Origin of the sequence: Scytonema sp. PCC 10023, assembly GCF_963920835.1 — a bacterium.
In the GTDB taxonomy this organism is placed as follows: domain Bacteria; phylum Cyanobacteriota; class Cyanobacteriia; order Cyanobacteriales; family Nostocaceae; genus Kalymmatonema.
Map to the genome: position 1 here is coordinate 1 of NZ_CAWUDP010000040.1, position 57,671 is coordinate 57,671.

At 42.4% G+C, this 57,671-nt stretch carries 51 protein-coding genes, 1 tRNA gene and 1 pseudogene (1 of these 53 running past the window's edge); 30 read left to right on the plus strand and 23 right to left on the minus strand.

Going from position 1 to position 57,671, the window contains the following annotated elements; all coding sequences use genetic code 11:
* The 3 genes from ACM0OZ_RS23285 to ACM0OZ_RS23295 form a co-directional block, all read right to left on the minus strand.
* The coding region (locus ACM0OZ_RS23285) for a pentapeptide repeat-containing protein (RefSeq protein WP_414585193.1) at positions 1-625 on the minus strand (625 nt) is incomplete at its 3' end.
* On the minus strand, positions 603-1,379 hold the full coding sequence (locus ACM0OZ_RS23290; RefSeq protein WP_414585194.1) for a hypothetical protein: 777 nt from the start codon (positions 1,377-1,379) through the stop codon (positions 603-605). The genes ACM0OZ_RS23290 and ACM0OZ_RS23285, both read right to left, overlap by 23 nt.
* Positions 1,376-1,870 carry a hypothetical protein gene (locus tag ACM0OZ_RS23295; RefSeq protein ID WP_414585195.1) on the minus strand — a complete coding sequence of 165 codons (495 nt, stop codon included), beginning with the start codon at positions 1,868-1,870 and terminating at the stop codon, positions 1,376-1,378. Before ACM0OZ_RS23295 ends, ACM0OZ_RS23290 begins: the two co-directional genes overlap by 4 nt.
* A gap of 465 nt (positions 1,871-2,335) precedes the next feature.
* Between ACM0OZ_RS23295 and ACM0OZ_RS23300 the strand changes: the two genes are divergently transcribed.
* Positions 2,336-2,620, plus strand: coding sequence for a DUF427 domain-containing protein (locus ACM0OZ_RS23300; protein ID WP_073629708.1), 285 nt, complete (start codon positions 2,336-2,338; stop codon positions 2,618-2,620).
* Between the two features lie 321 nt (positions 2,621-2,941).
* Here the strand turns inward: ACM0OZ_RS23300 and ACM0OZ_RS23305 are convergent, their stop codons facing one another.
* The 9 genes from ACM0OZ_RS23305 to alr form a co-directional block, all read right to left on the minus strand.
* Positions 2,942-3,379: a TOBE domain-containing protein gene (locus tag ACM0OZ_RS23305; protein WP_414585196.1), complete on the minus strand. Its 438-nt coding sequence runs from the start codon at positions 3,377-3,379 to the stop codon at positions 2,942-2,944.
* A gap of 472 nt (positions 3,380-3,851) precedes the next feature.
* Entirely contained in the window at positions 3,852-4,226 is a 375-nt protein-coding gene (locus tag ACM0OZ_RS23310; protein WP_414585197.1) for a hypothetical protein, read from the minus strand.
* A 610-nt stretch (positions 4,227-4,836) separates the two neighbouring features.
* Positions 4,837-7,884: a response regulator gene (locus ACM0OZ_RS23315; protein WP_414585198.1), complete on the minus strand. Its 3,048-nt coding sequence runs from the start codon at positions 7,882-7,884 to the stop codon at positions 4,837-4,839.
* Positions 7,885-7,979: 95 nt separating this feature from the next.
* A complete protein-coding gene (locus tag ACM0OZ_RS23320; RefSeq protein ID WP_414585199.1) occupies positions 7,980-10,775 on the minus strand; it encodes a methyl-accepting chemotaxis protein in 2,796 nt (931 codons plus the stop codon).
* A 63-nt stretch (positions 10,776-10,838) separates the two neighbouring features.
* The gene (locus ACM0OZ_RS23325; RefSeq protein WP_414585200.1) at positions 10,839-11,333 is read right to left on the minus strand and encodes a chemotaxis protein CheW; all 495 of its coding nucleotides are present in this window, start codon (positions 11,331-11,333) and stop codon (positions 10,839-10,841) included.
* A gap of 5 nt (positions 11,334-11,338) precedes the next feature.
* On the minus strand, positions 11,339-11,716 hold the full coding sequence (locus ACM0OZ_RS23330) for a response regulator transcription factor (protein WP_073629720.1): 378 nt from the start codon (positions 11,714-11,716) through the stop codon (positions 11,339-11,341).
* Positions 11,717-11,783: 67 nt separating this feature from the next.
* A complete protein-coding gene (locus ACM0OZ_RS23335; protein ID WP_414585201.1) occupies positions 11,784-12,857 on the minus strand; it encodes a response regulator in 1,074 nt (357 codons plus the stop codon).
* Positions 12,858-13,968: 1,111 nt separating this feature from the next.
* Positions 13,969-14,050, minus strand: a tRNA-Leu gene (locus tag ACM0OZ_RS23340).
* A gap of 466 nt (positions 14,051-14,516) precedes the next feature.
* The gene (alr, locus tag ACM0OZ_RS23345; protein WP_414585202.1) at positions 14,517-15,704 is read right to left on the minus strand and encodes an alanine racemase; all 1,188 of its coding nucleotides are present in this window, start codon (positions 15,702-15,704) and stop codon (positions 14,517-14,519) included.
* 296 nt (positions 15,705-16,000) lie between these two features.
* Here alr and ACM0OZ_RS23350 point away from each other — a divergent pair, with 296 nt between their 5' ends.
* The 9 genes from ACM0OZ_RS23350 (at position 16,001) to ACM0OZ_RS23390 (ending at position 24,412) form a co-directional block, all read left to right on the plus strand.
* Entirely contained in the window at positions 16,001-16,498 is a 498-nt protein-coding gene (locus ACM0OZ_RS23350; RefSeq protein ID WP_414585203.1) for an HNH endonuclease, read from the plus strand.
* A gap of 404 nt (positions 16,499-16,902) precedes the next feature.
* Positions 16,903-18,186, plus strand: coding sequence for a DHH family phosphoesterase (locus ACM0OZ_RS23355; protein WP_414585204.1), 1,284 nt, complete (start codon positions 16,903-16,905; stop codon positions 18,184-18,186).
* Between the two features lie 116 nt (positions 18,187-18,302).
* A complete protein-coding gene (sixA, locus tag ACM0OZ_RS23360) occupies positions 18,303-18,797 on the plus strand; it encodes a phosphohistidine phosphatase SixA (RefSeq protein ID WP_414585205.1) in 495 nt (164 codons plus the stop codon).
* Between the two features lie 115 nt (positions 18,798-18,912).
* Entirely contained in the window at positions 18,913-20,049 is a 1,137-nt protein-coding gene (locus tag ACM0OZ_RS23365; RefSeq protein ID WP_073629730.1) for a citrate synthase, read from the plus strand.
* Between the two features lie 406 nt (positions 20,050-20,455).
* Positions 20,456-21,574, plus strand: coding sequence for an NADH-quinone oxidoreductase subunit NuoH (gene nuoH, locus ACM0OZ_RS23370; RefSeq protein ID WP_414585206.1), 1,119 nt, complete (start codon positions 20,456-20,458; stop codon positions 21,572-21,574).
* A gap of 162 nt (positions 21,575-21,736) precedes the next feature.
* A complete protein-coding gene (ndhI, locus tag ACM0OZ_RS23375; RefSeq protein ID WP_414585207.1) occupies positions 21,737-22,318 on the plus strand; it encodes an NAD(P)H-quinone oxidoreductase subunit I in 582 nt (193 codons plus the stop codon).
* A 157-nt stretch (positions 22,319-22,475) separates the two neighbouring features.
* Positions 22,476-23,087, plus strand: coding sequence for an NADH-quinone oxidoreductase subunit J (locus tag ACM0OZ_RS23380; RefSeq protein ID WP_096566080.1), 612 nt, complete (start codon positions 22,476-22,478; stop codon positions 23,085-23,087).
* Between the two features lie 90 nt (positions 23,088-23,177).
* On the plus strand, positions 23,178-23,483 hold the full coding sequence (nuoK, locus tag ACM0OZ_RS23385) for an NADH-quinone oxidoreductase subunit NuoK (RefSeq protein WP_096566082.1): 306 nt from the start codon (positions 23,178-23,180) through the stop codon (positions 23,481-23,483).
* A gap of 5 nt (positions 23,484-23,488) precedes the next feature.
* Positions 23,489-24,412 carry an NAD(+) kinase gene (locus ACM0OZ_RS23390; protein ID WP_041040911.1) on the plus strand — a complete coding sequence of 308 codons (924 nt, stop codon included), beginning with the start codon at positions 23,489-23,491 and terminating at the stop codon, positions 24,410-24,412.
* Between the two features lie 180 nt (positions 24,413-24,592).
* Here ACM0OZ_RS23390 and ACM0OZ_RS23395 read toward each other — a convergent pair whose 3' ends face one another.
* Positions 24,593-24,985, minus strand: a complete 393-nt coding sequence (locus ACM0OZ_RS23395; RefSeq protein ID WP_414585208.1) for a RidA family protein — start codon at positions 24,983-24,985, stop codon at positions 24,593-24,595.
* A 4-nt stretch (positions 24,986-24,989) separates the two neighbouring features.
* The gene (locus ACM0OZ_RS23400) at positions 24,990-25,160 is read right to left on the minus strand and encodes a hypothetical protein (protein WP_414585209.1); all 171 of its coding nucleotides are present in this window, start codon (positions 25,158-25,160) and stop codon (positions 24,990-24,992) included.
* 93 nt (positions 25,161-25,253) lie between these two features.
* Between ACM0OZ_RS23400 and ACM0OZ_RS23405 the strand changes: the two genes are divergently transcribed.
* From ACM0OZ_RS23405 to ACM0OZ_RS23420, 4 genes are all read left to right on the plus strand, one after another.
* Complete coding sequence (locus tag ACM0OZ_RS23405) at positions 25,254-26,267, plus strand: serine/threonine-protein kinase (protein ID WP_414585210.1); 1,014 nt, start codon at positions 25,254-25,256, stop codon at positions 26,265-26,267.
* Between the two features lie 59 nt (positions 26,268-26,326).
* Positions 26,327-27,991 (plus strand): serine/threonine protein kinase, encoded by a 1,665-nt coding sequence (locus ACM0OZ_RS23410; protein WP_414585211.1) that lies wholly within the window; start codon positions 26,327-26,329, stop codon positions 27,989-27,991.
* Positions 27,992-28,234: 243 nt separating this feature from the next.
* Complete coding sequence (locus ACM0OZ_RS23415; RefSeq protein ID WP_414585213.1) at positions 28,235-29,845, plus strand: glycosyltransferase family 39 protein; 1,611 nt, start codon at positions 28,235-28,237, stop codon at positions 29,843-29,845.
* A gap of 552 nt (positions 29,846-30,397) precedes the next feature.
* Positions 30,398-31,978 carry a glycosyltransferase family 39 protein gene (locus ACM0OZ_RS23420; RefSeq protein WP_414585214.1) on the plus strand — a complete coding sequence of 527 codons (1,581 nt, stop codon included), beginning with the start codon at positions 30,398-30,400 and terminating at the stop codon, positions 31,976-31,978.
* Positions 31,979-32,070: 92 nt separating this feature from the next.
* On the opposite strand, the gene ACM0OZ_RS23425 is transcribed toward ACM0OZ_RS23420, so the two are convergent.
* A complete protein-coding gene (locus tag ACM0OZ_RS23425) occupies positions 32,071-34,371 on the minus strand; it encodes a glycosyltransferase family 2 protein (protein ID WP_414585215.1) in 2,301 nt (766 codons plus the stop codon).
* Positions 34,372-34,985: 614 nt separating this feature from the next.
* Between ACM0OZ_RS23425 and ACM0OZ_RS23430 the strand changes: the two genes are divergently transcribed.
* Positions 34,986-35,702 carry a DUF4079 domain-containing protein gene (locus tag ACM0OZ_RS23430; protein ID WP_414585216.1) on the plus strand — a complete coding sequence of 239 codons (717 nt, stop codon included), beginning with the start codon at positions 34,986-34,988 and terminating at the stop codon, positions 35,700-35,702.
* Between the two features lie 285 nt (positions 35,703-35,987).
* Here the strand turns inward: ACM0OZ_RS23430 and ACM0OZ_RS23435 are convergent, their stop codons facing one another.
* Complete coding sequence (locus ACM0OZ_RS23435) at positions 35,988-37,187, minus strand: ATP-binding protein (RefSeq protein ID WP_414585217.1); 1,200 nt, start codon at positions 37,185-37,187, stop codon at positions 35,988-35,990.
* 845 nt (positions 37,188-38,032) lie between these two features.
* On the opposite strand from ACM0OZ_RS23435, the gene ACM0OZ_RS23440 reads away from it, so the two are divergent.
* Positions 38,033-38,320: a Mo-dependent nitrogenase C-terminal domain-containing protein gene (locus ACM0OZ_RS23440; protein WP_073629750.1), complete on the plus strand. Its 288-nt coding sequence runs from the start codon at positions 38,033-38,035 to the stop codon at positions 38,318-38,320.
* On the opposite strand, the gene ACM0OZ_RS23445 is transcribed toward ACM0OZ_RS23440, so the two are convergent.
* Complete coding sequence (locus ACM0OZ_RS23445; protein WP_414585257.1) at positions 38,304-38,525, minus strand: ATP-binding protein; 222 nt, start codon at positions 38,523-38,525, stop codon at positions 38,304-38,306. The two genes, ACM0OZ_RS23440 and ACM0OZ_RS23445, sit on opposite strands and share 17 nt — an antisense overlap.
* A gap of 115 nt (positions 38,526-38,640) precedes the next feature.
* Between ACM0OZ_RS23445 and ACM0OZ_RS23450 the strand changes: the two are divergent.
* The 4 genes and pseudogenes from ACM0OZ_RS23450 to arsS form a co-directional block, all read left to right on the plus strand.
* Positions 38,641-38,814, plus strand: a pseudogene (locus tag ACM0OZ_RS23450) (DNA-binding response regulator); the annotation flags it as partial.
* 344 nt (positions 38,815-39,158) lie between these two features.
* Complete coding sequence (locus tag ACM0OZ_RS23455) at positions 39,159-39,542, plus strand: hypothetical protein (RefSeq protein WP_414585218.1); 384 nt, start codon at positions 39,159-39,161, stop codon at positions 39,540-39,542.
* Positions 39,543-39,584: 42 nt separating this feature from the next.
* Positions 39,585-40,553 (plus strand): arsenosugar biosynthesis arsenite methyltransferase ArsM, encoded by a 969-nt coding sequence (gene arsM, locus ACM0OZ_RS23460; RefSeq protein ID WP_414585219.1) that lies wholly within the window; start codon positions 39,585-39,587, stop codon positions 40,551-40,553.
* Positions 40,554-40,845: 292 nt separating this feature from the next.
* Complete coding sequence (gene arsS, locus ACM0OZ_RS23465) at positions 40,846-41,832, plus strand: arsenosugar biosynthesis radical SAM (seleno)protein ArsS (protein ID WP_414585221.1); 987 nt, start codon at positions 40,846-40,848, stop codon at positions 41,830-41,832.
* 476 nt (positions 41,833-42,308) lie between these two features.
* On the opposite strand, the gene ACM0OZ_RS23470 is transcribed toward arsS, so the two are convergent.
* Positions 42,309-42,539 carry a ribbon-helix-helix domain-containing protein gene (locus tag ACM0OZ_RS23470; RefSeq protein ID WP_414585223.1) on the minus strand — a complete coding sequence of 77 codons (231 nt, stop codon included), beginning with the start codon at positions 42,537-42,539 and terminating at the stop codon, positions 42,309-42,311.
* Between the two features lie 120 nt (positions 42,540-42,659).
* Between ACM0OZ_RS23470 and ACM0OZ_RS23475 the strand changes: the two genes are divergently transcribed.
* The 4 genes from ACM0OZ_RS23475 (at position 42,660) to ACM0OZ_RS23490 (ending at position 44,946) form a co-directional block, all read left to right on the plus strand.
* Positions 42,660-43,268 (plus strand): hypothetical protein, encoded by a 609-nt coding sequence (locus ACM0OZ_RS23475; protein ID WP_414585224.1) that lies wholly within the window; start codon positions 42,660-42,662, stop codon positions 43,266-43,268.
* A complete protein-coding gene (locus ACM0OZ_RS23480) occupies positions 43,265-43,567 on the plus strand; it encodes a helix-turn-helix domain-containing protein (protein WP_414585225.1) in 303 nt (100 codons plus the stop codon). Before ACM0OZ_RS23475 ends, ACM0OZ_RS23480 begins: the two co-directional genes overlap by 4 nt.
* Positions 43,568-43,670: 103 nt before the next feature.
* On the plus strand, positions 43,671-43,892 hold the full coding sequence (locus ACM0OZ_RS23485; protein ID WP_414585226.1) for a hypothetical protein: 222 nt from the start codon (positions 43,671-43,673) through the stop codon (positions 43,890-43,892).
* Positions 43,893-44,484: 592 nt separating this feature from the next.
* Entirely contained in the window at positions 44,485-44,946 is a 462-nt protein-coding gene (locus ACM0OZ_RS23490; protein WP_414585258.1) for a DUF29 domain-containing protein, read from the plus strand.
* Positions 44,947-45,170: 224 nt separating this feature from the next.
* Here ACM0OZ_RS23490 and ACM0OZ_RS23495 read toward each other — a convergent pair whose 3' ends face one another.
* The 5 genes from ACM0OZ_RS23495 to ACM0OZ_RS23515 all read right to left on the minus strand — a co-directional run bounded on the left by ACM0OZ_RS23495 (position 45,171) and on the right by ACM0OZ_RS23515 (position 46,979).
* Entirely contained in the window at positions 45,171-45,443 is a 273-nt protein-coding gene (locus tag ACM0OZ_RS23495) for a XisI protein (protein ID WP_414585259.1), read from the minus strand.
* Positions 45,444-45,499: 56 nt separating this feature from the next.
* Positions 45,500-45,766 (minus strand): element excision factor XisH family protein, encoded by a 267-nt coding sequence (locus ACM0OZ_RS23500; protein ID WP_414585260.1) that lies wholly within the window; start codon positions 45,764-45,766, stop codon positions 45,500-45,502.
* Between the two features lie 44 nt (positions 45,767-45,810).
* Positions 45,811-46,065: an element excision factor XisH family protein gene (locus tag ACM0OZ_RS23505; protein ID WP_414585227.1), complete on the minus strand. Its 255-nt coding sequence runs from the start codon at positions 46,063-46,065 to the stop codon at positions 45,811-45,813.
* A 174-nt stretch (positions 46,066-46,239) separates the two neighbouring features.
* Positions 46,240-46,575: a XisI protein gene (locus ACM0OZ_RS23510; RefSeq protein ID WP_414585228.1), complete on the minus strand. Its 336-nt coding sequence runs from the start codon at positions 46,573-46,575 to the stop codon at positions 46,240-46,242.
* Complete coding sequence (locus tag ACM0OZ_RS23515) at positions 46,563-46,979, minus strand: element excision factor XisH family protein (RefSeq protein ID WP_414585229.1); 417 nt, start codon at positions 46,977-46,979, stop codon at positions 46,563-46,565. Before ACM0OZ_RS23515 ends, ACM0OZ_RS23510 begins: the two co-directional genes overlap by 13 nt.
* Positions 46,980-47,397: 418 nt before the next feature.
* On the opposite strand from ACM0OZ_RS23515, the gene ACM0OZ_RS23520 reads away from it, so the two are divergent.
* From ACM0OZ_RS23520 to ACM0OZ_RS23545, 6 genes are all read left to right on the plus strand, one after another.
* Positions 47,398-51,201 (plus strand): CHAT domain-containing protein, encoded by a 3,804-nt coding sequence (locus ACM0OZ_RS23520; RefSeq protein WP_414585230.1) that lies wholly within the window; start codon positions 47,398-47,400, stop codon positions 51,199-51,201.
* Positions 51,202-51,211: 10 nt separating this feature from the next.
* A complete protein-coding gene (locus ACM0OZ_RS23525; protein WP_414585231.1) occupies positions 51,212-51,553 on the plus strand; it encodes a hypothetical protein in 342 nt (113 codons plus the stop codon).
* A 79-nt stretch (positions 51,554-51,632) separates the two neighbouring features.
* Entirely contained in the window at positions 51,633-53,039 is a 1,407-nt protein-coding gene (locus ACM0OZ_RS23530) for a hypothetical protein (protein WP_414585232.1), read from the plus strand.
* A gap of 469 nt (positions 53,040-53,508) precedes the next feature.
* Positions 53,509-54,516 (plus strand): zinc-dependent alcohol dehydrogenase family protein, encoded by a 1,008-nt coding sequence (locus ACM0OZ_RS23535; protein ID WP_414585233.1) that lies wholly within the window; start codon positions 53,509-53,511, stop codon positions 54,514-54,516.
* A 379-nt stretch (positions 54,517-54,895) separates the two neighbouring features.
* Positions 54,896-57,049, plus strand: a complete 2,154-nt coding sequence (locus ACM0OZ_RS23540; RefSeq protein ID WP_414585234.1) for a pentapeptide repeat-containing protein — start codon at positions 54,896-54,898, stop codon at positions 57,047-57,049.
* Positions 57,050-57,288: 239 nt separating this feature from the next.
* Positions 57,289-57,671, plus strand: partial view of a peptidylprolyl isomerase gene (locus ACM0OZ_RS23545; protein WP_414585235.1) — the 5' portion only. Its footprint extends 382 nt past the window's final position; only the first 383 of its 765 coding nucleotides appear in the window; its start codon is at positions 57,289-57,291; its stop codon lies beyond the right edge, outside the window.

The following is a 57,671-nucleotide window of genomic DNA, read 5'->3' on the forward strand; positions in this document are numbered from 1 at the left end:
GTTTCTCCGCTAAGGCTCTGAGGGCATCAGCGCGAATTGACTCATCCTGAATTTCTCTGGCGGCGGCGAGTGCTTCGCCTAATAACTCAGGAGGCAATTTCTCCGCTAAGGCTATGAGGACATCGGCGCGATACTCCTGAGACTGAATTTCTCTAGCGGCGGCGAGTGCTTCGCTTAATAACTCAGGAGGCAATTTCTCCGCTAAGGCTATGAGGACATCGGCGCGATACTCCTGAGACTGAATTTCCCTGGCGGCGGCAAGTACTTCCAGTAAATTAATCAAGTTGGTATTGCTTAAGATGGCACTTCTTAAATCAGCATCACTTAAATCAGCATCACTTAAATCAGCACCGCTTAAGTCTGCATTCTCTAGGGAGGCGCTGTTTAAATTTGCACCGCACAGGTTAGCTTCACTCAAATTACTGTTACTAAGGTTTGCATTGCTTAGATTTGCACCAGCCAGATTATCTCTACTAAGATCTTCACCACTTAGATCTGCACCAATATAATCTTCAGCTAAACTCAGCCCAGCAATTTTTGCTAACTCTGAGAGTTTTCCTGTCGGCTCATTATCAATCGCTTGAAAAATATCGCCTAGTTCTTCAGGAGACAGTGGCTGAGTCATACTGCAATACTAACTTGCTTACATAGTTTTTTAGTTTCGGCTCTACAACACTTTTAAAAAAAGTACGAATTTTCGTTTCTCTTACCTTTTTATCAGTTTTATCATTCCATAAGCCATCCTGGGAAGTTATTCCTAAATCATTGGCGTTAATCTTCACTTGAAAAGTCGCTTCTACTTGACAAGATGTATTTTGCAATTCCATGATTCCAAGCTCTTGATTGCTCAGCGATCCAAATAATACCAATGCTTTGTCTGAAACTTCTGCTTTATGTTTGACCTTAAACTGCCATTCAGGATTTTCGTCAGTTCCCATAAATGTGACATCTCCGTTAAAATCTTGAGCTTTAGGAACTTTACGTTTATCCAATGGCATACATCCATTTGTCAATTTTAAACACAACCTGCCAAACTTAATACCAAATCTAATACTTCCTTCTTTCTTGACAAAACCTAATTCTTTATAAATGAAATTTTCTTCCACCTCGCCAAAGGAAATATGTAAGATAATACTAATTTGTTGTGTTTGTGCTTGATAAGTAAAACTTAATAAATGTATTTGAAGCACGACTAAATTAGCATATTTATGCTCTAGTTCCAATTTTTCAAAAGCAACGGCTTCACCACCGCTAGTACTCAGATTCTGTGATGGGATTGACTCAGAATTCTGTTCCGAAGGTCCAAAATTTAAAATATTATGACTGATGGTAATATTTGAGTCCTTAGAATTTATTCCTTGCCAATTTTCTCTAGTCATTTGCCACTAAAGTTGAAAGTATTATTGCTGATGGTGGGATTTGCATTCTTAAAATTTATCCCTTGCCAGTTCTCATTAATAATGTTTGGGCGTTGAGCTATTACCGCTTCTGTCAATGCTTTAATTGTTACTGCCAGTTGTGGATCTTGCTCTGCTGCTGTCTGTGCTTCATTTGCCAAAGCTTCCACTGCTGCTTTCATCTCCGGATCTGCCTTTGCCACTGACTCTATTTTTTCAACCAAAACAGCTTCACCAATATACTCTCGCTGTTCTGGAGGTAATGCTGCATTTTTCGCTGCCGCTTCTAAGGCTTCTGCTGTATCGCTGGACTTGTGCTTGAGTAGTTCAATAACCTTACCAACTTGCTCAAAGGCTTTAGCAACAATGATTTCGCCTGTTTTTTCAAACGTTTTGTTTAACAGTAGACTTACAAGCGCGATACGCGAAGCGTCAAGCCTCCGGCTTATCGCACCAACAGTCAATGGCTCCATGTACTACCTCGTAAGCGCGGCATCTTATTCTACTTATTACCACAGGGTTCCTGTTCTAAATTCCGCAATTCATGTAAAAATTTATAGTTAGTTTATTGTTACGCCTCTTGAATCATGCATTATTCTACGTTTGGGCATTTTTCTAGAATGCCACTTGTATCTAATTTTACTAATTAGATACAGTTGTATACAGTCAAATTTACCAGTCCCACACAACACGAGTAAACAACACTGGCTTCCAAAATACTTTCCGTAACCAGTTTCTCAACCTTAACAGACAATTATTTCTGCCTAGCACTACCTAGAGCAATTGACAAGTGATCTTAAAATCTTCCAATGTCAATCCAAAATGCCTTGAATTTTTATTAATAAAGAATTTCCTACGTACAGCCATTTGATGCATGGGCAAGATGTCTGCCCTAGGAATCATAATGTTATATGTAACGTTATTAGCACTTGTCACATATGCCGAAAGCAATTTGGAATGGTACTGTGTTAGCCGAAAGCGATAACACCGTAGTTGTGGAAAACAATCATTACTTTCCCCCTGACTCAGTTAACAAGCAGTACTTTAAGGAAAGCGACACTCACACAACTTGTCCTTGGAAAGGTCTCGCCAGTTACTACAGTATTGAAGTAGATGGACAAGTTAACAAGGACGCTGCTTGGTATTATCCTGATCCAAAGGAGAAGGCAAAGCAGATTGAGGGCTATGTCGCCTTTTGGAGAGGTGTAAAAGTCGAAGCTTAGTCAGGACTTACGCAAAGTCGAGAATTTCATACTGTAGACGCTTCTGCGGCTTCCCGCAGGGTGCGAAACGCAGTGTAGCTAAGTATCAAGGGAGTTCTTCGTTTCGCTAGCGCTACACTCAGAATGACAGTTTTTCGTTAGAATGCGTAAGTCCTGTTAGTAAAAGTTTGATCATTGCAAAATACCTCACCCCTAACTCCTGTGCCAAGTTGGGAAAGGAAGTTAAGGGTGAGGCTTTTGTCCAATTAATGATCAATACTAACTATATTGATGAATTGATTAACTTTTCTTAACGCTTCATAACTCTGAATTAACTTTTTTCTACTCCTTAGCAATAACAATATCGTTGGACTTGATCACTGCGTAAGCTTCTGTACCCTCAGACAAACCCAGTTCGTCTGCTGACACTCGGGTAATGATTGAGGTTAGTTCAACTTTATGAACAATCTCCAGCGTGATTTCAGTATTAACGGCTCCTGTAACAACTCGTTTAACGATTCCCTTAAGAATATTACGAGAGCTCACTTTGAGCCGTTTCTTCGGACTAAAAACTTCTATCTCAGGAGTTCTACTCTCCTGTGTTTCATACTGTTGAGTTGGTAGTGATGGCGGTTGAGGAGACTGGTTGTTCAGGCTACGCACGAGTTCACGCAAAATTTCTGTTTTAGTGCGCTGAGACTGCTTTGAGATGTGTTCCAGAATTTTTCGCTCCTCTTCAGAGGTTTGAAAAGTGATCCATCCTTGTTCTTTTCTTGGCATAATTATACCAATTTAGTTGGTAATTTAGAGCTTTTCCTGGTACGATCCTACCAAGCGTCAATCCTTAAAAAATAAAACTCTGTTGAGCCGTTTTCCTATGAAAAGAAGATGATTTGTTACTTTCCTTGGTACAGCATTGGTCAGTTCGCCTTTAGTAGTTAGCTTGGCATTGTTTGATCTGTTCCCAGTTGTAGCACAAGTTACATCTTCTCACACGATAATCTTTGATGATCATATAAAAATAAAAATATCAAGACAATAGCCAGTTGCTGTTAGAGGTAGTACTCGCCCAGCCTCCCCAGTTCCTTAAGCAATGGTGTGCTAGCCTGAGTCAGCTTCGCCAAACACGTCTTATTACCCAACTCACTTTGTGTAGTTATCCTAGTTGTTGGAAGTAGGGAAGGCGTTTTAGAAACAAACGCCTTGACAATATACCGATGAGCGTCCATGTGAAAATAGGCGCAACCATGTGTTAAAACACGTCTTTTTCATCCGGCGTTTCATCTATCCCCATTTCCCACGGTATACCCTTCTCAGATGGAGGACAAAAACGGATTTTGGCAGTATTGGAAAATAGCTTTAAGCTATCAACCATTTGGGGAATAGCTTTTGCTATATGCCAGTAACTGTCTATGTCATAGCTGATAATAACGAGTATTAAAGTACCAGCGTTTATCTGGAAATACCAGTGACAACTAGACAACAAAGTCCGAGTTCTGGAATCGCAAGCCTTGAAAAAGTGTTTGCCGGTAGCCTCTTCTAGTTGTCTTAGTAGTAACCCATCAAGTAGTGTTGCCTTTGGAGGCAAATCATCTGGAGAAAGAGGAGGAAGAAAATGTTTACTCATGGCACAAAACCTTTCTATCGACCGGATAGCTTATACATAAATTTGCACGAGTTGATGAGAACACGTCAAATTCTCTAGATTTTTTTCCAAATTAAAATAAAAAATGTAATAAACTAATGTCGGCATAAATTGCATAAACGTTGGAGTAGACATCCTAGAACACCGATTCACTAATCCCAAAAACCCGGTTTCTGTTCCTGAAAAGATTAATTTTTCGTTGGCTGTAGAGACGCGCCATGGCGCGTCTCTACAAAAAAACGGGTTTTTTAGCTCCAAGTCTGAATACTGAATTGGTGTTCTAGACTGTTGACTGTTGACTGTTGACTGTTAACACTTAAAAATCAACAGATCAGCCCTTGTTGATGTGCAAGTTTATATCATGTCTGACTAAATAACCAAACTCAAGTTTGTAGCGAGGAATGCGCGTCCTCTTCCAGGAAAACAAGGACTAAAGTCCTTACTACATATAAGTTTTATTATGGGTAATTTGCCGGACTTGATATTATTTGTATAACAGCTTAATACCAATTCATAATAAAATTTGTACAGAACTCATGAGTTACGAGTATAAAACTCATAACTCATAACTCATAACTCATCACTTTCAACATTATCCTTTGGAGGCTTCTGCTAAAGGAAAAATGATTTCATCCAAAGTTCTCAGTAATTCTTGCTCATTGTAAGGTTTGGAAAAGTAAGCTCTCGCACCCAATTGTATTGCCAGCTGACGATGTTTATCGCTACTACGAGAGGTGAGCATAGCAATCGGTATATCTTTAAAATCATTATTTGATTTGATACGACCTAAAAAGCCGTATCCATCAACACGAGGCATTTCAATATCACAAATGACAGCCTGAACTCTCAAACCATTTTGAAGTTTATCTAGCGCATCTTGACCATCTTTAGCTTGTTCGACTTGATACCCTCCTTTTTCTAAAGTTAAAGCTAAGAAGCGCCGGACATTAATTGAGTCATCTACAATCAAAATTGTGCCTTTCTCATTCATTGACACGACTGTGTCGTCAGCTGGCGTCAGGAAAACGTTCTTTAACTTTGCTGATGGTAGTTGATTGGTTCTAGGCGTGCGCTCATTGGTAGTAATCCAATAAAGTAACTCGTTGGCGTTCACCAGTGGTACTACCCGACCATCACCTAAAATCGTACAGTTGCTAAAACCACTAGGCAAAGGTATGTTTCCTTCAACTCGACGGATAGCAACTTCTTGTTCACCCCAACAACGGTCTACCTGCACCGCCATGACTTGATTGCCTTGGTTGATTATGATTACGCTTGCAGCATTGATTGCAGGGGGACTTTCTTGGTTCGGGTTATCGTAGCGGGGGCAATTAAACTCTAAATGCCGACCAAGGCGAACCAACGGTAGCATGGTTCCTTGCCAATTCAGGACTTCGCTGGTAGCCATTGAAAACACTTGTTCGTTATTAAGCAAGAATATTTCCGAAACCACATCTGTGGGAAATGCTAGAAGCATTCGATTGCTTTCTATCAGAAGGACTCTTGCAACTGAGAGTGTAAATGGTACTGACAGTGTATAAGTCGTACCCTTTCCGGCTACGGTATCGACTTTGACATCTCCCCGCACTTGTTTCAAGTTGCTGCGAACCACATCCATACCGACACCGCGACCGGATAATGCTGTCACTTGGTCAGAGGTGGTAAATCCTGGTTCAAAAATCAGCGATAGCAGTTCTTCATTGGTAGCTTGGGCTATGAGAGTTGGTTCTAACCCCATAGCTATAGCACGGGCGCGGATTTTGTCTAACGCAATTCCGCGTCCATCATCTTTGAGGGTAATAATCGTGCGATTACCTTGATGCGTGGCTTTAATTTCAATCAATCCTTGTTCTGGCTTACCGCAAGCTAGGCGTGTTGCTGGGTCTTCGATCCCGTGGTCGAAGGCATTTCGCAACATATGCATCAAAGGCTCATTTAAAGCCTCCAAAATGCTACGTTCAACTAAGATACCAGCACCCTCAATTTTCAGTTGCACATTTTTGCCGTACTCTACAGACAGGTCGCGTAAAGCCCTTGGAAAGCGGTCAACAATATCGGACAGTGGACGCATCCGTACTTGAGTCAGCTTTCTTTGCAAATGCTTGGATGTTTTGGTGAGTTTGCGGGCAAATTGGTCTGTATCGTCAATACTGAGTTGAATGTCAGTGGTGACTTCTTGCACCTGAACGATAGTTTCCATGACTTCCTGAGAGAGCAAGTTTAATTCGTTATAGCTATCCATTTCTAACGAATCAAACCCGCTTTGTGTCTGGTTGCCATCGTCAAATACTATAATATGTTCCACTTTGTCACTTGGTGGCAACGCTAGCAATGGAACACCTGCTGGCTGTACGCCATTAGTTGCTATTCTGTCGTAAGCTGTCCGTAATTGCTGATTTTCTCGCTCCAGACTTTGCACTCGCTGGTTCAAATTGCGAATAAGTTTGCGTAACCTCTCAAGTTGCAAATTCAATCCGTTTCGCTGAATAATCAGTTCCCCAAACAAATCATTAATTTGCTCGAGTTGCTTACTAGGAACTCGGACTGTATTTTCCTGAGATTCACTCTTATTGCTACCAACAGTTTGTTCGACTTTACGTTCAACAAATTTGTAATTTGTTGTCGGAATTTCTTGAGCAACGACTGTTTCTGGTGGCATTTCAACTTCAGCGTTACTCTCCTCAGCAAAAGCTGCCTCTAAAGCTTCAAAGTCAGCGGCAATAATTTCACGATCCAGCCAAGTTTCTTCAGTTTCTTCTGGTAGCAGAATTTCTGGTGCAACTTCTGTTTCTGGGTCTAGCGTGGGTGCTGCTTGTGGTTCGGGCAGTTCTATTGGAGTATATGCTGCGGCTTGGTGTGCCAAATCCTCAAGTTCGATCGCTGTCGGTAACCTATCGACTTGATTTGTAATCACCAAAGCTTGCGATCGCCGCCATGCTTCCAATGCAGCACGGGCAATTGTTTCTATCTGCGAGGGATCACCAGCTTCCAAGTGGTTTGCTACTGATTCGCAAAGTTGGGTAAAAGCTGGCAACTGCAACATTTCACCCAAACCACCCAACTCAGCTGCCATAATCGCAACTTCTTCTTTCAAACAGGGCTGCGCACTATCTGCCAACACAGATTCTAGGCGTTGCAAACACCCTTCTACCTCTGTTTCAAACAGCAAAGGGATGATATCTTGCCCATCTTCTGGAGACAGCATACTAGCTGCATCTTCAGGGGATGGGTCGCCCAAACGCGCATGGAGTTCTTCAAAAACTGGATAACAGAAAGTCGATAACCACTCTTCGTCTACACTATTGCCTTCTGATAGCAATTCCACTATCTGACGTAGCCAATCGACTCCAGATAGCAATAAACTTTGCAATTCTGTATCAATTTCTAAAGAATTTTTTCTAGTTTTTAATACTTTAAACGAATCTTCTAAACGGTGAGCTAAATCACTCAGGGCGCGAAACCCCATCATGCCTGCGCCACCTTTAATTGAGTGGGCAGCTCGCAGTGCGGCGTTGATTTTTTCTAGAGAAATACGATTGTTAGTGTTAAGTTCCAGCAATACCCCTTCCAGGGTATTGAGGTAATCAGTCGCTTCCTCCAGAAACTGCATCTGGATTTCTAATTCTTTGTCGTGTGACATAATCTTTGCTATCAGTCAGTCATTAGTCATTAGTCATTAGTCATTAGTCATTGGTCATCGGTCACCGAGAATGACAAAGAACAAACGACCAAGAACTAATTCACCTTGAATGTACCGACAGTCGCTTGCAATTGCTGCGAAATCTCCACAGTTTGTTGCAAAGAGTCGGAAACCTTCTTAGAAGAATCGCTGGTGCGCTGCGAGGAAGCAGCAATGTCTTTCATTAAAGAACTGACTGTTTGCGATGTTTGAGCCTGCGATGCTGTGGCGATTGAAATCGACTGCACCAACAAGTCAATCTGGCGCGAAATCTCTAAAATCTGGCCAAGATTTTGCTTGGCATCTTCCACAATCCGCGTTCCTTCCACAACCTGAGTGGTTCCTAGTTCCATCGCTTGCACAACTTCTGTTGTTTCGCGTTGGATGTTTTCCACAATTTGTTCAATTTCTTTGGTCGCCGCCGCACTTCGGGCTGCCAGTTCCCCGACTTCCTCAGCGACGACAGCAAAACCTTGACCTTCCTCACCTGCACGCGCGGCTTCAATACCAGCGTTGATGGCGAGTAAGTTGGTTTGCATAGAAATTTGATTAATCAATGCCACGACACGCGAAATTTGTTGTGTCGATTCTCCTAAACGCTTGACTTTCTTCGCGGTTTCGCCTACTGTTTCTCGCAAATGCAAAATATTTTGCACTGTCATATCCATTGCCATGCCACTTTTTTTAGCAGTTTGGGCGGCGGTATTGGCAACTGAGGCTGCTTGCTGGGCGCTGACGGCGACTTGTTGGATTGATTTCGCCATGTCGTCAACAGCATCAAGAGTACTGTTGATTTCTGCAGCTTGAGCCAGTGCTGATTCTGTGAGTTCACGGATTGCGCCTTCGTTGGAACCTATAGCCTCATTCACAGAAGTTGCAGTTTCCTTAACTTGAGTGACAATATCGCGCAAACTTTCAATAATCGAGTTGAAAAAGTCAGCTACTGTGCCAATTTCTCCCGCAGTCACTTCTGCACGCACTGTTAAGTCACCAGCCGCTGCGCCTTCTACCTCAGAAAGGAGTTCCAAAAGTTGCATTTGTAGGGCTTCTTTCTGTTGGCGTTCGTCTTGTGAGACTTTTTCGGCGATCGCTCTTGCTTTTTCCACTTCTTCAAGAAGCTGTGCTTGCTCTAGAGCATAGCCGACTTGAATCGCCAGTTGTTTAAACAAATCTATTTCAGCTTGTTGCCAATTCCGAGGGCTGTCACAATGATGAGCAATCATCAAGCCTACCAGATCCCCACCGATAATAATTGGTGCTACCAAATTTGCTTTGACGGCAAATTTCTCCAACATTTTGATGTAACAAGCTGCATTGCTGAGATTAGGATCTTGATAGATGTTGGATATTGCCCGTACTCGACCATCTTTATAAGTTTCTACATGGCGTTCTCGAAAACAGGGATCATCGATTTGCACTCCTAACATCCTTGGTAGCCCAGCCGTAACTGATTCCGCGACGACATTTCCATCGAAGGTTTCGGGATTGAATTTATAAATGACAACCCTGTCTGTTTTCATCGCCTGACGAACTTCTCTGACGGCTGTTTTATAGATGTCTTCGACTTTCAGGCTTCTACGAGTTTGCAGGGTAATATCTGCGAGTAACTTTGCCCTTTGCGTGTCCAGTTCTTGTTGTTGAACTAGGGTTTGGAGTTGCGACGCCATTTGGTTGATGTTAGCACTCAAAACACCAAACTCGTCTTCTGAGTACACCTCCAAACGAGTATCGAGTTCTCCCTTGCCTAGTTTTGCTACTGCTGCTGTCGCTTTCGCAATTGGTTGTGTGGTACGTTTGGCTAACCATACTGCAATCAAAGCCACAATTAATGCTGTTAAGAGTGCACCTACTGCGACTGTTAGCAACACTTGTCTTGTGGGTTCAAATGCGATCGCTGTATCTGTAGCCAGAATGGATTGCCAGTTCAAAGAAGGCAATCCTTCTGAGGCTATAGATGTGTAGCTGACAAGTTGCTCTTGTTTTTCAGTTTGATTAACAGTAATAAATGTTTGTGCTTGTTGAGCTAAACCAGGAAAATCTCGTTTCGCATTTCTACCTATATGTTTTCTGTTTGTCGCCAAGAAAATTTTTCCCGACCCATCAATCAAATAGTATTTATGCCCTGACTCTGTATAATTCTTAAGTACCTGGTCTAGAGTTTTTGCGGGCATCCTAGCTCTAACTATAGCAAGCGTCTTTCCTGCGGTATTTTTCACAGGCGCTGCAAGATGAATGCTATGAGTCCCTGTATTACTTATTACCTCTGGTTGACTGATGTAAGGGCGATCGCCCTGCTTGACTTTTTGAAAATAATTACTACTGCTTTGATTAGAAATTGCATCTCCTTCGGATTGGGCGAGGACATCGCCGTTTAAGTTGAGTACTGCAATGCTGTCATATACTTTATAAGTATCAACAAACTTATTGAGCAATGCCTGCTTTTCCTTTTGAGAAAAAGCGTCAGTTTGCGAATTTGCGATAATTGGTAGACTAGATATAAGTTGAATATCGTTGTACCGTTCTATCATGAAACGGTTGACTTTGTCTGCCAAACCTTTGGCTTCGGCTTGTTGAAGTTGGGAAACTTTATTGGTTAAGGAATTACTAGCAACTAAGTATGCAAGTATTCCAATTGCCAAGACTGGTACTGTCCCCAGAGCGATCGCGAGTAATGTAGCTTTGGTACTTAACTTTAGTCGCTTCAAAGTTCTAGATGCACGATTCGCCTGATTATTAGGAACAGTGTGAGTACTCGCCTCGTCAGGCAGTTTTACGACATTATTTGTGAATTCAGATAGAGATGATCCATCTTGCTCATCAATACTTTTAGCAGGATCAGTTTTATTAAACATAAAGGCATTCTCCTGAGGTGGTCAATGAAAACACGAAAAATAAGTTTTTCTTTGGAGTACACCCTAATCACTGCGGAGAATAGAAGACTGCACAATCGCTTGTGCATCTAATACAAGCAATATTTCTTTTCGTTGAACAACGCAACCGCGTAGATAGGGGATTAAACTGGATGCGACTTGTCCCACAGGAGAGCGAATATCCTCAGGCATAAACTTAGTCGTACCTTGTATCTCTTGTACAACTAAGCCTAGAAGTATTGAATCCACCCGAATAATGATAACGTTATACTGGCGTTGCCTACTATCTAGATATTCAAGATTCAACATCTTGGGTAAATCGACTGCCCAAACGATACGGCTCCGCCAGTTCATCAATCCTAGGATACAACTGGGCATATTGGGCATGGATGATATAGTCTCAACCGGCACAACAACAGCTTCTTGCGTGTGCCTCATTGGTAAAGTGGCAGATGTGTGTCTATTGAGTTGAAACTTGAGATAACCATCCCCCAAGCTATTTTGATTTTGGTTTAAAGACGCCAGTTTTGAACTATTCATTCGATTCAAATCACGACTGATTTAATAGCTCGTAGGAGCTGATCGCGGGTGTAAGGCTTGGTAACATAAGCATCAGCGCCTTGTCTCATTGCCCACAAGCGATCAATCTCCTGGTTTTTAGAACTGCAAATCACAATCGGCACTTTTTGAGTCGCCGGATTTCTCTTGAGAGAACGACATAACTCAAAACCGCTCATTCCTGGCATAACCACATCAGTTACAATCACATCTGGGTTTTGTGATTGTGCTTTTTCTAAAGCTTCCTTTGCCCCAGTCGCTTGAATAACGTTATAACCACTTTCTTCGAGATAATGGCTCATCAGTTGCAATTCACTGGGAGAATCTTCAACAATCAGAATTGTGCCAACCAAAGTAATACTCACCCCTGCATCTCCTATATAACCAAATGTACTTTATTCAACTGCGTTCTTTGTTGTTTTCTTCTTTCCCTCAATTTCCAATATGTTTAAACACCATTTTCAACAAGTCCGATTGGGAAAAAGGCTTGGTCAAATAGCCTGAGGCTCTAACCATTTTTGCCTTTGCCCTATCTATAAATCCTGTTCTGCCAGTTACCATAATAATCGGGATATTCTTAAAAGCTGAATGCCTCCGCAGCAAAGAACATAGCTCATAGCCATCTAAATTGGGCATTTCTACGTCTAGTAAGATAACATCTGGCTTGCTGCGGAGAATTTGCATCAACGCTTTTACCGGATCGTTGATCATCACAACTGAAAATGTACTTTCATCCAAAAAGTGTTTGATAGAATTCAACACTGTTGGACTGTCATCTATGCAGGCAACTGTATATGTGTTTTTACTAACGCTTTGCGGGAAACTTTTGTTACTGTTAAGATGAGAAGTATCAAAATTATTCGGTCTTGGCAATTCTTCCCCTAGTTTGACTTGAGAATTCTGCTGCGTTGACGAAACGTTGGTGGTTGGCATAAATTGGGGCGTAACTTGCGGATCAACCGTTGATTCGGTCTGTTGCCGATTCCGTAACTGCTTTTGACAATGTTCTACAAGTACTCGCAAGTCCAAACGACAGAATTTTGGTAGTTCATCTAAGGGAGTTTCACTCTTAAATTCATAACTTCCTTGTTTGATTGCAAGAAATGACTCCAGCACTTCTTTAGCTAATTCGTCTATCACGACTGCTGCTTGCGCGGGCGTGATGTATTGTTCATTGACTAACCAGCAAATAGCTTGATAATCTAGTTGTGGTATTGACTGATTCTCTCGGTTTTGCTCAAATATCAGTCTTACCTGCATAAGAAGTGTACTGTTGAGTGTCTGTGTTTCCTGACTTAAGCGTCCTAAGACATTCTCAAGGCGTTCAAACATTTTATCCGAAGAGGCATAAACTAGTTTACCGTCTTCTAGATAGATTGACCAAGAAACTGACTCTGTAAATACTTGTAAGCAGCCTGTAGCACGCCGGCTGGTTAATTGTGCTAGTAGAGATAGCGGGTGTAGTTTCTGGAAAAACTTGTAGCTACCTATAGGAGTTGTGCTCATTTTGCTTTTACTTAGGCTAAATTCTTGCTAGTGTGAGCTAAATTTCTGTAGAGCTTTTCCACAAGTCCTATGAAACTCATCAGAGCTTTTGTTGCAAAAAATACAAAACTCTAACTTTAAGGTTTGAGGTAAAAGCTAGCGGTAGCACCCTTCTCTTTAGACGAAAAATCTCAGTCAATTCGTTAATTAAAGTTCAATTTACTAAATCATACTGAGATTAGCAGACATCTTTACATGACAAGTCAAAAAAATGTAAAGACTAGATGAAGCCACTTACCTTAGAGTAAACCTTGTATGATGGCAACCGAGGCAATACTGCTTTGACAGGCAAGTTCAACCCTGCTATTTTCAGTACTCGTACTTCAGTATAATACGCTTTCTCGGGCTGAGGGAAATCTAAGGTAAAGTTTGCTAGAACATCAGTATTCTTACTTGTCTATTATGTAAAGTTAACATAAAAACTTCCTGATGACAGAATAGTGCCACTGTCTGTTATATACCTTACAAGCTAAATCTACCAGTTATGTTATTAATGCAATGTTTAAAATTTATAAAGTTAATGTTTATACCAAAGTTTTTCACACTATCAATGGCAATAGAATTTCGACTACGGTTGCATTTATATACATACTGTATCAATTGTCTTCTTAGGAACTTGTCTTTCTTGAGATCATCGTATAGGAAAAATCGATATTGCTGAAAGTAGTGCCTTTTAAGACAGACTTCTACAAGGAACACATCGCACCACTCAGGATTACTCCAGTTAATTTGCTACTTAACAATTAAGTCCATTATGATTCTATGCCCATACTCTCTCTACGAGGAAGACGTTATATTTGTCAGTGTCAGTTGTAGATTCAATTGATAATTATTTTATTTAAAAAAAGATTAATTTTTCTTAGCTTGCGGCTTATACGCTTCTCGCTTTTTATACAAATTCGCTTTATCTTTGGAAAAGACTAACAGGCGTTCTGGAAAACCTACTCAAACGTACCTAAAACAGTGCTCACTGAATCTAGGCGGGTTTAACGTTTACCTGTTTGCAATACAAGACTCCACAGGCAAACTCTGATGTCTTTTCAGATCATATATATTAGATCATATATAAAAGTGCGGATGAAAGGACTTGAACCTTCACACCTTGCGGTACTAGAACCTAAATCTAGCGCGTCTGCCAATTCCGCCACATCCGCATCAGTTTCTTATCCTATCATAATAAAGTTATTTTTTGCAATATCTAACGCTTAGTTGTTACTGGTCAGTTGTTTGAGTACCTACTAACCACCAACCGCTTGTAAAAACCTACCCAAAGCTAGCCACAAGTGGATACATCTGGACAAGGGGAACTCTGCGGTATACGTGTTCCAAGAAATAATCCGAAGCGCATTGCTGCTTACTTTGGTTAAACCATCGTCTTACCACCGCCCTCCTGTTAGAGACAGCATTTACTGCTGGATTTCCCACCTATGTTATTCAGTTTGATAGTAACCAGTTTGTAGTACGTGTCTTTTAGGTTTCACACCTAGCTGAGCGTTGCTAACCCGTACTGGTTAAACGTAGTCTGATTATATGCCAATTTCCCCAAAAAGTTAAGCATTAGGTAAAGGTGGGTAGGATTTAACTTACAGTTACCAACCCCAAACCGATAACCAGTTTTCACTAAGGTACAGCAACACGAGGCAAGCGGTGCTTGAACCCGCAGAGAATTTCCCAAGAAATTGTATTTAATTGATTTGCCCAATCTTCAGCAGAGATTTGTTCTTTTTCCTCTGTTCCAAGTAAGGTGACGACTTCACCTTCTCGTACATCTGGTAATGCACTCACATCTAGCATCAACTGATCCATTGTAATTGTGCCAATCTGTGGCACCCGTTGACCGCGAATTAACACTTGCATTTTATTAGAAAGATTGCGAGGAACTCCATCTGCGTAACCAATTCCTACGACGGCTAGGCGGAGTTCACGCTTTGCAATAAATTGATGACCGTAGCTGACGCCAGTACCAGGGGCGATGGTTTTGACTTGCGTGACTCGCGCTTTTACTTGCAGAACTGGTCTCAAATCAATGCATGAACGCAAATGATCTGCTGGGTAGAGTCCGTATACAGCTAAACCTACACGCGCTATATCATAGTGCAATGCTTTGTCGGTAAGTGTAGCAGCTGAATTTGCCAAGTGCAGACAAGGCGGTTCTATACCTATTGTCCTAAGTTGGGCAATTGCTTGCTCAAACCGTTGTTGCTGTTGTTTCATGATTGTGGAATCGGGACTATCTGCCGTTGCCAAGTGAGAATATATACTAGCAATGGCAAGATGAGGTAAGCGTTGCACAAGCTGAACGAACTCAGCCGCCTCGTCGGAGTTCGTCCCTAATCTGGACATTCCCGTATCTAATTTAATGTGTACAGGTACGGGAGTCTTGTGATTGATGGTTAAGAGCGTGTCAGAAAATACCAGGGCTTGCTTGGGGCTTGTAATTGTTGGCTGAAGTTTCCATTGGGCGATCGCCTGAATTTGCTCGCTTGTCTGGCTTGCACCTAAAATCAAAATCGGAGCTTTTATTCCGGCTTCTCGTAATTGGATTGCTTCTGGAACTGTTGCGACTCCCAGCCAACTCGCCCCTGATTCTAACACTGTTTGGGCGACTGTAACTGCTCCATGTCCATAGGCATCTGCTTTGACCACCGCCATCAGTTGAGTGCGCGGTGACAGTATCTTTAAAAGCTGCTTGACATTGTACGACAATGCTGATAAATCAATTTCTACCCAAGCACGTTGGGATAACCAAGCGTAGGTGTCACACTGCCCATTAAAGCTGACACGGTCGGTTTGCTCTTGGCTCAACATCTTGACTTACTCCTATCACACCACTCTTTTTGCTTCTAGGTCATCTCAATTATTCGCATGGCTAGAAGCCCAATCTTGATTAATCTGGAAGTTTACACTTCATTCTAAAATCGGCACTGGATGATGAACAGCGCGTGGTGAGCAAAAGAGCAGGAGAGAATTACTTTTGAGCGTTGAGTCTTAAGTTTTGACTCTTTGTATTTCTAAGTATTGCAAGATGTATAATTTTTTTTCATCACCAAAGATGAATGTAATTGTGTTAATATATGTAAAATTAATAGCTTGAGCGCTAATCAATGGGGAAGGTTTTAGTTCTAAACGCCTCTTACGAACCGCTCAATATCACGAGCTGGCGGCGAGCTGTGGTCTTACTGATCAAAGGCAAAGCAGAGCGAGTAGAGTTCAATAATAAGCAACTCTACTCGGACTTTCCGCTTCCGACTGTCATTAGGTTGCGCCACTATGTGCGCGTTCCCTATAAGGAGATTCCTCTGACTCGTCGGAATCTTTTGCATCGCGATGGTCACACTTGCCAGTATTGCGGTTACACAGGAGATGATTTAACTTTGGATCATGTGTTTCCGCGATCGCGTGGCGGCGGCGATACTTGGGAAAACATCGTTACAGCCTGTGTCCGCTGTAATGTGAAGAAGGGAAATCGCACGCCTAGTGAAGCTCACATGATGTTGCGCCATCACCCACGGCGACCTTACAGTAGTTTATACTTTGAGGTCAGCAAACATCTCAAGAGTGGTATGCATCAAGAGTGGCAAAAATATGTAATTGGACTCTGACAATTTCAGCGTTGTTTGAAAAAGCTTCGCAGTTGTCAGTTTTTTGCGTTATTGCCTTTGCTTGCTGATTTTCGCTGGTCTACGGCTTACCTAGGACTTAATTGGAAGCTGATAGAACCGGAGAAAATGCATACCCGCTTGGAGCAACTTCGCTAATATAGCACAAATCAACGCCAAAACAAGCAGGGTGCATTTAAATCTGCCAAAAAAATCAGAGGTCAATGCTAAAGGGGTTTTCCTTGCTAGTCATTGATCATAGATTCTTGACAAAAAATAGACTGGCAGATATAGAGCCAAGATCTGAAATTTTTGCGAAGATCATAAAGTGTGGCTGAACTAGTGAATGACAAGCAGGTAGTCTTTCTGAACAAAAAAGGAGCCTCACACTTATAAAAACGTTTCGTATGCACTTTAATTCTTCCCTTACTCAGATTGAGAGTTTGCCGTTGATAGGTGACCCAATTCCAGACGATGCAGAAATAGACAAAGATTCAGTTGAAGTTCCACTCACTAAGCAGTCAGGTACGGGATTGACAAGTGAATCGGGGAATTCTCTGAGTCAGCGTAACAATTCATTGGTACATCAGAAATCAGAAGAGCTGCGCAATACGCTTCTTGCACACAGACAAGAACGCCAGTTGTTAATCCTTCAAGATTTTCCTGACCCTGATGCCTTATCCTCTGCTTGGGCTTACCAGTTAATTGCTCAGCAATACGATATAAAATGTGACATCGTTTACGCTGGTGCATTGAGTCACCAAGAAAATATTGCATTAGTAAAGCTGACTGGCTTACCCGTCCAGCGTTGGACACTACAAACACTGAAAAGCAAGGATTTATCATCCTACCAAGGTTTCGTACTGATTGATAACCAAGGAACCACTTCTCAGTTATTACCTGTAGTGCAACAGGCAAAAATACCATTAGTGGCGGTGATCGACCACCACAGTTTACAAACTGAGCTGAAATCGGAATTTTTTGATGTCCGTCCCTTTGTACGGGCGACAGCAACGATTTTTACTCAATACCTACAAGCGGGGTTACTAACTCTAGATAGCAGTATAAATCAACACGTCAAATGCGCGACTGCCTTGATGCACGGCTTGCGATCGGATACTAATAGACTGATGCAAGCACAGGAAGAAGACTTTATGGCAGCAGCGTATTTGAGCAGATTTTATGACGCCCAGTTGCTGAACGCGGTACTGCAAGCGAATCGTTCCAAGCGAGTCATGGACGTTATAGAGCGATCGCTCAAAAACCGCATCGTGCAAAATAACTTTTCGATTGCTGGTGTAGGTTACTTACGCTATGACGACCGCGATGCCATCCCCCAAGCGGCAGATTTTCTAGTGACAGAAGAAAACGTTCACACTGCTGTGGTGTACGGTATTGTTCACGATGAAGATGAAGAACTAGAAGTGGTGATTGGTTCTTTAAGAACCACCAAACTCACGCTTGACCCCGATGAGTTCATCAAAGAAGCGTTTGGACAAGATAGCCAAGGACGCTTTTTCGGTGGTGGAAGAACAAGCGCAGGTGGATTTGAAATTCCAATGGGTTTCTTATCTGGAAGTAATGAAAATTCTGCTTATGCGAAAATGAAATGGGAAGTTTTCGATTCTCAGATTAAGCAGAAGCTGCTGAGATTGGTGAATCCGAAAGATAACCCGATACAGTCGGAGTAGAGGAGAACAAGGGGGATAAGGGAGATAAGGGAGATAAGGGAGATAAGGGAGATAAGGGGGAAAATAGCTCTGACTTCCTGACTCCTAGTTAGAACTCAGGACTTAGGACTCAAATTGTGGAACTTTATTTAATTCGTCATGGTATTGCTGAAGAAAGGCGACGAGATATCAAAGATGAAGAGCGATCGCTCACGAAAGAAGGGCGGCAAAAAACAGAGAAAGTTGCCCAACGACTGAAAAAGTTGGGTTTGCATTTCGATTTGATTGCTACGAGTCCCTTGGTTCGCGCTCGGCAAACAGCAGAAATCCTCATAGCTGCTGGATTGAGTTCTAAACTAGAGGAATGTACCTACCTTGCTCCTGATGGTCGTATTGAGAGTTGGGTTGTAGATTGGTTGGAAGCAAGAAATTATTCACCCCAAACCCAACTTGCCCTAGTAGGACATGAACCAGATTTGAGTGCTTGGGCAGAAATCCTCCTATGGGGACAAGCGAAAGCAACGTTAGTCCTGAAAAAAGCAGGTATGATTGGGGTAAAACTACCAGAAAAAGGCTCTCCTCTGGGTCGTAGTCAGATGTATTTGTTGACACCACCCAAGTACTTGCTTTAACAGTAGTGTAACGTTTTTGAAAGAATTTCAAAGGAAACGGTTACTGTTATGGCAACAAGAATTTCTGGTAAGTTAGCCTGAAAAAATCTTTCACAAAAAAGCAGATGGTGTTGCCATGATGGTGTGCGAATTCAAGCCTGGATTGGATGGCATCCCCGCCGCCCAATCCAGTATTAGCAATGTTGACGGGCAAAAGGGAATACTAGAATATCGTGGCATCCAAATTGAGGAATTGGCTTCAAAAAGTACTTTTCTGGAAACTGCTTATCTTCTGATTTGGGGTGAGTTGCCCACAGCGGAAGAACTGGCAGCATTTGAGTATGAAGTTTGCGAACACAGGCGGATAAAATATCGCATCAGCGATATGATGAAATGCTTTCCCGAAAGCGGTCACCCAATGGATGCTTTGCAAGCCTCTGCGGCTGCGTTGGGTTTGTTTTATTCGCGCCGTGACTTGGATAACCCTATTTACATTCGGGATGCAGTTGTTCGCCTGATAGCAAAAATTCCGACAATGGTGGCGGCGTTCCAGTTGATGCGAAATGGCAACGATGCAGTACGTCCCCGTGATGACTTGGACTATTCCGCCAACTTTCTGTACATGCTCAATGAGAAAGAACCTGATGCACTGGCGGCGCGGATTTTTGATATCTGCTTGATACTTCATGCAGAACATACGATGAACGCCTCCACCTTCAGTGCCAGGGTGACAGCGTCTACTCTAACTGATCCATACGCAGTGGTAGCAAGTGCTGTGGGAACGTTAGGAGGACCGCTGCATGGTGGAGCCAACGAAGAAGTGATTCAGATGTTGGAAGAAATTGGCTCTGTGGAAAATGTGCGTCCTTACATTGAGGACTGTCTGGAACGCAAATCCAAAATTATGGGCTTTGGACATCGTGTGTACAAAGTGAAAGACCCACGCGCCACAATTTTGCAGAACTTAGCGGAACAACTGTTTGCCAAATTTGGGCATGACAAGTACTATGACATTGCCCTAGAAATGGAAAGGGTGGTGGAGGAAAAACTGGGTCACAAAGGAATTTATCCCAATGTTGACTTTTACTCAGGTTTAGTGTATAGAAAATTGGGAATTCCTACAGACTTGTTTACACCAATATTTGCGATCGCCCGTGTTGCCGGTTGGTTAGCACATTGGAAAGAACAGCTAGAAGAAAACCGAATTTTCCGTCCAACCCAAGTTTACGACGGTAAGCATGGCGTTCCTTACATTCCCATCGAGCAGCGTTAGAGGGATAGGGGATTAGGGATTAGGGATAGGGGATTAGGGATAGGGGATAGTCAACAGTACCAGCCGCAGTGAACAGTACCAGCATGGTACTTGATAACTGAAAACTGGTACTGCGGGTACTTGGTAACTGATAACTGATAACTGATAACTGATAACTGTCCCCAGTCCCTTTATTAGGGAATTCTAATCCTTACCATAGGTAGAAATTCTCGTATAGCTAAAGGGGCAAAAACCATGCAACGATATACTAGGCATGGGAATTGCAAAAAATCTTAAATTTTGTCCCGTGCCCTCATGGCTCGGGTTTCCACACTTCCCCCAAGGTTTTATGAGCAAATTTACAGTTATTAACAAGCGTGGATAGTTGTAAATGACAATGTTCTGATGACTTGAAGAGCAAAAGCACATGAATTCAGGAATTGATCTGCAAGGAACTTTTATTGAATCCCTCAGGGATTTAGGATTAAGCGCTGGTACAGCCAAGGCGATTTGGATGCCACTGCCAATGATTTTGATGATTATTGGTGCCACTGTGGGGGTGCTGACCTGTGTTTGGTTAGAACGGAAGATTTCGGCAGCAGCACAGCAGCGGATTGGTCCTGAATATATTGGTCCTTTGGGTTTGCTGGCTCCTGTGGCGGATGGTCTCAAGCTCGTTTTTAAAGAAGATGTGGTGCCAGCTCAGTCTGACCGCTGGCTGTTTACCCTTGGTCCAATCATCGTGACGATTCCAGTATTTCTGTCATATTTGATTGTGCCGTTTGGGCAGAATCTGGTGATTACAGATGTTGGGATGGGGGTCTTCTTGTGGATTGCCTTGTCTAGCGTTGCACCGATTGGCTTGTTGATGGCTGGTTACGCATCTAACAACAAATACTCTCTCTTAGGAGGGTTGCGGGCTGCAGCACAGTCGATTAGCTATGAAATTCCTTTGGCACTAGCGGTGCTGGCGATCGCCATGATGTCGAATAGCCTCAGCACCATTGACATCGTCAATCAGCAATCTGGCTATGGCATTCTTGGCTGGAACGTATGGCGTCAACCAGTCGGGTTTATCATCTTTTGGATAGCCGCCCTTGCTGAATGCGAACGATTGCCCTTTGACTTGCCCGAAGCTGAAGAGGAACTGGTTGCCGGTTATCAGACCGAATACTCTGGCATGAAATTCGCTCTGTTCTACCTGAGTTCCTACGTTAACCTAGTACTTTCTGCCCTGCTGGTATCAGTTTTATACCTAGGCGGTTGGGATTTTCCAATTCCCATTAACTTGATAGCTGGTTGGTTGGGAGTCAGCGAAATAAATCCTGTTTTGCAGATTGTCACCGCCGCCTTGGGAATCACGATGACCGTACTCAAAGCATACTTCCTTGTCTTTCTGGCAATCCTGTTGCGTTGGACAGTGCCACGGGTTCGGATTGACCAATTGCTAGATTTAGGATGGAAGTTCTTGCTGCCTGTTGGTTTGGTTAACTTGCTACTCACTGCAGCCCTGAAACTTGCCTTTCCCGTTGCCTTCGGAGGGTAATAGGGACTGGGGACAGTTATCAGTTATCAGTTACCAGTTACCAGTTACCAGTTTTCAGTTATCAAGTACCATGCTGGTACTGTTCACTGCGGCTGGTACTGTTGACTATCCCCAATCCCGAATCACCTATTACATAAAAAGAGAGAGAGACACGAAAGAAAAATGTTAAAGTTCCTCAAACAAGTTGGTGATTACGCCAAAGAAGCGGTGCAAGCTGGTCGTTACATTGGTCAGGGATTATCTGTTACCTTCGACCATATGCAGCGGCGTCCAGTCACCGTGCAGTATCCTTACGAGAAACTGATTCCTAGTGAGCGGTTTCGCGGTAGGATTCACTTTGAGTTTGATAAGTGCATTGCCTGCGAAGTTTGTGTTCGGGTTTGTCCGATCAACCTGCCTGTAGTGGATTGGGAATACGACAAGGCAAGCAAAAAGAAAAAGCTCAATCACTATAGTATCGACTTTGGAGTTTGTATCTTTTGCGGTAACTGCGTGGAATACTGCCCAACTAACTGTTTATCAATGACAGAAGATTACGAGCTTTCCACCTACGATCGCCATGAATTGAACTATGACAGCGTGGCGCTTGGTCGTTTGCCTTATAAGGTCACTAACGATCCAATGGTCACGCCGTTGCGCGAACTCGTTTACCTACCGAAAGGCGTCATGAATCCCCACGATGTACCGGCTGATGCACCTCGCGCAGGTGCGCGTCCAGAAGACCTTGTGGAACAGGAAAAGTAAATGGTAGTAGTTAGTGGTGAGTTGTTAGTAGAAAACAAGAGCGACTCACCACTAAATGCCAATAATTAACAAATGTACAGACGCGTTATGGCGCGAATGTACAGACGCTTCAAACAGCGCGTCTCTACAATTAACAAATGACTGAGGATAAAAAACAGTGAATCTAGCGGAAGGAGTACAGGTTGTTTGTTTTGCCATACTGGCAGTGATGTTGATTGCAACAGCGCTGGGTGTGGTACTGTTTGACAACGTCGTCTATTCTGCCTTTACGCTGGCAGGCGTATTTGCTAGCATTTCTGGCCTGTACCTGTTGCTAAATGCTGACTTTGTAGCAGCAGCGCAATTGCTCATTTATGTTGGTGCAGTGAACGTATTAATTTTGTTTGCCATTATGTTGGTAAACAAGCGGCAAGCTTTTACGCCCTTCCCCACCGCTTGGGTACGCAAAGCACTCACGGGTGTAGTCAGTCTGGGATTGTTTGCTCTTTTGAGTACGATGGTGTTAACAACTCCTTGGTCACTGTCTACTGCTACGCCTCCAGGCAACACGATTGTTTTAATTGGTCAACATTTCTTCAGTGACTTTTTACTGCCTTTTGAACTAGCTTCGGTTTTGCTGTTGATGGCGATGGTGGGCGCGATCATTTTGGCACGTCGCGAGTATCTGCCTGAACAGGTCATTTCTGGAGAAAAACAGCAAGTTTTGACCTTACCAGAACGCCCCAGAGAACTGGTATCAATCGGTGAATCGAGCCGCAATATTCAGTAAACAGTTATCAGTAAACAGCCCAAACTGATAACTGATAACTGATAACTGATAACTGATAACTGATAACTGACAAGGGGGACAGCAAGATTCATGCCAATTCAGTACTTTTTATTACTTGCAGCAGCTTTATTTTGCATCGGCATCTATGGCTTAATTACCAGCCGCAACGCCGTAAGAGTGCTGATGTCGATTGAGTTGCTGCTCAATGCCGTTAATCTGAATTTAATGGCGTTTTCTAACTTCCTAGACTCAACAGAAATTAAGGGTCAGGTATTCACCGTATTCGTGATCACCGTAGCAGCAGCTGAGGCGGCGGTAGGTTTGGCGATCGTACTTGCCATCTATCGGAACCGCGATACTGTTGATATGGAGCAGTTTAATCTCCTGAAGTGGTAATTCTCGTGGATCTCAAGCAAGTCATTATTGCTTATAAAGCACGAGATTCCCAAAGTAAACGCTGGGCAGAAATCTGTGCTAAGCAACTAGAACACCGCCAATGCCACGTTTTGATGGGACCAAGTGGACCAAAAGATAACCCGTATCCGGTGTTTTTGGCTTCAGCAGGGCAACCCATTGATCTCGCTTTGGTACTTGGCGGTGATGGTACTGTTTTAACTGGTGCAAGACATCTAGCCCCAGCTGGCATCCCAATACTAGCAGTGAACGTGGGAGGTCATCTGGGGTTTTTAACTGAGTCTGTAGAAGAGTTTGAAGATACTGAACGAGTTTGGGACCGGCTGTTTGAAGACCGTTATGCTATTCAGCGGCGGATGATGTTGCAAGCCGCTGTGTTCGAGGGGAATAGCACAAATTTGGAACCAGTTTCTGAACGTTACCTCGCTTTAAATGAAATGTCTGTCAGACCCGCTTCTGCTGACCGCATGATTACCTCAGTCCTAGAAATGGAAATTGATGGTGAAGTGGTCGATCAATATCAGGGAGACGGGCTGATTATTTCTACTCCTACTGGTTCCACCGGTTACACCGTGTCTGCAAATGGCCCGATAATACATGATGGTATGGAAGCGATTACCATCACTCCCATTTGTCCGATGAGTCTTTCCAGTCGTCCCTTGGTCTTACCCCCTGGTTGTGTTGTCAGTATTTGGCCCTTGGGGGATTACGATTTGAGTACTAAGTTGTGGATGGATGGAGTCTTGGCAACTTCCATTTGGCCCGGACACCGTGTTGATGTAAGGATGGCGGATTATTGGGCTAAGTTTATTATTCTACGGGAGAACAACTCGTATTATCAGACGCTGCGAGAAAAGTTACTGTGGGCAGGAACCAGGATTCGCTACAGTAGTGCCAGTCATGCTAATTAAATCATAGATTCGCATGACCCCACCCCTAACCCCTCCCCCTTCGGGTTCGCCCTTCGGGTTCGCCAGTTCCCTAGGGCGGGAGACCCCCCTTCAGGACTGGTCTCACCAGTCGCCTACGGCGGGAAACCCGCCTGCAGCGCTGGACTCACCGCAAGCGGGGAGGGGACGCAAACAGAAGCGCTACACGTCGCCACACACTGCATCTGCTTCTACCTCTATCAACATCTCCGGATTTATTAGGGATTTGACTTCCACCATTGTTGTAGCAGGCGGATTCTCACCAAAAAATTCTTGATGCGCCTGTCCAAATTCAGCCCAACGGCTAATATCTGTAACAAACATCCGAGTTCGCACCACACAGCTTGTGTCTGCACCTAAGTCTTGCAAAGCGTTGTGGATAATTTCAAAACAGCGTTTTGCTTGCGCGTAGGCATCGCCAGGAGCAAACACTCCTCCCGCTTCATTGACTGGTGCTGTACCGGAAACATAAATTTGGTTTCCGACTCTGATAGCTCGACAGTAGCCTACTTTTGATTCCCAGGAAGCACCGGAAAAAGTTCGTATGACTGGCATGATACTATGCTAGGGCTAAACCAGAGGAAATTTTACCTGTAATAGCTTTGCTCAATCTATATTCGCACTTCAGGTTCGCAAGCAAGACAGGTAGTACGATCGCTTTTAATCTCTGAGCTTCCGTAGCAAGCTTGCTATCTAATTCACTTGTATAGTTGCTTACCCATAATTTCATTACCAAAGCACAAAGGCACAAAGAGACTCAGTATCAAGCCTTGCTCAATATTTTTGTGTCAGAATTAGCGTAAGCGTCTAAGTGTTTTTAGCAATGGCTTTGACAATTGGGCAGACATTAAAGGGCGGCAAGTACACTATCGAGACGGAGTTAGGGCGGGGACGCTTTGGCATTACCTACCTGGCTAGGGATAGAAATGGCAATGGTCATGTGATCAAAACTCTCAACGATCAGGTGTTGAATGACCCCTTAGAATTCCAGAGGTGGCAGCGCAATTTTGCCGACGAAGCCTTCAAACTAGCTAAGTGTAAACATCCCCACATAGTTGAGGTTGAGGAGTCTTTTGAAGAGGCAGGGCTGCGCTGCATTGCGATGGAGTACATTGAGGGGACAAATCTAGCTCACCGCGCCCAGGGTAGATTGCCAGAGGCAGTAGCGCTGCGCTATGTCCAGCAAATTGGCGAGGCGCTGAGCGTAGTTCATAGTAATAATTTGATACATCGGGATGTTAGACCAGAAAATATTATGGTGCGAGCCGCTAAATCAGAAGCGGTGTTGATTGATTTTGGGCTAGCACGGGAATTTGACCACGATCTGACCATGACCCGTGCTGGTGATGCCGCTGAGGGTTTTGCCCCACCTGAATTGTACTTACGCAACGCCAAACGAGGAGCGTTTACGGATGTCTATTCTCTGGCGGCGACGCTGTACGTTCTCTTGACGGGACAATTGCCTACAAGTGCTAAGGAGCGCAGGTTTGCCAATGCTGGTTTAGTTCCACCTAAGGAAATTAATCCTCAGATTAGCGATCGCACCAATCGAGCTATTCTTGCAGGAATGGAGCTAGAAGCCAAAAACCGCCGTCAGACAGTGCGGGAATGGCTAGATTCATTGGGATTGACGAGTGTTACTACTAGCCAAACACCACAACCAGTTTCAAAGCAGTGGTGGAAATCGCACGTTGTCTGGGGAGCAGTAGGAGCATTGGCAACTGCGTTAGCAACGATCATAGCTTTGATAGCTTACTTAAAACCTCCGTCTCCGCCTTCTTCCAATCCCACACCACCCACCACGCCACAGGTACAAACAAAACCAACAAATCGGTAGCTCTTGCTTTATAAAAGTAGCATTATATCATCAAATCAATTATTTAAATAATTTTGGTTATGGCATGGGACAAAGGCACGCACTTGCAAGGAGGTCGCTACGTTATAGAAAAGGAGCTGGGAAGAGGTGGCTCTGGAATTACCTATCTAGCCAGCAGAACTGACAATGGGCAGTCGGTTGCTATCAAAACCGTGAACAAAATGGTGCAAGACAGCATCGACTTTGACAAATGCCAGCAAGAATTTGAAAATGAGGCGCGAAGGCTCCAGCAATGTACGCACCCCCATATTGTATCGGTTCACGACTTATTCCTAGAGGGGCTGTTGTGGTGCATGGTGATGGAGTACATCTCTGGGGAAACTTTAGCAAGTTACGTTGACAAGCAGGGTGTTTTGTCGGAAGCCGATGCATTACATTACATTAGGCAGATTGGTGAAGCGCTGATTGAGGTTCACAAGAATGGCTTGTTGCATCGGGATGTGAAACCACGCAACATTATGCTGCGCTCTAATAGCTCTGAAGCTGTCTTAATTGATTTCGGCGCTGCACGGGAGTTTACCCATAACCACACACAAACTCATACAGAAGTGGTATCTCAGGGCTTTGCGCCCTATGAGCAGCATTTAAAACGCCATAAACGGGGAAAATATTCGGATGTTTATGCTACAGCGGCAACGCTGTATTTTATGGTAACTAAAAAAGTGCCTCCAAATGCCTTAGAAAGAAAAGAAGGCGAGCAATTAGTACCACCAAAGCAGCTTAATCGGCGGATCAGCGATCGCGTGAATGAGGCAATTCTCAAAGGGATGGCACTTGAGCCAAGCGATCGACCTCAGTCAATACAGCAGTGGCTGAAGTTGTTAGAAGCGCCAGAAGTGATAACTCCACATCTTCACGTAAGGGCAAAACCAATACCTTGGCAAGCTCTTAAGAGCATTCTGAAAGCTGTACAGGGATGGTTTAGGTTTCTGAAAGTGAGACTTACCCTAAATGCTTTCATTAGTCTCAAAACTAGCAACACGGCAAGCAGGCGTTCGCGTGCAGAAACAGGAAGGGTCATTTCTTATTGCCCCTGGTTGACGGGAGCTTTCCTAAGCTATGCATTGACAGGCTTACTCTGTGCTAAGTCTGCTTCCCCGATTTGGGCTTTGACTCTGGCTAACGCTGGAGCATTGGCTGGGACTTTGACTTATTCTAGTAATCTTCTACGGGATATAGCTGCGTGTTTAGCTATAGCTGTACCTTATGCTGGAATTGGTGTTTCATACTTAGTTGTAGTTGCGGCTTACTTTGCTTTTGCCTTTGGGTGTCTGGCTGTGCTTTTGTTTTTAACTGGGCTTGTGATATTTTTTGTGGCAGCGGTTTTAGGTTTAGTTGGACTCTTGTTTGGAGTTGGGGCTGAGGCTGAGGTTATAGCTAAGGCTGGCATTAGAATTGGGACTATGTTTCAGTATTGGGCTTGGGCTATAGCTCAAGCTGTGTTTACGAGTGTGGTTAAGGCTTTGGCTTGGGTTTTGGCTGGGGAATGGGTGGGGATTGCTGCTTGGGCTATAGGCTGGGTTTTGGCTATAGCCTGTTTTTTGGCTTTGGCTGCGGTCTTAGCTGGGGTTAGGGACAAGTTACTAAAGTGGTTCAACAAGTTTCATACATTTTTGATTTTGACTATAACTTCTGGATTAGGACTATGGTTGGGGTGGTTAGTACACTGGAAAAGAATTTTGTGAGTGATTAGCAGTTAACGTTATACTAACGCCCCTGCTCCAGCGTTCATGGTAGAGTGCGATCGCACTTATTTTGGTCAAATGGAGTAAAGTGCGACGGCGCTCTTAAATTAAATAAAGATAAGATGTTCATCGTCAAGTACTAAATCAGGTTACTGTCAAACTACGCTTGGCGATTGTCAGCAAACCTCTTCCAGTTCGTTCATCTAACAGGGTGATTTTTACAACTTATTTAGAAACCAAATTATGCGCCATATCAAACTCGCTCCGAATTGGTTGCGGTTTCTAATTGTCGTGGTGTTGGTGCTGGGTGTCTTTTTTCGCTTCTTCAACGTTGACGGCAAAGTTTATGGACACAATGAAACTTACACTTCATTGCGGATTTCTGGTTATACAACGACAGAAGTCAGGCGGCAAATCTTTAATGGTCGTGTCGTTAATAAGGAAGCTTTTGCTAAGTTCCAGCGTCTTAATCCTGATAAAAATTTAGGTGATACAGTTAAATCTTTAGCAATAGAAGACCCTCACCATCCACCGCTTTATTACGTTATAGCACGATTGTGGGCGCAAATCTTTGGCACTTCGGTAACAGCTATTAGAAGTTTGTCTGTCATTATTAGCTTGCTAGTATTTCCCTGCTTTTATTGGCTGTGTCGAGAATTATTTAACGTGCCGTTCTCAGTACCTTTTTTGGCGATCGCACTCATAGCCATCTCCCCCATTCATCTCATCTACGCCCAGGAAGCACGGGAATATATTCTTTGGCTCGTCACGATATTACTTTCCAGCGCTTCTTTGCTGCGAGCTTTGCGACTAGAATCACAACAGCAATTACCAGATCGCACCTTGGCATGGGGAATTTATACACTCACTTTAGCACTCAGTCTTTATACATCTTTGTTAAGTGGATTTGTAGCGGTTGCTCATGGAATTTATGTCATGACAACTACAGAATTTCGCTGGACTAAAAAAGTCGAAATTTACACACTAGCATCACTTGCAGGTTTTTTAGCCTTTACTCCGTGGATTTTAGTTATTCTTACCAACCTGTTGCAATTTCATCGTAAAACAGCAGGAACAACAGGAAAATTACCACCATTGGCTTTAATTCAATCTTGGCTAATCAACTTAAGCCATATTTTTTTTGATTTAAACTTTGGCTCAGAAAATCCCCTCAGCTATTCAATTTCCTATATTTTTTTAATCTTAGTGGGATACTCAATTTATATTCTTTGTCGTACAACCCATCCAAAAATATGGTTATTTATCGTGTTATTAATTACTGTGCCAGCAATACCTTTAATGCTGCCAGATTTGATTTTTGGAGGAACAAGGTCAACAGCAGAGCAGTATTTAATACCTTCTTTTTTAGGTATTCAACTAGCAGTTACTTATCTGTTCGCTTATCAACTATATGATGGAATTATTTTACTCCGGAGAATTTGGCAGACGGTATTAGTGCTGGTGATTATAGGTGGTGTAGTTTCTTGTGCAGTGAGTTCCCAAGCAGAAACTTGGTCAAGTCAGGGTGTCAGTTCTGGAAATCCACAAGTTGCCAAAATTGTCAATCAGGCTTCTCGCCCACTGTTGATAAGTGATTCTTTTGGCATTAATTATGGAAATGCCTTTTCTTTGAGTTATCTTGTAGAGCCAAAAGTACGGTTTTTCTTGATAAAGGACAAAAATATTCCCACAATTCCCAAAGGTTTCACTGATATGTTTTTGCTTAATCCTTCAAGTACTTTACGTAAAGGAATCGAAAAGAAGTATAAGTTTAAAATCAACATAGTTTATGTTGACAAATATTACTCACTATGGAAAATAGCAAAACTTTCATTCAGTAAAAAATATGCCTAAAAAATTATAGTGGTGTGTTTCGTTACATTAACACACCCTACGTATTTAAAATTTTATTTATAAATTTAGTTTTCATGGTAATATAATCCTTCAAATCCATATTTATCAATAATAAACCTCTTGTAAAAGTCAAGAACATAAAAATGAAACCACAGATAAACCTTGCCCTCGAGCGAAGCGTAGACGCCCTCTGGGGGGCTTCCCGCAGCGTAGGGACAGATGGACACAGATAATTCATCTGTGTTTATCTGTGGTGTGGTTCTAAATACTAAATATAGACTTTGGTAAGAGATATCGTGAACTACGGCTAAATATGAGATATAGTGCTTCTCGTTTGGATGAAGTAATTATTTATCTGTGTCCATCTGTACGGCAGTTGCTACAACGGAGGGAACCTCCGCAACGCACTGCCTCGTCCATCTGTGGTTCTTATTTCTTGATGTCTTGCACTCAACTCCCGAACCGCTATAGACTTATATCTTTCGAGTCTGGTTACTAGATTAACTTGATTTATGATTATGTAATTTTAAAAAACTTTTGGAGAACCTTTTGATGAAGTATTCGATACTAGCTTCAAGATGGTTACGGTTTATCATTATCTTCCTATTGGTCGTGAGTGGATTCTTTCACTTCTTTAATCTTGATAAAAAAGTTTACTGGCACGATGAAGTTTATACATCGATGCGAGCAGCAGGCTTCACGCGTGACGAAATAGACCAAGAACTTTTTCAAAATCGCATAGTTCCAGCACCACAGTTGCAAAAATATCAGCAGATAAAACCAGGGAGTACTCCAGCAGATACAATCAAATCTCTAACAATAGAAGATCCACAGCATCCACCTTTGTACTTTTTGATAGCACGGTTCTGGATGCAAGCTTTTGGCAGTTCTCTGGCTGCATCGCGTGCTTTGCCAGTGTTATTTAGCTTGTTGGCATTGCCCTTGATGTATGGTTTAGCACGAGAACTTTTTGCCTCACGTATAGTAGCAACACTAGCAACAGCGCTATTAGCTATATCTCCCTTTGATATCCTGTTTGCTCAAACAGCAAGGCAGTATAGTTTGTTAACTGCTACTATCATTGGCAGTAGTTTTTTGCTACTTCGGGCTTTACGCTTACCAACATGGCAAAATTGGGCGTTGTTTACCTTGGCAAACACGATAGGTTGGTATACTCATCCCTTTTTTGGTTTAACAGTAGTTGGTGAGGGAGTCTATGTCCTGCTGTTACTAATTACAGGAAAAAAGCAAGAAGCACCAAAAGCTTTGCAAGCAGTGATCAAATTTTTTCTGGCAGTTTTCTGTTCGCTTCTGTTGTATCTTCCCTGGATAATTGTACTGGTTACTAATTACCAACGTGCATCTGCTACTACAGATTGGACTAAGGTCAACGTGGAATTCATCTACCTTGTAAAGTTGTGGATTCTCAGCTTTAGTTCCCTGTTTTTAGACTTAGACTTTGGCTTTGATAATGTCTGGACTTATCTGCTGCGATTGACAGTTATCCTAGTCATTGGAATCGCAATATATACATTATGCCGTCGCACGAGTCGAGCAACCTGGCTATTTATCCTAACTTCAATTTTTGTGCCTTTTTTCATGTTGGTGTTACCAGACTTGCTCTTAGGAGGAAAACGTTCTGCAGTCAGCCGCTACCTAATATCCTGCTACCCAGGAATACAACTAGCTGTTGCTTACTTATTGGCAACTAAAATTCTGGATGGACGCCGAGTCTGGCGCGGTGTTATGATGGTGCTTATGAGTGGAGCGATCGCATCCTGTACAGCCAGCGCTTTCTCCGATTCTTGGTGGAATAGAGATTTAAGTTATTTCAATGCTGAAGTTGTTCGGCGCATAAATGCCACTTCGTCTGCGGTAGTCATTAGTGAAATTGGCGATGACTACACAAACACAGGCGATTTGATTTCCATGAGTTATCTGCTGCATGACGATGTCTCACTGTTGCTGCTGAGTCAACCTCCGCAATTAGAAAATGTCAAATCTTTATTACCAGATAGCATAAAACCTTTTGTGTTTCGACCCTCCAAAAAATTTATTGAGGAACTGAAGCCAGAACAAGGACAGCTTGTGCAAGTCTTTCCAGAGGGGAGACTTTGGCAGATTAAGAAGTAATATAGCAATCTTAAACTATTCGTGAACAACAAGATTCCCGACTTCTTGAAGAAGTCGGGAATCTGAAGTCATCCTCAAGTCTGTGGACGTGTTTAAACCTGAGAAACAGCAACTGCACTCACATCTACCTTTCTATTAAACAGAATTCGTGGCTTCAGCAAAATTCTAAATATCAACAACAACGAACTCAATTCTCCTGGTGTGTTGTTGCGCTTCCACTGTCCGGGACGACAAAATAACATTTCCACAAGACGACGATGTTGTGTCAAATTGACTGATTCAAACTTCACTCGCACTGTCGGAAATTCATCTTTAAAACCAGTGCGGACAATGTTTGCCTCAAGTTGTAAATTTTCCTCTACAATTTCTAATTTAATAGGCGTGTTTTTGGATAAATCAGTAGGAGGATTCTGCGTAACAGCAACTTCAGCACCTACCTCAGAAATGATTGTAGTCACTCCCCAAAAACTTTGCTTGCCAATACTTAAGCGCACGACTCGCCGCAAGTCAAACCATTGATAAACATCTGGTTTGGGAGCATCCAGAAAAACCAGCAAAGCTATGCCAATCATAATCAAATTATAGGCACTCCATAACCAACCTAAGCTAATACCTTTAACTTGTAGAGCAGCTTCTGAAGAGACTGTGGAAGACCATGTACCTTTGTCCATGCATATTCCCACATTCTGCCACAAACTCAAGGCATTAGCGATAAACAAAATTATCAGAGGTAAGGCAAGGTTCCAGTTGAAAGAAAATCGGTTGCTTGCTGTTCCTTTCGGTGTCACCTGAAACTTTTTAGAAAAAGGATTTAGCATGACTTGTATGACAGTCAATGCTATAGGAAAACACAGCAATATAGAATAAATATCAGATAGCAAAGCAGAGCGTGATTGGTAATTTAACCAAGTAAACACAGTTAAATTAACCAGATAGTAAGGGAGAAAAAAATACAACAACTCTGCTACGTTTGACCGAACAGGAATCACGCCTAAAAATGAATAAGCTAAAGGCATGAGGAGAAAATAAACACGCGAAATAGCGCCAAACCAATGCAGCAATCCTTCTAAATGAGCCAATCTTTGAATTAGGCTGAGTCCAGGAATTGTTAAAGGATTGGATTTGATAAAAAATGCTTGAAGTGTGCCTTGTCCCCATCGTAATCTTTGAGTTGCATAAGCAGCAATATTTTCTGCTGCTAAACCAGCGCTAAGTTTTTCATTAAGATAAATCAAACGATAACCTTTGGCAGACAACCGAATTCCAGTAAAGTAATCCTCACTTAAAGACTCGGTAACAAAACCTCCTGCTAATAAGAGTGCGCTGCGTCGAACAACGAAGGAAGTCCCACAACAAACCATACTGCCTGCCGTATCTTTAATAGCTTGAGTTTGCCGATAAAATACTTCTTCGTCTGGGGTAAGAATATTTTCCAAGCCAAGGTTACGGGCTACGGGATCAGCGTTGTAAAAGCTTTGGGGTGTTTGTACAAGTGCTACTTTTTCATCTTGAAAGAAACCAAGTGTACGACTTAGAAAGTTTTTAGTAGGAACAAAATCAGCATCAAAAACAACAATGAACTCTCCATGAGTTTTGGCAATAGCATGATTTAAATTTCCTGCTTTCGCATGGCTGTTATCTGGTCGCGTTACATACTCACACCCTAACTCAAAAGCCAATTTTTTGATTTCTGAACGCCTTGTATCATCGAGAAGATAAATTGTTTTATTGGCATATTCTAAGGCTTGGCAACCGATAATTGTACGCTTGAGAATAAAAGCAGGTTCATTGTATGTTGGTATCAAAATATCAACATATGGAACAAAATCACCATTGATAACAGCAACTGATTTCTCATCTGCTTCGCGGCGACGGTCTTTGATATTTAACATCAAAAATAGCTGGATAGTGCCACCGAAGAGCATTAACATTTCCAGCAAGAATAAACTTAGACTAAATAACCCATTTAGGGGATTGACAAGATTTAAGGTAGAGAGCGATCGCCACAGAATATACCTTAAAGTTAGGATAATTAAAATTCCGACAACGAGCCGTTGTGACCAAACACGAGGCTGAGGAGAGACTTTCATCACCAATAACACTGTTAGCAACAGTGCTACTGTGGGTGCTAGTAAATATTTTCCCTTCACCATTGGCACTTCTAGCCAGATTGGTGGGTTTTCTTGGAACAGATGAATCTGAGCAAAAATTCCACTAATTGTGTCTTCACCAGCAAACCATGCAGCTACAATAATGCTGAATAAAAAAACGATGCTCAATAGAAACAGTGTTGCTTGTCGTAATTGAAGCCAAGATCTAGAACGGAGTTTCTTGACCAAACGCCGTTGACGAAGACGGCTTACATTATTTTTTTTCAACTGTGTAATGGTCATTTTTATACTCCTTGAAAACCACACCTATCATTCATGATTCTTCCTTCTTGCCTGCATTGCCTAAAGCTTGACAGTTGCATCGTTTATAAAAAACAGCATTCAACAACGGAGATAGTGTGAAGTTCACTTAAGATTTTATATCAAAATGTTAAGATTTAGTAAATAGTCTTTCGCCTTTAGAATTAAGGTTAAACGCAAATTGTGCTTGTAAGATGAAAATCCGATTAAAAATTTGCGTTTGCAAAGCTGCGCCAGTTTTCAAGAAATTCTCAGCCTAAATTCATTTATCTTGTGCAAATACGGTTTAAATTGTCCATAGAGATGGATTTGAGGACTCACCTATGAAGTTGAATTTGTCGCACCTTTGTATTGTTGTGTCAACTATAGGCTGTAGAAATGTAAGCTCAATTGCCTTGTGGAACTCAAAGCTTATACCGTACCCAACAATGTAAAACTCGCAGACTTGAAATCTGTAGCGATATGATGTCAAGGGTTCAATGCTATCTTTGGTTACGGAAATATTATTGTATAAAAACTACATCAAATAATTTTATATTTCTGTAAAAACGCAGAAATTGTTTGAGTTCAACCAGATTTGTGCAAACAGGTGTTTTATGGAACTTGCAGATTTTCTTGGTCTTATCCATCCAGCGATCGCAGTCTTTTTTGTCTTTCCCCTGATTGGAATGGTGGTTAATTTTGCTTGGGCTACACGCCAGCGTCGCCTGCAAACCGTAGATTCTGGAAAAAGTAAAATTCCAACCGTTGTGGGGGTAGAACACAGGCGATTAGGAAATTGGCTAACCGGTGCAGTTGTCGGATTGGCTTTAGTAGGGTTATCCTACCCAATTGGCAAAAATATTATCAAAAATCAATTGTGGAATAAAGAGATTTTCCAAGTCGTTTTTATTCTTTTGATGTTTGCTGCGACTATTACCTCTTTAATATTACTTTATCGAGCTAAGCAAGCGCTGTGGCGGGGGGTGTTTGCCACTTTAACAGGTGCAGGTTTAGTGATTCTCGGCTGTCAGGATGGAGTATTTCGTCGCACAAATGAGTGGTATTGGTCGCATTATTACTTTGGTATTGCTGCAGCCTTGCTGATGATTTTTTCCCTAGCAATTGTTCCTGATATTTATAAAGATAGGTCGAATCGGTGGCGCATCGTCCACACAATTTTAAATAGCATCGCCTTGTTACTATTTATTGGACAAGGAATGACCGGAACGAGAGATTTACTAGAAATTCCTCTGAGTTGGCAGGAACCTTACATTTATCAGTGTGATTTTGTTAAGAAAGCTTGTCCTACACCAAATCCTCAACCTAAATAAAGAGTTATGAGTTATATCAAGTCCGGTTAAATACTTATCATTACCCGAATCACCCCACCCCCCTTTGGGGAATTCAAAATTCACGCATTATAAATTCAAAATTAAGATTCTTTTTTTTGAATTTTGCATTTTGTTCGCGTAGCGTGCCCGAAGGGCATACTTTGAATTTGGGCGGCGCGGGGTGGAGTGCAGTTAACGTGGGAATCATAACTAATTAGCCGGACATGATATTACGAGTGCTGAGTAATCAGTAAAAAATTTTCTTCACTGTTCACTGTTCACTGTTCACTGTTCACTGTTCGCAGGTGGGTGCATTGGTAGTCTCACCGTAATGGTTGTTCCCACTCCCTCTTTACTTTTTATTCGGATCTCACCTCCATGAAGATCCACGCATTTTCTCACAATCACAAGCCCTAGCCCTGTGCCTTGAATTTTACCTACATTTCTAGCACGGTAGAAAGTTTCAAACAGACGCGTTTGGTCTCTGTAAGGAATGCCTATCCCTTGGTCTTGCACCCGGAAAGTTGCTACACCTTCTTGGCAGACCAAATCAAACAAAATTTTGCTTTCTGGAAATGAGTATTTGATTGCATTAGAAAGTAAATTGGTAAAAATGCAACTTAACAAGTTTTCATCCATTTGGGCTAATGTGCATTCTCCCTGGTGATTAAAGATAATATCGCGTTTACCGTCTGTATTGAGTTGAAAAATTTCTGTAAGTTCCTCACAGAAATTTTTCAGATCTAAGGGGACAGGTTGGTATTCAACTCTATCAACTTCAGTTTTACTCAGAAACAAAACCTCATCTAAAAGTTGAACCATTTGGTTAATAGAACTTTGAATTCGCTTAAAGTATTTGGCTCTACGCTCTTCGGTCAGTTCAGGGTTATAGTTTTCGAGTAGCTGGGCAGATGTGCGAATGATAGTCATAGGGGCGCGGAACTCATGGGAAACCATTGCCACAAAGTTCGACTTTAATTCATTGAGTTCTTGTTCCTTCGCTAGCGCTTCACGAATGCGTTGCTCGTTCGCCCGTAATTGATTAAAAATTTGTCCTCGTTGAATAGCATAGCGAATGGCACGCACTAACATTTGAGTTGTTATTTGGTCTTTGACGATGTAATCTTGCGCTCCTTGTGCTAGTGCTTGCAATGCTAGTTCTTCATCATCAAGCTCTGACAGTGCCACAACAGGAATATCGGTTACTGCTTTTTGGAATTCTTTTACCGTGTCCAATCCAGTAGAATCTGGCAGGCTAAGGTCTAACAAGACAACATCAAATCTGCGTTGATGTATACTTTGTGAGGTAGAATTCTTTAAGGAGAGGCTAAGTTCTGATTTACAGGCAACAATTGCCTCATTTAGCCGCTCCACATGTGCGATCTGCCATTCTTCATGACCATTGTGAGGGAATATCTGGCGTAGCAGGCGAGCATCACAAGAATTGTCTTCCACTAGAAGAATGTGAATTTTTCTATTCTTCATAAGAAAATTATATAGTTTTGCCAGAGCAGCCGTTTCACTCTCGCTAAGGTCAGAAATAGGGTATCTAATATCTTAAGAACATAAAGGAAATTGGTATATCCAGCTTCTTTTTTCAAGAAAGCTCTGAAATTTGCGGTTTTTCAGCGAAAAATGGAAATCAAAAATTTAACCTGTCACTAATGCATTTAAATCACATGGTTACAGTCCTCAAAATGCTTTCTCCCCCTTAGTTTGCCATGTTAAATTTTGAATGTCCTACTACTTTGGTGGAATTACTGCTCTTAGCCAGAAATCTTTGAGTCGAAAAATTTTTCGACAGCCATTGGTTTTACAAATGTAGCAATTAGCACTGAAATTACCTAAATCTCTCTAACTCTTCCTCTGTGTCCTCTGCGCCTCCCTACGGGTTCACCAGTCGCCTGCTGTCGGGAAACCCTCCCGCAGCGCTGGTTCACTGCGGTTTTTTAATTAGGTAATCTTCGACAGGAAGAGAGTATTTCCTGATGTATTGCCTCCAACCCCCGAACCGCTATAATCCCCACAAGAGGAAGCCAAAGGCATAGGGGCGATTTTGTAAAATCGCTGCTACAGCTCATGAATGCAAGCCCTCAAGCCTGCTTGCACCTTTTGAGTACAGAAAATTTACATACAGCAAAAATATCTGGAGAATGATCCGGAACACCGGGACTGGTGTTTGTAGTTAAAAGTGTTCCCAAAAAAGAGAACAAAAAACCAGACACAACTGCATAAGATAGTCAAACCGACCCTAATAAATAGATAGAAACAGGTTCAAGCCTAACAAACAAAAGCCAAATTTGAAATTTTACATGAAGAGGTAAGTAATTATGACTAGCTTTACTCAAATCCGGACACAAAACGACCTACTCCACCCGATTCGTCAATGGTTGGACTCGATTGAAATTCATAACGCTAAATTAGCTCATTCCTTGTGCAAGCTGATCCCCGCACAGTGTCCTTTCGAGCGTGATATTACAATGTTTGGTCGCAAGCTATTTCACATTCCACCTATGTGTAAGTTAAATCCTTTGTATGAAGAAGTGGTGAGTCTGCGTTTCAGAGCTTTGTGTTATCTTGCTGACGAATGCGGTGAAGACGTCACAGCTTATTGCTAGTAGTTAAGTGTAGTAGTGATATCATACTGCAATCATAGGCAGCAATTATAGGTAATGGCACGCTCAGCGTAGTACCTTCCATAAGATTTGATTTTATCAAAAGCTTTCCACCATGAACTTCCGCAATCCGTTTCACAAGGGCAAGTTCTAACCCAGTTCCAGAAGATTTTGTAGAGTAAAAGGGCTGGGTTAGCTTGGGTAAAATCTCTCAAGACATTGGTTTACCCTAATTGTGAACATCAAAGAATTAAAGAACCGCAGGCTGTAGCAGATGTAGACGCCCTCTGGGTGGTACTTCATCCGGATGAGAACCGCTAGATATCGTGAAACGCTTGAGCATCGAAGAATTGTTAGCCTGAGTCCGCGCACACTTGCGAAGAACCCAAGAAGCCGACACGGATATTTTGCGATTTGAAGACTTGAGTTTAAATCATCGCACGCGCGAAGGGTATCGTGGGACGCGCTTAATCGAGTTAACCGCCAAAGAATTTGATTGACTGGAGTATAGCGGTTCTGTGTTGGTTGTAGTATAGTCAGAACCCCACCCCTACATCTGACCCATCCCTTGCGCGTGCCGTTCGCGAGTGCGTGTCCGTTCGGCCTCAAGCCGTGCCCGTAAGCGCAAAGCGCAGGCTCCGCCAACGCGCAGCGTGTCCGTAAGGACTCAGGGCTCAGGACATAGGCATAGGGCAGTGTGGGATGAATTGCGGGACAATCGGCGTGCGTCCCCCGATTAATATCAACCACAGGTTGATTCGGGAGTGGGGACAGCGCCCTGATTGTCAATTTCTGGTATTATATAGATGGTCGTTGACCCGCCCGCCAGCAAACAGACAGGTTGGGAATAAGTAGCGGTAATACGCTTACCACAGAAAGCTCGGTAGACCAGGGGAAGCAACGCCATCAGCGCTCACGCTATCGCGCTCAAGTCCAAGTGGCGTTGTGCGTTCGCGAAGCGTCTCGAAGAGAAGAAAAATTAATATCTGCCGCTCGGTTGGCGGGCGGCTGCCGGGGTCTAGGCTTTGACAAGCGTAAACGTCGTTTTGACGAGAGATGCTGTGTAAGACCAAGTTGTGGCAACACTGCGGAGGCAACGGCAAGTGAGACCGGAAGCCTACACGCTCACCGAAGGGAGCGTGTAGGTACTTCACATTCGCTACTTACACCTCAAACTAGAGGCGAATCGTTAAATCACCCATCTGGTATTCAATCACTCATTTAGTTACCGCTACACTTAAAAACCGTAGACAACTTCAGGAGTGCGATGAGTTATCTCGAAACAGCGGCGCAGTTTTACAGTGAAGTCGCCCAAACACCCCAAGTAGGACTTTGTTGTGTGCAAAGCACACCCCTGCAATTACCAGGGTTGAACATTCCGTGTAAGATGCAGGAAATGAATTATGGTTGCGGTACCACCGTTCACCCCACCGAACTTGGAAATCAACCTACAGTGCTGTACGTTGGAGTTGGTGGTGGATTAGAAGCTTTGCAATTTGCCTATTTTTCTCGCCGCCCTGGTGCTGTTATTGCTGTTGATCCAGTGCTTGAAATGCGTCAAGCCGCTGCACGTAACCTGGAAATTGCTGCCAAAGAAAACCCCTGGTTTGATACCAGCTTTGTAGAAATTCGGGAAGGCGATGCTTTTAACTTACCTGTTGCTGATGATTCTGTTGATATCGTGGCGCAAAATTGCCTTTTCAATATCTTTGAACCAGAAGATTTAACTCGTGCTTTGCAAGAAGCTTATCGGGTGTTAAAACCAGGGGGAAGATTGCAGATGAGTGATCCAATTGCCACTCGTCCCATTCCAGAACATCTGCGAAAAGATGAGCAGCTGCGAGCGATGTGTTTATCAGGCGCACTCACTTATGAAGAATACATTGAGCGTATCATAAGTGCAGGGTTTGGTCAAGTAGAAATTCGCGATCGCCGTCCTTACCGTTTGCTCGATTCCCAGACTTATAACCTACAAGAAAACTTACTTTTAGAAAGTCTAGATTCTGTGGCTTTCAAAGTTCCAATTCCTGAAGATGGTGCTTGTGTGTTCACAGGAAAAACAGCAATTTACGCAGGTTCAGAACCATTTTTTGATGATGAAGCAGGTCATGTTCTTCCCCGTGGTATTCCAGCATCCGTGTGTGATAAAACTGCTGCAAAACTTGCAGATTTCATGCCAGATAAAATCATGATCACTGATTCAACCTGGCACTACAACGGCAGCGGTTGTTGTTAACCTTGTAGGGTGCGTTACACTGCGTTAAATCACAATACGGTTCAGTTAAGGTTGATGTGTAAAAAATCACGTGTGTAGAGACGCGCCATGGCGCGTCTCTACATTCTGTTCCTGATAACGGTTGTGGTCTTATCTGAACGGTATTGCGTTAAATCAGATGTTGCACCCAACAAGAGCCAGAGGCTCTAATATCTCGTTAACAGGTTGAACCTGGTAACGAGGGTTTGGAGGCTTCGCCTCCTGGAATGTGTACTAAACACACCTTATAATTTGCATTTTCACAAGCCAGACAATGATTCAAACAGCGATCACACCTTTCCAACAAAAACTTGCGTCTCCTTTAATAAAAAAAGGAATCACTGTTTTACAAATTAATTTAGGTAAGCGCTGTAACCTTGCGTGTACCCATTGCCATGTGGAAGCGGGACCAAAACGCACAGAAGAACTTTCTCCAGAAATTTGCCAACAATTGATTGAGATAATTCAGAGATTCCCAGAAATTAAGATTGTTGATTTGACTGGCGGCGCACCTGAAATGAATTATGGTTTCAAGCCACTGGTAGAAGCAGCAAGAGCAAATGATAAACAGGTGATTGTGCGGTCTAATTTGACTATCTTTTTTGAAGAGGGATTTGGCGACTTACCAGAATACTTCGCTAAACACAAAGTTCGGGTTGTTGCTTCTCTACCGTGTTATTTAGAAGATAATGTGGATAAAATGCGTGGTACAGGCGTGTATGATGGTTCCATCAAAGCGCTGCAATTGCTCAATCAACTAGGTTATGGCAAAGAGCCAGATTTAATCGTGGATTTAGTCTATAATCCACAATTACCAACAAGTGAAAATTTTTCCCAAACGCCAGATCAAATCAAGCTGGAAAGAGATTACAAAAAGTACTTGAAAGAAAGCTTTGATATTACTTTTAACAACCTCTTCACCATCACCAACATACCAGTTGGAAGGACAAAACTGTATTTAGAAAGGAAGAAATTATATGCTCCTTATTTGCAGTTTTTAGAGTCTCATTTCAATACGGGAACGGTTGAACATTTGATGTGTCGGGATGAGATTTCAATTGATTATCTGGGTAATGTGTATGACTGCGACTTCAATCAAATGATGAATTTACCTGCGAAAACTCGCGACGGGGAAAACATCACTGTTGCCAAATTGCTGCAAGCTGATTGTTTGGACTTGATAGGTGAGGTACAAACAGCAGCTTACTGTTATGGTTGTACCGCTGGTCGTGGTTCCAGTTGTGGTGGCGCTTTGGTGTGAAGTTCTTGTATGATTTCCTGGGCAAGGCGTTCAGCAACTTACTTGTGCTGGTTCACAATAATGTCGTTACCAAAACTGTTACCGGCGCTTTACTAACGCTTGTATAGGTTTATGATGAATCAAAGTTAAGTCTCCTCACACCACACCTATAACCGTGGACTCAATTGAGTTTCCACGGTTTTTTATTTTTTCATCGAATGTCAATAGACACTACCAAGTTTAGCGAACTTACGCAAAGGCGCTAGTCTCCTATACGAGAGGAAGCGCGTGGATACGCCGAAAAAATTTTTGTTACCAAAATTGTTACGAGCGTGTTTATACTGGTCAGCTACCATTATGATGATATTAAGTTAAGCTCCTCACACCACATCAATAGCTGTGAAACAAAAAGTTTCACGGCTTTTATTTTTGTTGTACAGTGACACATTATTTGTCATATAAGACAAATTGCTGTCGGTAAAGAAAAGGCGATCGCCTCACTTCCCTTTTCCCTGAGTCGGCGGAATTTTTCCTTCATCCTGTGCCTTTTTAATCGCTCGTTTGACAATTAACACTGCCATTTGAGACAAAGAACGCTCCTCTGCATCAGCCAACAGTTGCAGGGCTTCTTTGTCTTCTTCTTCCATGTAAAGAGTTACAGTTACTTTTCCCATATCACCATCATAAGCTCTGTTGTGTGTTTTTATATTAAACACATTAAATAACATAAAAACACACTAAATAACATAAAAAATATGTATAATTACTTATAAGTCAAAAGCCAGCGCACAACTTTCTCAGGGCTGACGCACTGGCTTTTGGCCCCCATATCACAGGAGACATATTCCATGTTAAAGCCTCGTAGTTCAAAAACAGATGAACACAGAGCTTATCAACAAGCTTTAGATGACTTCAACATTACAAAATTACTCGCAAAGCTCAACAACTACTTTGATGCTGACTTTAATACTGCCTGGATACAACCCCAGCAGCAAGAAATAGAAACTCTAGCTGCGATTCTGATTTGTCAGTTAACTCACAGCATCAATGGTAAGTTGATTGCCGATTATCTGAATCTCATCCAGCACAGTAACCAAGATATAGTCCCAGGCTTGATTAACCCTTCGGCTTCGCTCAGGGTTAACCTAAAATGCCCAGACGCATCTATTGAGCTTCCAGCCAATTTTCCTGATGTAGCGAAGACACCCAGATTTTTATATGGCGATTGCCTCCGGCACTGCGCTCCGCGCAATCGCTTGCGTTGGCTGACTGCTGAAAGCGATACTGACTGGGGTATTGTCATAGGTCGATTCTATAGCTTTGCTTCCCATCATTGCGACTGGACATGGTGTTACCTGATTTGGTTGAGCAAAGATAGCCCCAGCACCGCTTGGACATCTGCGGATATTGCTTGGGAAGAGGATTTAGAACCAATCAGCGAGGAGACAAACTTATGAATCCTCATCCACTCAAGCAGCGAGAGCAAGATTTGATTCAACTCTACAGTTACTGTCAATTGGGAATGACACCCAAGCAGTTTTACTCCAAGTGGCAGGTGAACTACGAAGAAATTGCTCAGATTTGCTCTCGTTCCGTTTCCACCGTTCGGCGCTGGTTTGCTAGAGGCAAGAACTACCGCCGTCCCATGTCCACGGATTTACGCCACCTAGCGCTGATGAACTTTTTACTCGAACACTTTGAGGATATCCCCGAAGAACTGTTGCAGAAGCTTTGCTTTCCAGACAAGAGTGAGTAGCAATTGAACCTAATTTCAATATCAAAATGATATTTCTTGCCAGCCACCGTCACAGTAGGCTGGCTTTTGTCTTGGAAATTATAGATTTTACCAGGAGAATTCGATGACTTATCTTGACAAACTCAATCCTTGGTGTCTAGTCCGACTTCAACCTAATATGCAGAACCAAGTTGTAGCTCGTTTTCGTCGCCGCAGTGATGCAGAAGCTCATCTACAAGTTTTACGCCGACTTATCCCAAATGGGAATTTGACACTGATTTTCAATGTGGCGTTAGAGCAACAAGACTTAATCAGGACTTACGCAAAGTCGAGAATGTCATACTGAGCGAAACGGAGTGTAGCGTAAGCGCAAAGCGCAGGCTCCGCCAACGCGCAGCGTGTGCCCTTGGCACTCAGTATCAAGGGAGTTCTTCGTTTCGCTAGCGCTACACTCAGAATGACAGTTTTTCGTTAAAATGCGTAAGTCCTGTTAATACCAATTCGTAATTCGTAATTATGTAGCGATGCCCTTGGCGGGGCTTTGCCCATCGCATCCTCCTGTCACCTGAAATTGCCACTCAATCCGGTGACAAGGTGCTTTATCTACATAGATTTTTTCAAAAATCAAATAGGAATCCTATAGAGATTTTGTTATCATATATTTACCCTGCTATAGCAATCCGCGCAGGATTTATGAAAAATCTTAAGTATTGTAGGGTGGGCAGTGCTTACCGTATTTTGCCCACTACATCCGGGTTTTGCTAAGCACTGCCCACCTTACGTGTCGTTCAAAAATCAGATACGAGTCCTATAGTTGCCAAGTCTGAACTTCCACTTGGGATAAGCCCAAAAGCAATCTATTTAGATATATCACGGGCATAGCAAGAGCGGAATTAAATCAAGCTTAATAGTTGGATTTTGGGAGGTTGAAAAATCAGATGACAGCGCCTCAACCAACAATATTTACAAACTCTCATCTTTACGAGCAAGATTTTTATCTGTGGATAGAGACAACAGCTAAACAATTAAAAGAAGGTAGATTTTCTGAGGTTGATTTAGAAAATCTTATTGAAGAGATTGAATGCATGGGGAGAAGTGAAAAACACGCGCTTCCGAGCAATTTAGTTGTTCTATTAATGCATCTACTAAAATATAAATACCAGCCAGAAAAACGCTCCTTAAGTTGGAAAGGAACTATTAGAGAACATCGCCGCAGGTTGAGAAGAACTTTTCAGGATAGTCCTAGTTTAAAACCATATTTCCAGGAAGTTCTGCCACAGTGTTATGAAGATGCAAGAAAGCAAGCCAGTGATGAAACTGGTTTATCGCTTGATACTTTTGGGGTAGACTCTCCGTTTACTGCCGATGAATGTTTAGATGAAGAGTTTTTACCTGACTAATTAAGTTATGATTTGGCAATACTAAGAGCGCACTCTGCTAAATTTGTACATCTTCAAAACTCATTGTCATAGATGCGATCTGCCGTTCGCGCAGCGTGTCCCGTTCGCGTTCGCGGAGCGTGCGCAAAGCGCTCAGCGTGTCCGTAAGGACTCAGGGACTCACGTTCATGCTGAGGGCTTTGCGCGTAAGGCAAGCGAAGCGATCGCTATGGCATAAATATTTCTCAAGTTCCAAACCCAGTAAACTGACGCACATAGGGTTCGTGAAACGCCAAAATAATATCTTGCTTGGGTACTCCCATTTCAACCAATCGATTGGCAATTCCTTCTTCCGTACCATCATGTTGAATCCATATTTTTCCATCTTTAATATCGAGATGTAAAATACAGCCAAAATCGCGTTTATTCCCCCGCCAACCAACATAAAGTAATTGATAGTGGTCTTGCTGTTCGTCAAAAATTGTTTGCACCTCATACTCTTCGGCATTTCGTTGCATTGAAGCTCGCTTTTGCCGCTCGCAAAGAAGATATTGAATATATTGCCGATATTTTTCTACAGCCATTGACGAATCACCTCCTCTTGTACATCGTAAATTATCAATCGTAATTGATATTTTGCAACTGCCGATGTAATAAATTTTCGTTGAAAAAAAGTTTCATAAATTGGGACGCGAACAGCTAAATAAACTTGGCGTTCTGGTTCAATTTTATCTAATGCATCCCGATAGTTTAAAAACTGTCCCAAGGCTGTATGAAATTCTGAAACATTTGATGGACTAATAAAACTTTTAACAAAAGAACTAGCTGTGTCAGTCGTCAGGAGTCAGAATGGCTCCTGTACGACTGGCGGATGAGTAAAGGGGTTTAAATAACGACAGTTAACACGGTGTTCACTTTCGTTGGGGTTTGAATCCCCATCCAATTGATTCTGAATTCTGAATTCTGTCTTCTGACTTCTTCTTCAATTTCCACCGCTATTTTTTGTCCCTCTTTCTCTGCTCCTAAAAGTTGCTCTGCTGCTAAATCAATCTCAAAATCTATATCATCCACATTGATTTCATAAGGGTCAGCCGTAATCTTCCAGCCGTCTTTTTCTAAAGCATTTCTGACAATCCGCATGAAATCTATCTTTCGCCATAGGAGTGTACTATACTAAAAATTAGGCTGGTTAAAGGTAGATAATACACAATATTCGCTTTAATTCGTATTTTAACTTAGGGTTACTTTGGCAGTAACGCCCAAAAATGTGCAAGCGATGCCTGCGGCGGGCTACGCCAACGCATCTTTTGGAAATCAAGCAACCGCAAAATCAGTGTATTGTCTAACATCCTCTGGATGGAAAGCTAAAACAATTTTATCTTTGGGAATTCCTGCGGCTACAAGTTCATTGGCAATGCCATATTCAGTCCCATCGCGCTGAATCCAAATTTTTCCATTAATAATTTCAATATGGATAATACAACCATGAACTCTTTCTTCTCCCTGCCATCCCAAAGTCATTACTATGTAATTAGTAGCTGTGCGATCAATGATAAGCTTTATTTCTAATTGACGATTTGCATAGGGTATTTTTATATAATCAGTCAGAATATCTTCGATGATTTTTTGATATTTTTCTAAGGTATCCATTGCACAATTACCTCTTGCTTTGGGTCAAATACAAGTAAACGTAAGCGGTTCTTTTTTAATAAAATTTTGCCGATGGTTTCGGTAAAAATTTCAGTGTAAGTTCGGCGGGGGATAGCAAGATATAAAATCCGGTCGCTTCCTTGTTCTTCTAAAATATCGTAATAAAGAATAAACTGTCCTAATGCATTTTCTAAATCTGTAACGGGAGAGGGATTAAGAAAACTCTTGATTTCAACTGCTATTTTTTGCTGACCTTTTTCTGCAGCTATAAGTTTTTCTGCACCCAAGTCTATATATAAATCTTTTGTCCCACATTTTAATTTAAATGGGTCATCAGTAATTAGCCAACCATCTTTTTCTAGGGCTGTTATCACAACATTATGATAAACATCTTTGGCAGGCATGAGTGTTTGCGAAAAGTGCAGTAATTGTGAGTTATACTTTATAGAATTTTAGCGTAATATGCTTTTAAATGTATCTTTGCAGACGAACAATGTAGTAAGAAAAATCGGGAGAAAACAGGCGATCGCAAAGGGGCAAGTGCCGTAAGTCCTAAAGGAGGCTTGTACCAACGCACAGCGTCTGTGCTCTTGAGAAGGCGATGCCTGCGGTGTTTGCTAGCCAACGCATTCATCAACAATTAAGGGATAATCTTAAAAACTTCAGTGGCTAGTTTTTTTGTTGAATGGAGATGTAGGGCGATGATAGCTTGTCGTCGGGAACACATCACCTGTTATGAAAATCTATCCGTTTCCGGAATCTAGGGCGCTGGTGTTGAATTTCTCTGATAGGAAAATATGTGCGACTCTCACGCCCTTACCCATGAACGAACAGCGTCAGCAAGCCTATTTCAACCTCATTCAACGCCTGTTGAGTTGCCCCAATAGTGAAGAGCCAGAGATTTTGGCAGCAAATTACGATTTACTCGATGTTGACTTGTTGCAAGCGATGAAAACTGTAGTAAAGGTTTTTTCGCAAAGAGGAAGTGAAAAAGCGGCACATTGGGCAAATCGGTTGAGAAATTTGAGTACCCAAATAGCACAAGCTCTGACAATACCCCAATCACCTCAAACACAAGGGGATACAGAGAACTTAGATGCATATCTTAAATTTTTACAACAGGTACTAAAAGCAACAGCAGAAAGTGGGAGTGATGTCAACGTAGTTTACCCGTTGCTGGCAAACAATACAGACAAACTCGACGGGGTGTTAGTAGAAATATTGCGCCGTTGGGGGACAAATAGACTGAGGGAAGTGGAAGCAAATGTGGCGAAATCCATCGCTGTACACATTGTCAATTTTAGCAATCTAATAAGGCAATTCCCCTTGGGTAACAAAGCCAGCAATATGGAAATTGCCATCACTGGCTATGAAATCGTGCTGAGTGTCATAACCCGCGACACCTTTCCCCAAGAATGGGCAATGACGCAAAATAATCTTGGTGTTGCCTATTCAGAGAGAATACTAGGAGAGAAGGCAGAAAATATCGAACAGGCGATCGATGCTTTGTCTGCTGCTTTGAGTGTCAACACCGAGCAAGCCTTTCCCCAACAATGGGCAATGACGCAAAATAATCTCGGTGCTGCCTACAGTAATAGAATTCAGGGAAAGAAGGCAGAAAATATCGAACAGGCGATCACTGCTTTTTCTGCTGCTTTCACCATCTACACCCGCGAAGCCTTTCCCCAACAATGGGCAGCTACGCAAATTAATCTTGGTGTTGCCTACTTTGACAGAATCACAGGAGAGAGGGCAGAGAATATCGAAGAGGCGATCAACGCTTATTCTAATGCTTTGAGTGTCTACACCCACGAAACCCCTCCCCAAGAATGGGCAACGACGCAAAATAATCTTGGAAATGCTTACGTTATCAGAATCAAAGGAGAGAAGGCAGAAAATATCGAACAGGCGCTCGCTGCTTATTCTGCTGCTTTGAGTGTCTACACTCACGAAACCTCTCCCCGAGATTACGCAATGACGCAAGTTAATCTCGCAAATGCCTACGTTAACAGAATCAAAGGAGAGAAAGTAGAAAATATCGAACAGGCGATCACTGCTTATTCTAATGCTTTGAGAGTCTACACGCACGAAACCTCTCCCCAACAATGGGGAATGACGCAAAATGGTCTCGGTTCTGCCTATTGTGAGAGAATTCTGGGAGAGAGCGCAGAAAATATCGAACAGGCGATCGCTGCTTATTCTGCTGCTTTGACTGTCTTCACCCGCCAAGCCTTTCCCGAACTATGGGCAAGTACGCAAAATAATCTCGGTCTTGCTTACCATAACAGAATACTAGGAGAGGAAGTAAAAAATATCGAACAGGCGATCGCCGCTTTTTCTGCTGCTTTGAGTGTCTACACCCGCGAAGCCTTTCCCGAACTATGGGCAAGTACGCAAAATAATCTCGGTCTTGCTTGCAATCACACAATACACAGAATACTAAGGGAGCGGGCAGAGAATATCGAACAGGCGATCGCTACTTTTTCTCCAATCACAGGAGAGAAGGCAGAAATTACCGAACAGGCGATCACTGCTTTTTCTCGAATCAAAGAAGAGAAGGCAGAAATTATCGAACAGGCGATCGCTGCTTTTTCTGCTGCTTTGACTGTCTTCACCCGCCAAGCCTTTCCCCAAGATTGGGCAAAAACGCAAATTAATCTCGGAAATGCTTACCGTGACAGAATACTAGGAGAGCGGGCAGAGAATTTAGAGCGCGCGATCGGTTGTTACCAACAAGCACTGGAAGTAAAAACCTTAGATGCATTTCCCGAACATTGGGCAAAAACGCAAATTAATCTCGGTCTTGCTTACAGTAACAGAATACTAGGGGAACGGGCAGAGAATTTAGAATTGGCGATCGCTTGTTCCCAAAATGCTCTTTTAGTTTATACTTTTGACGCTTTTCCCCAAAAGCATGCAGGATGTTTGTCGTATCTGGGGATGACTTACCAAAACACAAAGGCGTTTACCTTAGCTTACAATACCTTTAAATCTGCCATTGCCACAGTAGAATCTTTGCGGTCAGAAATAGTTTCTGAGGACGAAAGCAAACGCAAGCAAGCGGAAGAGTTTAACCTAGTTTATAGCAGCATGGTGGAAGTTTGCCTGGAATTAGGTAATAGAATCCAAGCAATTGAATATGTTGAACGTAGCAAAACACGCAATTTAGTTGAACGGATTCTTGAAAGTGACCGGAAAACTATCTTTCCTCCAGAAGTAGTCACTCAATTAGAAACATACAGGGATGAAATAGCCACAGGACAAGCTAAAATCCAAAATGGCAAAGCTGAAAATCCAAAAGTCCTTGCACAACATCTCCAAGAATTGCGACAGCAGCGTAATGAATTGCAAGACCACTACTTACCCGTTGGTTATGGTTTCAAATTTGACTCATTCCAGACTACTTTGGATGAGCGTACAGCCATTATCGAGTGGTATATTCTCAACGATAAAATTCTGGCGTTTATTGTCAAACATACAGGAGAAGTCACTGTTTGGCAATCCCAACCAGAAGATCGAAAAGCTTTGGGAAATTGGGGAATTCAATATTTGCACAACTACTACAATCAAAAAGACCAGTGGCTCAATAGCTTAGGGGAAGAACTCAAAAAATTAGCTTTGATTCTGCACATTGATGAAATATTAACTCAGATACCAAAGCACTGCGATCAACTTATCCTAATTCCCCATTGGTTCCTGCATTTGTTTCCCCTTCATGCACTCCCAGTCAGTCAAAATCCTGAAAATTCAGCTTGTCTTCTGGATTTATTCCCTCGTGGTGTGGGTTATGCACCCAGTTGTCAATTACTGCAACAAGTGCAAAAGCGACAACGCCCTGATTTTCAATCCCTGTTTGCAATTCAAAACCCCACAGAAGACCTCTCTTTTACTGACTTGGAAGTAGAAAGCATATTATCTTACTTTCCCGAACATCAAGTATTACCCAAAAAACAAGCCACAAAAGCTGCCTTATCCCAAGCAGCATTACAATTAAAAGAAGCGAATTATCTCCACTTTTCTTGTCACGGTTTATTCAACTTAAATTCTCCCCAAAATTCTTGTTTAGTGCTAGCAGATGCCTATGTTTCTCCGATTCCCGCTAATGCTAACCCCGAAATATATCTAATTGTATCCGATGACAAAGCTATAGATTTAAGTAAATGCCTGACGTTGGGTAATTTGTTTGAGCGAAATGAGCGAAATGAGCTAATTTTCGACTTTAGTCAATCTCGTCTCGTGGTTCTTTCAGCCTGCGAAACAGGCTTAATTGACTTCCAGAACACCAGCGATGAATATATCGGTTTACCCAGTGGGTTTCTCTATGCAGGTAGTAGCAGTGTTGTAAGTAGTTTATGGACTGTAAACGATTTATCAACATCCTTTTTGGTGATTAAGTTCATTCAAATTTTGAAGTCTGCTACAGATATGTCAGTACCACTTGCAATGAATCAAGCGCAGCGGTGGTTGCGGGATGCTACTAAAGAAGAGTTACAGGAATGGATGATTCAATTGCCTTTAAATAACACCAAGAAAGGAATAACACGTCGTCAAATTAATAAGATGACTGGAGAGAAACCTTTCGACTCTCCTTATCATTGGGCTGCATTTACTGCTGTTGGCAAATAGGAGAATAGTCATGTCTGATTATGAAAGTAGTGTTAACATTTTTATCCATGTATTGACAACTCAACCCTCATTGTTTTCAAAAGAAGATAGGGATGAATTAATTCAATTGATTGAGACACAACCTGATGAAATCGAATCTCTCTCCAATACTATCTCAGATTGGTGTTCAGAACATCCTGAAGTCGATGAGGCTTTAGCAGAAATTGAAGAATTAACAGAAAGAGCGCCAGGGGAGAAGCGAGCAAATACAAATATTCCCAAATACGAACTTGATAAAAAGCATATACTTAATTCTATTCAACAAAGTTCGTCATCTGCTAAGGAGGTAGAAAAACCGACTCGTAATAATTGATATTATGTGAAAATTTAGATCCCCGACTTCTTATAGAAGTCGGGGATCTGGACACCGCGACATTTCTCATCATTCTAAAATGGATTATTTTTCAACAGTAAAGGTAGCTTATCCCAAGCTAACTCTCTATGCCTTTCATCTGAAGCATAGCCTGGCACTAAAACCCAAACAGCCTGTAAAAAATGCCAACCATTTATGGCTAAAATGCCAGGATCTTGGTAAACAACTTGGTGTTCCTAAACTAGAAACTTTACCTGCACTGATTGAAAAAGAAAATAATAAAAAAACTAGTATCACTGGGGAAATACTTCCCGAACGTATTTTAACTTTCACCGCCATTAAACATAACAAGAATCTACACTTAAGCGGCGAAGCTAATCCCCTAGAAATTCACGATACCTACCCCCTTGATTTAACCCTACGTTATCCCCACCCAGAGGTACAACTCACTGATTTAAGAGGACTAAATCCAGATGATTGCTTGCTTCCTGAAAATATCAACGCTTCTCTAGGACAAACCCTAGTATTTTTTGCTAAACCTGTAGGACAAATAGATAACGAGCAAGCCTTCGCTGATGCTTGTGTTGTAGCATTACTATCAGAAGAAACTGTCCGGAAACTCAAAATTTATTGTCAGCATCAAGGGCAATTATTAGGTAGTCCTATATTTGAATATAACAATGATGCCGACTCTCCTGAAGAACAGTGTCATTTATTAATTTGGTTAAATACCCATTCCGAAACTACAAAATTAGAAACAGACGGAAAATATTATTATCCTTTCATTGACCTTCTCCTTTGCCGCAGTAAAATTATCTATGCTCGTTCTGAAGCTATATGGTGTCATGAACAAGCTAGAGAAGCCTATTCTGAGTTAGAACAATGTAAGCAAGAGTTTAAAGAACAAAAAAATAACCCCATCGATTTAAAATTTGATAAATTCAATCAATGGCTTCAGGAAATACCAGAAATTTCTTTTAATTATGTTGATTATTTAAGAGATTTAGAACTGCACAAAACTACGATTCAAACTAATAGCAAGAACTATCGTTTATCCCTTGACAAGCTAAATAAAATATGCATAAAATCAGATGATTTAGAATTCGTGTCCAACTTTCTGGAACTGGCTGAAGATACCTTTGTCGAACAAATTAATACTGACTTAGCTTATCTTACCCCCGGTCAAAACCTCTTTGACCAGATGATAGGGACAATTCGCGGCATAGTAGAGGTAGAACAAGCCAAGCGCGATCACTCTTTAGAACGCACCATCCAAGTATTAGGTATAGCTTTTGGTGGTGGTGCAATAGTTTCCGGTGTTGTCACCGAACACATAGATAAACCCTTTGCACAGCAGATAAATTTCAAGTACCCAGTTCATCCCCTAGTATTATCCTTGCTGTGGAGTCTTCTGGCTACCGTCGTTTTTGGTATGATGGCTTGGTTGGTTACTAAACCGAAACCCAAGAGAACTAAAGGAAAGTAAGTGGGGTTAGAATAAGTTATCCTAGTCACGCCATATCAGCAGTAGGCTAAACCAGACACAGGATTACTATGAGGCACTGTTACTGAGCAGATACATCTAATTATCGGGGACTTCCAAATAAAAAAATATCCCAAATTTTCTTGTGGGATGGGTGTCCCCACCCGTCCCAGTATTCAGGGCGGGCAGGATGCCCACCCCACAATTGAGGATAATTTATTTCTTGGAAATCCCTCGTGTCGTAACGACAACTTGTTGTGATCTAACGACAACTTGTTGTGATCTAACGACAACTTGTTGTGATCTAACGACAACTTGTTAGGATCTAACGACAACTTGTTAGGATCTAACGACAGCATATAAATTCCTAACGACAGCTTGTTGTGGAACTGCGATCGCCTTTTGGACAGCTCTCCTTTGCGGTAAAGTGTCAAATGCAATGACCAAGCTGAATTCACACCAGGAGGAAGCGATGAAAGCAGTTTTAATGACAGCAGCAGGTAGTCCCGAAGTTCTGCAAGTGCAGGATGTGCAAAACCCTGGCGTTCCTTTGGGAGAAACTGAACTTTTGGTACACTTACGGGCAGCAGGTATTAACCCGATTGACACAAAACTTCGTCAACGTGGCACTTTCTACCCCGACAAAATGCCTGCTATTTTAGGATGTGATGGTGCAGGTGTTGTTGAGGCGGTGGGTGCAGCCGTACAGGAATTTCGCGTAGGTGATGAAGTGTATTTTTGTCACGGTGGCTTGGGCGCACACCAAGGCAATTATGCTGAATATACCACTGTTGACGAGCGGTTTGTTGCCCGTAAACCTGCGTCTGTATCCTTTGCGGAAGCAGCCGCAGCGCCGTTAGTGTTAATCACTGCGTGGGAAGCTTTATACGAACGGGGACGTTTGGAACCTGGGGAACGAGTTTTAATTCATGCAGGTGCTGGTGGTGTCGGTCATGTAGCAATTCAACTGGCGAAGCTCAAAGGTGCTGATGTCTGCACGACTGTCAGTACTCGGGAGAAAGCGGAGTTCGTCCAAAAACTGGGTGCTGACCATGTCATCTATTATAAAGAAACAGACTTTGTGCAAGCAGCACTCGATTGGACTGGCGGCGAAGGTGTAGACTTAGCTTTTGACACCGTAGGCGGAGAGACTTTTCATAAAACTTTCCCAGCAGTGCGAGTCTATGGCGACATCGTGACGATATTGGAACCAGACGCTAACACCATTTGGAAAGCTGCTAGATTGCGTAATCTCCGCATCGGCTTGGAAATGATGCTTCTGCCAATGTTGCAAGGAATTGTGGAAGCGCAAGAACACCACGCAGAAATTTTAGAACAGTGTGCTAAATGGATTGATGCAGGGAAGTTGAAAATTCAAGTTAGCGAGACATTCCCACTGGAAGAAGCAGCTAAAGCTCATCATTTGCTTGGAACTGGGTCAGTGACGGGTAAAATTGTTCTGCTAATGGGAGATAAGTGATAGGAAATTTGTTTTGGTAAAATATGACCCCACCCCTTACCCCTCCTCCGCAGTCGCCTCAACGGGGGGAACCCCCGCACGGCGCTGCTCTCCGCAAGCGAGGAGGGGAAAAAATATCTCCCCTTCTGTGCAAGCAACGAGGGGAAAAAATATCTCCCCTTCTTTGCAAGTGAGGAGGGGAAAAAATATCTCCCCTTCTTTGCAAGTGAGGAGGGGAAAAAATATCTCCCCGTCCCCGCAAGTGAGGAGGGAAAAAAATACCTCCCCGTCCCCGCAAGCAACGAGGGGAAAAAAGACCTCCCCCTCTCTGCTTGCGGAGAGGGGGTTGGGGGGTGAGGTTTTTTCATCTTGGGTAGGGTGCTTAAAACAAGCTGGCTTATTGATTATCTTATGTGCGCTCTTATTTTTTTCACAACCCCTACCCGCATCGGGCGCACCTGCACAAATAGAACGCACTCCTTTAACTCTAGAATTATTACAAGAGCGACTGCATACGCCCATCCTTCGTGAAGGCAATGTCGTAGTAGATTTACGGCAGATGGTGATAGATTTACAACCAGAAAATGCGAGCTTTCGCGATGCTTTCTATCAAATCTTGCGAAAAGAACTGCAAAAAGCAGGCTCAAAACCTTTAGGTTTAGACTTGAGTTATTCTCTAATTCAAGGAGATTTTTTTGGCAGCGATTTAGGTTTGAGAACACCTCTATATGCTCAAGCGATCGCCCCTATTTTCACCTCAACTGAACAAGAACAACTGGAACGTTTACGCGAGGTTTGCTTGCAGTCACTGGTTGTCGCATTACCTAGTTCCAAAGACTGTAAATCGCTTTTAGCAAAGTCAACTACATCCACCGAAATTAGTGTTTTCCGTGGTTCGTTGACGCTGGTAGAAACTCGTTTCAATGGTATTGTGCAGTTTGCCAATACGTTTTTTCTTCAGCCAGTGGATGCCCAAGGTGCTATTTTTACTCAATCGGCAAATTGGACTGAAACAAGATTTAGCCGTGCAACCAGCTTTGCCAGTGCGACTTTTAAGAAAGAAAGCGAGTTTCTGGGCAGTATCTTCTTTGATAAAGCTAATTTGAAGCAAACGCAATTTCAAGAAAGCACATATTTCCAAGACAGCACCTTTGAGGATACAGCCAACTTCACCCAAGCAAATTTTAAGCATTTGGCTAAATTCAGTCGCGTGCAATGGCAAGGAAACGCTGATTTTTCTAATGTACATTTTTCCCAGCAAGCACAGTTTACTAAAGCTATTTTCAATCAGTTTTTCTTCCTCACAGAAGCGACATTTGAGCAAGCTGTAACCTTTCGGGAAGCACAGTTTAACCAACTTGTGAATCTGCAAAGCGCTAGCATTGTCAACTCTGCGGATTTTAGCGATGCTGGCTTTGCAAAGGATGCTTATTTGAATGTCTCTGGTCTAATTTTTAACTCTAACCAAGCAAAAATTTTAGGCAATCCAGGTCAAATTGGTAAAATCCTTGTGGTGTCTGGGTTGCAAGGCAATCAAAGCGTTTTGCGGAATTTAGGGCAAAATTTCCGTCTGTTGCAGCAAATTGGCGATGCGAATCAGTTGGAGTACACAAAGCAGCGGCTGCGACTACAGGATTTAAGCCGTCATCTGGTTGGTACGAATTTGAATAGTGCTTCTCAAGAACGTTTGGTAAAGCTGGGTTTTTCGGCAATTCAAGCAGAAGCGATCGCCCGTCGCCGTCTTCAACAATTATTTCGCAATAAAACTGAGTTACTTTCTTTACCGTATATAGATTATGAAACATACACCAAACTAAGCTCGGACTTATTTGTCAGCGAACCCCTCTCGCCATTTGGATGGTTAGTGCAAGCATGGAATTGGTTGGCGTTGAGTTTACTGCTGCTGCTTTCTGGCTATGGGACGAATTTTTGCTTGGTGATTGGTGTGGGGTTGATTGCGATCGCCTTCTTCGGTTTACTGTTTTGGTTTGTTGATCGTTTCCGTCGCCTTCTTCCAATACCAATTATTCCCACAGCTTACGAAACCACGTCGATGCTAACGAGTTTTAGCCTGTTAACACTGTTTGGCTTATTTGCTATTTTTCGGACAGGAGAACAGCCTTGGCTAACACTAGCGTGTCTTTTCGTTATTATCTTCCCGTTAGCGATCGCATTGTTATTCCGACTTTACCAACAAGGTCGCTATCACAACTTGATGGACGTTTCCTACTTCACAGAAGATGGGACTTTGCGCCAGTTACGATTACTTATTGGACGTTTGCCAGTGATACCCAGGTATCAAATGTTTCGTGAACGATATTTGCCTCTGTTGTGGAACAGCCGCTGGAACTGGCTCAATTATTACGACTTTAGCCTCAACAACCTATTGAGATTAGGCTTTAATGACATTCGCTTACGAGACGAGCACCTTCCTGGTATCATCTCGACACTTGCCTGGTACCAGTGGATTTTAGGTATACTTTACATCACCCTACTTTTGTGGACTCTCTCCCGCACAATTCCCGGATTGAACTTGCTGATTTATCTGAAGTAATACTTTGTTAAGTAAATTGTTGTCGAGTTTTAATACTAGCGCTAACGTTAAAGATATAGCAATCCGATTTTATGTTTGAAAAAATTTAACTATTTGTAGGGTGGGCAATGCTCACCAAAACCCAGATATAACTCTGATATAGTGGGCATTGCCCACCTTACGTGTATTTCAAAAATCACATAGGAATCCTATATTAACCCACGCTATTAACATTTCTCTCAGATTTTATAACTTTATCAATGCTTGAGTCCTGCCCATTTTTAACCGCTGACGAGCAGCCTATTTCTCTTGAGCAAGCCTTAAGATACCTTGAGTCTGCTGGAAAACTTGAGTCTGTTCTTTGGGTGATTATGCGTCAGCACGTCTTAGAAAAGGAACTACAAGCCCTAGACGATACTGATATTAATTCTGATTTAATCGAACAAGTCGTAATTGATTTTCGATTAAATAATCAACTTACTGACTCTGCAAGTTTCCAAGAATGGCTAGCTCAAGAGGGTTTAGATTACCCTACCTTTCGCAGCCAAATCGCTTCTAGTCTTAAGTTGGAAAAACTGAAAGCTCAAGTTAGTGAGCAAAATATACAGGAATATTTTATTGAACGCAAGATATTTTTGGATCG

Bases quoted from the DNA above. Each gene is read 5' to 3' on its own strand.
- arsS (WP_414585221.1), top strand. From the start codon at position 40,846: ATGATTCAAACAGCGATCACACCTTTCCAACAAAAACTTGCGTCTCCT.
- ACM0OZ_RS23320 (WP_414585199.1), bottom strand. From the start codon at position 10,775: ATGTTTAATAAAACTGATCCTGCTAAAAGTATTGATGAGCAAGATGGA.
- ACM0OZ_RS23475 (WP_414585224.1), top strand. From the start codon at position 42,660: ATGTTAAAGCCTCGTAGTTCAAAAACAGATGAACACAGAGCTTATCAA.
- ACM0OZ_RS23515 (WP_414585229.1), bottom strand. From the start codon at position 46,979: ATGCCTGCCAAAGATGTTTATCATAATGTTGTGATAACAGCCCTAGAA.
- ACM0OZ_RS23535 (WP_414585233.1), top strand. From the start codon at position 53,509: ATGAAAGCAGTTTTAATGACAGCAGCAGGTAGTCCCGAAGTTCTGCAA.
- ACM0OZ_RS23530 (WP_414585232.1), top strand. From the start codon at position 51,633: ATGGATTATTTTTCAACAGTAAAGGTAGCTTATCCCAAGCTAACTCTC.
- ACM0OZ_RS23395 (WP_414585208.1), bottom strand. From the start codon at position 24,985: ATGCCAGTCATACGAACTTTTTCCGGTGCTTCCTGGGAATCAAAAGTA.
- alr (WP_414585202.1), bottom strand. From the start codon at position 15,704: ATGTTGAGCCAAGAGCAAACCGACCGTGTCAGCTTTAATGGGCAGTGT.
- arsM (WP_414585219.1), top strand. From the start codon at position 39,585: ATGAGTTATCTCGAAACAGCGGCGCAGTTTTACAGTGAAGTCGCCCAA.
- ACM0OZ_RS23300 (WP_073629708.1), top strand. From the start codon at position 2,336: ATGCCGAAAGCAATTTGGAATGGTACTGTGTTAGCCGAAAGCGATAAC.
- ACM0OZ_RS23415 (WP_414585213.1), top strand. From the start codon at position 28,235: ATGCGCCATATCAAACTCGCTCCGAATTGGTTGCGGTTTCTAATTGTC.
- ACM0OZ_RS23440 (WP_073629750.1), top strand. From the start codon at position 38,033: ATGACTAGCTTTACTCAAATCCGGACACAAAACGACCTACTCCACCCG.
- ACM0OZ_RS23480 (WP_414585225.1), top strand. From the start codon at position 43,265: ATGAATCCTCATCCACTCAAGCAGCGAGAGCAAGATTTGATTCAACTC.
- nuoH (WP_414585206.1), top strand. From the start codon at position 20,456: ATGAATTCAGGAATTGATCTGCAAGGAACTTTTATTGAATCCCTCAGG.
- nuoK (WP_096566082.1), top strand. From the start codon at position 23,178: ATGCCAATTCAGTACTTTTTATTACTTGCAGCAGCTTTATTTTGCATC.
- ACM0OZ_RS23420 (WP_414585214.1), top strand. From the start codon at position 30,398: ATGAAGTATTCGATACTAGCTTCAAGATGGTTACGGTTTATCATTATC.
- ACM0OZ_RS23305 (WP_414585196.1), bottom strand. From the start codon at position 3,379: ATGCCAAGAAAAGAACAAGGATGGATCACTTTTCAAACCTCTGAAGAG.
- ACM0OZ_RS23355 (WP_414585204.1), top strand. From the start codon at position 16,903: ATGCACTTTAATTCTTCCCTTACTCAGATTGAGAGTTTGCCGTTGATA.
- ACM0OZ_RS23350 (WP_414585203.1), top strand. From the start codon at position 16,001: ATGGGGAAGGTTTTAGTTCTAAACGCCTCTTACGAACCGCTCAATATC.
- ACM0OZ_RS23435 (WP_414585217.1), bottom strand. From the start codon at position 37,187: ATGAAGAATAGAAAAATTCACATTCTTCTAGTGGAAGACAATTCTTGT.
- ACM0OZ_RS23335 (WP_414585201.1), bottom strand. From the start codon at position 12,857: ATGAGCACAACTCCTATAGGTAGCTACAAGTTTTTCCAGAAACTACAC.
- ACM0OZ_RS23470 (WP_414585223.1), bottom strand. From the start codon at position 42,539: ATGTTATTTAATGTGTTTAATATAAAAACACACAACAGAGCTTATGAT.
- ACM0OZ_RS23410 (WP_414585211.1), top strand. From the start codon at position 26,327: ATGGCATGGGACAAAGGCACGCACTTGCAAGGAGGTCGCTACGTTATA.
- ACM0OZ_RS23290 (WP_414585194.1), bottom strand. From the start codon at position 1,379: ATGACTAGAGAAAATTGGCAAGGAATAAATTCTAAGGACTCAAATATT.
- ACM0OZ_RS23490 (WP_414585258.1), top strand. From the start codon at position 44,485: ATGACAGCGCCTCAACCAACAATATTTACAAACTCTCATCTTTACGAG.
- ACM0OZ_RS23430 (WP_414585216.1), top strand. From the start codon at position 34,986: ATGGAACTTGCAGATTTTCTTGGTCTTATCCATCCAGCGATCGCAGTC.
- ACM0OZ_RS23425 (WP_414585215.1), bottom strand. From the start codon at position 34,371: ATGACCATTACACAGTTGAAAAAAAATAATGTAAGCCGTCTTCGTCAA.
- ACM0OZ_RS23315 (WP_414585198.1), bottom strand. From the start codon at position 7,884: ATGTCACACGACAAAGAATTAGAAATCCAGATGCAGTTTCTGGAGGAA.
- ACM0OZ_RS23310 (WP_414585197.1), bottom strand. From the start codon at position 4,226: ATGAGTAAACATTTTCTTCCTCCTCTTTCTCCAGATGATTTGCCTCCA.
- ACM0OZ_RS23525 (WP_414585231.1), top strand. From the start codon at position 51,212: ATGTCTGATTATGAAAGTAGTGTTAACATTTTTATCCATGTATTGACA.
- ACM0OZ_RS23485 (WP_414585226.1), top strand. From the start codon at position 43,671: ATGACTTATCTTGACAAACTCAATCCTTGGTGTCTAGTCCGACTTCAA.
- ACM0OZ_RS23495 (WP_414585259.1), bottom strand. From the start codon at position 45,443: ATGCAACGAAATGCCGAAGAGTATGAGGTGCAAACAATTTTTGACGAA.
- ACM0OZ_RS23325 (WP_414585200.1), bottom strand. From the start codon at position 11,333: ATGAATAGTTCAAAACTGGCGTCTTTAAACCAAAATCAAAATAGCTTG.
- ACM0OZ_RS23520 (WP_414585230.1), top strand. From the start codon at position 47,398: ATGAACGAACAGCGTCAGCAAGCCTATTTCAACCTCATTCAACGCCTG.
- ACM0OZ_RS23505 (WP_414585227.1), bottom strand. From the start codon at position 46,065: ATGCGGATTGTCAGAAATGCTTTAGAAAAAGACGGCTGGAAGATTACG.
- ACM0OZ_RS23400 (WP_414585209.1), bottom strand. From the start codon at position 25,160: ATGAAATTATGGGTAAGCAACTATACAAGTGAATTAGATAGCAAGCTT.
- ACM0OZ_RS23405 (WP_414585210.1), top strand. From the start codon at position 25,254: ATGGCTTTGACAATTGGGCAGACATTAAAGGGCGGCAAGTACACTATC.
- ACM0OZ_RS23365 (WP_073629730.1), top strand. From the start codon at position 18,913: ATGATGGTGTGCGAATTCAAGCCTGGATTGGATGGCATCCCCGCCGCC.
- ACM0OZ_RS23295 (WP_414585195.1), bottom strand. From the start codon at position 1,870: ATGGAGCCATTGACTGTTGGTGCGATAAGCCGGAGGCTTGACGCTTCG.
- ndhI (WP_414585207.1), top strand. From the start codon at position 21,737: ATGTTAAAGTTCCTCAAACAAGTTGGTGATTACGCCAAAGAAGCGGTG.
- ACM0OZ_RS23510 (WP_414585228.1), bottom strand. From the start codon at position 46,575: ATGGATACCTTAGAAAAATATCAAAAAATCATCGAAGATATTCTGACT.